The organism is Pectobacterium sp. HCp5_1 (assembly GCF_032905925.1).
GTDB classification, from domain to species: Bacteria; Pseudomonadota; Gammaproteobacteria; order Enterobacterales; family Enterobacteriaceae; genus Pectobacterium; species Pectobacterium brasiliense_A.
Genome location: NZ_JAUMIO010000010.1, coordinates 1 through 57,671, shown reverse-complemented (window position 1 = coordinate 57,671; position 57,671 = coordinate 1). Strand labels below are relative to the sequence as shown.

The 57,671-nt window shown below is 52.0% G+C and carries 50 protein-coding genes and 1 riboswitch (1 of these 51 running past the window's edge); of the genes, 19 read left to right on the top strand and 31 right to left on the bottom strand.

Features of this window, described 5'->3' with window-relative positions; all coding sequences use genetic code 11:
* Positions 1–42 carry the 5' end (the start) of a cysteine synthase A gene (gene cysK / locus Q3A88_RS09570; RefSeq protein ID WP_010284383.1) on the bottom strand. The gene continues 927 nt to the left of window position 1, outside the view, so the window shows 42 of its 969 coding nt (coding positions 1–42); its start codon is at positions 40–42; its stop codon lies off the left edge, out of view.
* 162 nt (positions 43–204) lie between these two features.
* The gene (cysZ, locus tag Q3A88_RS09565; protein ID WP_205592334.1) at positions 205–1,035 is read right to left on the bottom strand and encodes a sulfate transporter CysZ; all 831 of its coding nucleotides are present in this window, start codon (positions 1,033–1,035) and stop codon (positions 205–207) included.
* A gap of 203 nt (positions 1,036–1,238) precedes the next feature.
* Between cysZ and zipA the strand changes: the two genes are divergently transcribed.
* Positions 1,239–2,297, top strand: a complete 1,059-nt coding sequence (gene zipA / locus Q3A88_RS09560; protein ID WP_187290685.1) for a cell division protein ZipA — start codon at positions 1,239–1,241, stop codon at positions 2,295–2,297.
* A 155-nt stretch (positions 2,298–2,452) separates the two neighbouring features.
* Entirely contained in the window at positions 2,453–3,706 is a 1,254-nt protein-coding gene (gene yjeH / locus Q3A88_RS09555; protein WP_110163713.1) for an L-methionine/branched-chain amino acid transporter, read from the top strand.
* A gap of 87 nt (positions 3,707–3,793) precedes the next feature.
* On the opposite strand, the gene ubiK is transcribed toward yjeH, so the two are convergent.
* The gene (gene ubiK / locus Q3A88_RS09550; RefSeq protein WP_039497086.1) at positions 3,794–4,075 is read right to left on the bottom strand and encodes a ubiquinone biosynthesis accessory factor UbiK; all 282 of its coding nucleotides are present in this window, start codon (positions 4,073–4,075) and stop codon (positions 3,794–3,796) included.
* Positions 4,076–4,276: 201 nt separating this feature from the next.
* Positions 4,277–4,453: riboswitch (FMN riboswitch) on the top strand.
* A 127-nt stretch (positions 4,454–4,580) separates the two neighbouring features.
* Here ubiK and ribB point away from each other — a divergent pair.
* On the top strand, positions 4,581–5,234 hold the full coding sequence (ribB, locus tag Q3A88_RS09545; RefSeq protein ID WP_102118232.1) for a 3,4-dihydroxy-2-butanone-4-phosphate synthase: 654 nt from the start codon (positions 4,581–4,583) through the stop codon (positions 5,232–5,234).
* A gap of 89 nt (positions 5,235–5,323) precedes the next feature.
* Here the strand turns inward: ribB and tehB are convergent, their stop codons facing one another.
* The 3 genes from tehB to norV form a co-directional block, all read right to left on the bottom strand.
* The gene (gene tehB / locus Q3A88_RS09540) at positions 5,324–6,184 is read right to left on the bottom strand and encodes an SAM-dependent methyltransferase TehB (RefSeq protein ID WP_014914289.1); all 861 of its coding nucleotides are present in this window, start codon (positions 6,182–6,184) and stop codon (positions 5,324–5,326) included.
* A gap of 118 nt (positions 6,185–6,302) precedes the next feature.
* Positions 6,303–7,439: an NADH:flavorubredoxin reductase NorW gene (norW, locus tag Q3A88_RS09535; RefSeq protein ID WP_317177824.1), complete on the bottom strand. Its 1,137-nt coding sequence runs from the start codon at positions 7,437–7,439 to the stop codon at positions 6,303–6,305.
* A gap of 10 nt (positions 7,440–7,449) precedes the next feature.
* Complete coding sequence (gene norV, locus Q3A88_RS09530) at positions 7,450–8,979, bottom strand: anaerobic nitric oxide reductase flavorubredoxin (protein ID WP_110163711.1); 1,530 nt, start codon at positions 8,977–8,979, stop codon at positions 7,450–7,452.
* Positions 8,980–9,144: 165 nt separating this feature from the next.
* Between norV and norR the strand changes: the two genes are divergently transcribed.
* A complete protein-coding gene (gene norR / locus Q3A88_RS09525) occupies positions 9,145–10,695 on the top strand; it encodes a nitric oxide reductase transcriptional regulator NorR (protein WP_317177801.1) in 1,551 nt (516 codons plus the stop codon).
* A 394-nt stretch (positions 10,696–11,089) separates the two neighbouring features.
* Here norR and fumA read toward each other — a convergent pair whose 3' ends face one another.
* Positions 11,090–12,733 carry a class I fumarate hydratase FumA gene (gene fumA, locus Q3A88_RS09520; RefSeq protein WP_317177800.1) on the bottom strand — a complete coding sequence of 548 codons (1,644 nt, stop codon included), beginning with the start codon at positions 12,731–12,733 and terminating at the stop codon, positions 11,090–11,092.
* 616 nt (positions 12,734–13,349) lie between these two features.
* Complete coding sequence (locus tag Q3A88_RS09515) at positions 13,350–14,228, bottom strand: LysR family transcriptional regulator (RefSeq protein ID WP_110163709.1); 879 nt, start codon at positions 14,226–14,228, stop codon at positions 13,350–13,352.
* Positions 14,229–14,368: 140 nt separating this feature from the next.
* Between Q3A88_RS09515 and Q3A88_RS09510 the strand changes: the two genes are divergently transcribed.
* Entirely contained in the window at positions 14,369–14,839 is a 471-nt protein-coding gene (locus tag Q3A88_RS09510) for a multidrug/biocide efflux PACE transporter (RefSeq protein WP_039313974.1), read from the top strand.
* 23 nt (positions 14,840–14,862) lie between these two features.
* Here the strand turns inward: Q3A88_RS09510 and Q3A88_RS09505 are convergent, their stop codons facing one another.
* Together Q3A88_RS09505 and Q3A88_RS09500 are read right to left on the bottom strand one after the other, a co-directional pair.
* Positions 14,863–15,525 carry a DNA-3-methyladenine glycosylase gene (locus tag Q3A88_RS09505; protein ID WP_317177799.1) on the bottom strand — a complete coding sequence of 221 codons (663 nt, stop codon included), beginning with the start codon at positions 15,523–15,525 and terminating at the stop codon, positions 14,863–14,865.
* A gap of 180 nt (positions 15,526–15,705) precedes the next feature.
* Positions 15,706–16,485 carry an L-threonylcarbamoyladenylate synthase gene (locus Q3A88_RS09500; protein ID WP_317177798.1) on the bottom strand — a complete coding sequence of 260 codons (780 nt, stop codon included), beginning with the start codon at positions 16,483–16,485 and terminating at the stop codon, positions 15,706–15,708.
* Between the two features lie 240 nt (positions 16,486–16,725).
* Between Q3A88_RS09500 and ada the strand changes: the two genes are divergently transcribed.
* Together ada and alkB are read left to right on the top strand one after the other, a co-directional pair.
* Positions 16,726–17,841, top strand: a complete 1,116-nt coding sequence (gene ada, locus Q3A88_RS09495) for a bifunctional DNA-binding transcriptional regulator/O6-methylguanine-DNA methyltransferase Ada (RefSeq protein WP_317177797.1) — start codon at positions 16,726–16,728, stop codon at positions 17,839–17,841.
* Complete coding sequence (alkB, locus tag Q3A88_RS09490) at positions 17,838–18,494, top strand: DNA oxidative demethylase AlkB (protein WP_317177796.1); 657 nt, start codon at positions 17,838–17,840, stop codon at positions 18,492–18,494. Before ada ends, alkB begins: the two co-directional genes overlap by 4 nt.
* A gap of 83 nt (positions 18,495–18,577) precedes the next feature.
* On the opposite strand, the gene Q3A88_RS09485 is transcribed toward alkB, so the two are convergent.
* The 6 genes from Q3A88_RS09485 to Q3A88_RS09460 form a co-directional block, all read right to left on the bottom strand.
* On the bottom strand, positions 18,578–20,107 hold the full coding sequence (locus Q3A88_RS09485; RefSeq protein WP_039283770.1) for an FAD-dependent oxidoreductase: 1,530 nt from the start codon (positions 20,105–20,107) through the stop codon (positions 18,578–18,580).
* A gap of 67 nt (positions 20,108–20,174) precedes the next feature.
* Positions 20,175–20,522, bottom strand: a complete 348-nt coding sequence (locus Q3A88_RS09480; protein WP_039516646.1) for an FMN-binding protein — start codon at positions 20,520–20,522, stop codon at positions 20,175–20,177.
* Between the two features lie 65 nt (positions 20,523–20,587).
* A complete protein-coding gene (locus Q3A88_RS09475) occupies positions 20,588–21,964 on the bottom strand; it encodes an MFS transporter (RefSeq protein ID WP_233991093.1) in 1,377 nt (458 codons plus the stop codon).
* Positions 21,965–22,927, bottom strand: coding sequence for a cytochrome c nitrite reductase subunit NrfD (nrfD, locus tag Q3A88_RS09470; RefSeq protein ID WP_317177795.1), 963 nt, complete (start codon positions 22,925–22,927; stop codon positions 21,965–21,967).
* A complete protein-coding gene (locus tag Q3A88_RS09465; RefSeq protein WP_010285933.1) occupies positions 22,920–23,618 on the bottom strand; it encodes a 4Fe-4S dicluster domain-containing protein in 699 nt (232 codons plus the stop codon). Before Q3A88_RS09465 ends, nrfD begins: the two co-directional genes overlap by 8 nt.
* 498 nt (positions 23,619–24,116) lie before the next feature.
* On the bottom strand, positions 24,117–25,082 hold the full coding sequence (locus Q3A88_RS09460; RefSeq protein WP_317177794.1) for an alpha/beta hydrolase: 966 nt from the start codon (positions 25,080–25,082) through the stop codon (positions 24,117–24,119).
* Between the two features lie 277 nt (positions 25,083–25,359).
* Here Q3A88_RS09460 and Q3A88_RS09455 point away from each other — a divergent pair, with 277 nt between their 5' ends.
* Positions 25,360–26,262 carry a LysR family transcriptional regulator gene (locus Q3A88_RS09455; protein WP_075277882.1) on the top strand — a complete coding sequence of 301 codons (903 nt, stop codon included), beginning with the start codon at positions 25,360–25,362 and terminating at the stop codon, positions 26,260–26,262.
* A 156-nt stretch (positions 26,263–26,418) separates the two neighbouring features.
* On the opposite strand, the gene Q3A88_RS09450 is transcribed toward Q3A88_RS09455, so the two are convergent.
* Together Q3A88_RS09450 and Q3A88_RS09445 are read right to left on the bottom strand one after the other, a co-directional pair.
* The gene (locus Q3A88_RS09450; protein ID WP_110163700.1) at positions 26,419–26,697 is read right to left on the bottom strand and encodes a bacteriocin immunity protein; all 279 of its coding nucleotides are present in this window, start codon (positions 26,695–26,697) and stop codon (positions 26,419–26,421) included.
* A 16-nt stretch (positions 26,698–26,713) separates the two neighbouring features.
* The gene (locus Q3A88_RS09445) at positions 26,714–28,510 is read right to left on the bottom strand and encodes a type VI secretion system PAAR protein (protein WP_317177793.1); all 1,797 of its coding nucleotides are present in this window, start codon (positions 28,508–28,510) and stop codon (positions 26,714–26,716) included.
* A gap of 317 nt (positions 28,511–28,827) precedes the next feature.
* Between Q3A88_RS09445 and manD the strand changes: the two genes are divergently transcribed.
* The 5 genes from manD (at position 28,828) to Q3A88_RS09420 (ending at position 35,120) form a co-directional block, all read left to right on the top strand.
* Entirely contained in the window at positions 28,828–30,042 is a 1,215-nt protein-coding gene (gene manD / locus Q3A88_RS09440) for a D-mannonate dehydratase ManD (protein WP_039283781.1), read from the top strand.
* A gap of 29 nt (positions 30,043–30,071) precedes the next feature.
* Complete coding sequence (locus Q3A88_RS09435) at positions 30,072–31,094, top strand: Zn-dependent oxidoreductase (protein WP_205530318.1); 1,023 nt, start codon at positions 30,072–30,074, stop codon at positions 31,092–31,094.
* Positions 31,095–31,295: 201 nt separating this feature from the next.
* Complete coding sequence (locus Q3A88_RS09430; protein ID WP_110163697.1) at positions 31,296–32,666, top strand: MFS transporter; 1,371 nt, start codon at positions 31,296–31,298, stop codon at positions 32,664–32,666.
* Positions 32,667–32,769: 103 nt separating this feature from the next.
* Positions 32,770–34,236 carry a mannitol dehydrogenase family protein gene (locus Q3A88_RS09425; protein ID WP_317177792.1) on the top strand — a complete coding sequence of 489 codons (1,467 nt, stop codon included), beginning with the start codon at positions 32,770–32,772 and terminating at the stop codon, positions 34,234–34,236.
* A gap of 197 nt (positions 34,237–34,433) precedes the next feature.
* Positions 34,434–35,120 (top strand): GntR family transcriptional regulator, encoded by a 687-nt coding sequence (locus Q3A88_RS09420; RefSeq protein WP_014914316.1) that lies wholly within the window; start codon positions 34,434–34,436, stop codon positions 35,118–35,120.
* 66 nt (positions 35,121–35,186) lie between these two features.
* Here the strand turns inward: Q3A88_RS09420 and Q3A88_RS09415 are convergent, their stop codons facing one another.
* On the bottom strand, positions 35,187–36,548 hold the full coding sequence (locus tag Q3A88_RS09415) for an esterase-like activity of phytase family protein (RefSeq protein ID WP_317177791.1): 1,362 nt from the start codon (positions 36,546–36,548) through the stop codon (positions 35,187–35,189).
* A 141-nt stretch (positions 36,549–36,689) separates the two neighbouring features.
* Positions 36,690–37,883, bottom strand: coding sequence for a multidrug efflux MFS transporter (locus Q3A88_RS09410; RefSeq protein WP_039312555.1), 1,194 nt, complete (start codon positions 37,881–37,883; stop codon positions 36,690–36,692).
* Between the two features lie 392 nt (positions 37,884–38,275).
* Between Q3A88_RS09410 and azuC the strand changes: the two genes are divergently transcribed.
* Positions 38,276–38,362 carry a stress response protein AzuC gene (gene azuC / locus Q3A88_RS21900; RefSeq protein WP_085996941.1) on the top strand — a complete coding sequence of 29 codons (87 nt, stop codon included), beginning with the start codon at positions 38,276–38,278 and terminating at the stop codon, positions 38,360–38,362.
* Positions 38,363–38,466: 104 nt separating this feature from the next.
* On the opposite strand, the gene Q3A88_RS09405 is transcribed toward azuC, so the two are convergent.
* From Q3A88_RS09405 to Q3A88_RS09390, 4 genes are all read right to left on the bottom strand, one after another.
* Positions 38,467–40,332, bottom strand: coding sequence for an Svx/AvrXca family virulence/avirulence protein (locus Q3A88_RS09405; RefSeq protein WP_317177790.1), 1,866 nt, complete (start codon positions 40,330–40,332; stop codon positions 38,467–38,469).
* Between the two features lie 307 nt (positions 40,333–40,639).
* Positions 40,640–41,956 carry a cytosine permease gene (locus Q3A88_RS09400; RefSeq protein ID WP_317177789.1) on the bottom strand — a complete coding sequence of 439 codons (1,317 nt, stop codon included), beginning with the start codon at positions 41,954–41,956 and terminating at the stop codon, positions 40,640–40,642.
* A 14-nt stretch (positions 41,957–41,970) separates the two neighbouring features.
* A complete protein-coding gene (locus Q3A88_RS09395; RefSeq protein WP_317177788.1) occupies positions 41,971–42,660 on the bottom strand; it encodes a helix-turn-helix transcriptional regulator in 690 nt (229 codons plus the stop codon).
* Between the two features lie 29 nt (positions 42,661–42,689).
* The gene (locus tag Q3A88_RS09390) at positions 42,690–43,103 is read right to left on the bottom strand and encodes a GNAT family N-acetyltransferase (RefSeq protein WP_039272788.1); all 414 of its coding nucleotides are present in this window, start codon (positions 43,101–43,103) and stop codon (positions 42,690–42,692) included.
* 548 nt (positions 43,104–43,651) lie between these two features.
* Here Q3A88_RS09390 and yafN point away from each other — a divergent pair.
* The 3 genes from yafN (at position 43,652) to fhuE (ending at position 46,889) form a co-directional block, all read left to right on the top strand.
* On the top strand, positions 43,652–43,945 hold the full coding sequence (gene yafN, locus Q3A88_RS09385; RefSeq protein ID WP_040033545.1) for a type I toxin-antitoxin system antitoxin YafN: 294 nt from the start codon (positions 43,652–43,654) through the stop codon (positions 43,943–43,945).
* A complete protein-coding gene (locus tag Q3A88_RS09380) occupies positions 43,942–44,346 on the top strand; it encodes a type II toxin-antitoxin system YafO family toxin (RefSeq protein ID WP_317177787.1) in 405 nt (134 codons plus the stop codon). Before yafN ends, Q3A88_RS09380 begins: the two co-directional genes overlap by 4 nt.
* A gap of 329 nt (positions 44,347–44,675) precedes the next feature.
* Positions 44,676–46,889, top strand: coding sequence for a ferric-rhodotorulic acid/ferric-coprogen receptor FhuE (gene fhuE, locus Q3A88_RS09375; protein WP_317177786.1), 2,214 nt, complete (start codon positions 44,676–44,678; stop codon positions 46,887–46,889).
* Between the two features lie 87 nt (positions 46,890–46,976).
* On the opposite strand, the gene Q3A88_RS09370 is transcribed toward fhuE, so the two are convergent.
* Together Q3A88_RS09370 and Q3A88_RS09365 are read right to left on the bottom strand one after the other, a co-directional pair.
* Positions 46,977–48,326 carry an enolase C-terminal domain-like protein gene (locus tag Q3A88_RS09370; protein ID WP_039283813.1) on the bottom strand — a complete coding sequence of 450 codons (1,350 nt, stop codon included), beginning with the start codon at positions 48,324–48,326 and terminating at the stop codon, positions 46,977–46,979.
* Positions 48,319–49,665, bottom strand: a complete 1,347-nt coding sequence (locus Q3A88_RS09365; protein ID WP_110163690.1) for an MFS transporter — start codon at positions 49,663–49,665, stop codon at positions 48,319–48,321. Before Q3A88_RS09365 ends, Q3A88_RS09370 begins: the two co-directional genes overlap by 8 nt.
* Positions 49,666–50,080: 415 nt before the next feature.
* On the opposite strand from Q3A88_RS09365, the gene yjjJ reads away from it, so the two are divergent.
* Positions 50,081–51,385: a type II toxin-antitoxin system HipA family toxin YjjJ gene (gene yjjJ / locus Q3A88_RS09360; protein WP_110163763.1), complete on the top strand. Its 1,305-nt coding sequence runs from the start codon at positions 50,081–50,083 to the stop codon at positions 51,383–51,385.
* A 101-nt stretch (positions 51,386–51,486) separates the two neighbouring features.
* On the opposite strand, the gene Q3A88_RS09355 is transcribed toward yjjJ, so the two are convergent.
* The 5 genes from Q3A88_RS09355 to Q3A88_RS09335 form a co-directional block, all read right to left on the bottom strand.
* The gene (locus tag Q3A88_RS09355) at positions 51,487–52,056 is read right to left on the bottom strand and encodes a fimbrial protein (protein ID WP_110163689.1); all 570 of its coding nucleotides are present in this window, start codon (positions 52,054–52,056) and stop codon (positions 51,487–51,489) included.
* A 27-nt stretch (positions 52,057–52,083) separates the two neighbouring features.
* On the bottom strand, positions 52,084–53,118 hold the full coding sequence (locus tag Q3A88_RS09350) for a hypothetical protein (protein WP_233991316.1): 1,035 nt from the start codon (positions 53,116–53,118) through the stop codon (positions 52,084–52,086).
* 16 nt (positions 53,119–53,134) lie between these two features.
* Positions 53,135–53,884: a molecular chaperone gene (locus Q3A88_RS09345; RefSeq protein ID WP_014914337.1), complete on the bottom strand. Its 750-nt coding sequence runs from the start codon at positions 53,882–53,884 to the stop codon at positions 53,135–53,137.
* Positions 53,885–53,921: 37 nt separating this feature from the next.
* A complete protein-coding gene (locus tag Q3A88_RS09340) occupies positions 53,922–56,420 on the bottom strand; it encodes a fimbria/pilus outer membrane usher protein (protein WP_317177785.1) in 2,499 nt (832 codons plus the stop codon).
* A 148-nt stretch (positions 56,421–56,568) separates the two neighbouring features.
* A complete protein-coding gene (locus Q3A88_RS09335) occupies positions 56,569–57,117 on the bottom strand; it encodes a fimbrial protein (RefSeq protein WP_317177784.1) in 549 nt (182 codons plus the stop codon).
* 487 nt (positions 57,118–57,604) lie between these two features.
* On the opposite strand from Q3A88_RS09335, the gene Q3A88_RS21895 reads away from it, so the two are divergent.
* Positions 57,605–57,671 (top strand): IS1 family transposase (locus Q3A88_RS21895; protein ID WP_410522757.1); only part of this gene is annotated, 67 nt, incomplete at its 3' end.

Below are 57,671 nucleotides of genomic sequence, written 5' to 3'. Positions count from 1 at the left end.
ATGGCCGATTGTGAAAGAATTGTCTTCGTAGATCTTGCTCATAGCCTGTCCTTATAACTGTATGAAATTTTTGCGAACGTAGAGAGAATACTCGCTCACACTTTTCAGTGAAGTAAAGAATTGCTATATCGTTATGTTCTTAAGAAATATCTTTTCATTACAATAGAAAGCACTGGCCGTTATCAGCCAGTGCTTGCTGTCTTTTTATGGCGCTTTTTTCGGCAGGGTTGCTGATAGGGAGCGATAGCGATCCACCCACAGCTGCGTTGCGCCGCATACCGCAACGGGCATGATGACCAGATTCAAAAAAGGCACCAGCGTAAACAGGCTGACCAGGGCGCCAAACTGCATATTGGCGACTTTATGGCGACGTAATGCCTGACGCATCGTGGCAAAGCCCACTTTGTGGTTATCAAAAGGATAATCGCAGTATTGAATCGCCAGCATCCACGCACTGAACAGGAACCACAGTACCGGCGCGACAGTTTGTCCAATGCCGGGGATGAAATAGAGCAGCAGTAGCACAATCGCGCGTGGCAGGTAATACGCCAGTTTTTGGACTTCACGCTTCATGATGCGTGGGACGTCTTTGGCGATGCCGAGTATGCCGCTGTCCGGCAGCGTCTGGCCGGTGAGTTTTGCTTCCAACTGTTCCGCTAACAAGCCGTTAAACGGTGCGGCGATAAAATTGGCGATCGTGCTAAATAGGTAGCTGAATACCAGCAAAATGGAGAGCACGGCAAGTGGCCAAATGAGGTAGCTGAGCCATTGCAGCCAGCTCGGAATATGGCTCATGATCTGCGGAATCCAGTCGTTCAACTGGGTGAAAAGCCACCAGAAAGCCCCGCCCATCAGTACGATGTTCATCAGTAAGGGCAGAATAACGAAACGCCGGATGCCCGGCAGTGAGATCAGGCGCCATCCGGCAAGAAAATAGTGTATGCCGCTACGAATCTGGCCGGTGGTATTGCCGTAAGGCGATTTTTCGGAGGATGATGATTTTTCTGGAAACATGGTGCCGATAGACTCAGTCATTTGTTTGTTGAGGCATCATATCGGGATGATCTTATGCTGACTAGCCCGCATTTGGATGAAAAAACAGCAAAAAAGTGCGTTGTATCTATCTTTATTGTCATAAAGTACCGTGCAGGCTTGCACTTGTGTACTCAGGCAAATAGAGTTAGTAGTATAGGTATTTGCCGTGGTGGCAATGTTTTGTTGGAACAATTGGGATAGCAATGATGCAGGACTTGCGTCTGATATTAATCGTTGTTGGCGCGATCGCTATAATAGCGCTTTTACTGCACGGCTTGTGGACTAGCCGTAAAGAACGCTCGTCCCTTTTTCGTGACCGCCCAGCTAAACGTGTAAAGAAAGCGCGTGATGAAACGCCGCTTGACGATCTGGATGAAGGCGTTGGCGAAGTTCGCGTGAAGGGTGCCCGCCCGCAGCAGAGCGAGCCTTCATTTGGCAGCGCTTCACTTGATAACTCATCATTTGATAACGCGTCATTTGATAATCCTCCATTTAATAATCCTTCACTTAATAACAACAGTGCACGTGAAGACGTTCGTTCAGAGGCGAAATCGCCGTTCGAGCATTTGTCTCCTGTGTCCTCTTACGATCCTCTGCTGGATGAAGCTACGCCGGTAGATTCTCCGCGTGCGCAGGTACGTGGCGATACTCACCCGCAGGTTGTCGCCCCTAGAGAAACCCCGATTTCTGAACCGAGCGGTAACGCTCCGCGTGAGTCGTTTGCGTATGATGCACCAGCATCGGCTCCACAGCAGCCTGTTGCACATTCGCTGCATGAAAAAGTTCAGCCCGCGCCTGCACAGCCTCAGCAACCTGTTGAGCCAGTTGAACCCGCAGCGGCAAAAGAAGCGGTTCTGGTGTTGCACGTTGTGGCGCATCAGGGCGGTGTCATTGGCGGCGAACTGCTGCTGCAAAGCCTGCTTCAGGCCGGTTTCCAGTTTGGTGAAATGAACATTTTCCATCGCCATGTGAATCCTGCTGGCGCAGGGCCGGTGTTGTTCAGTCTGGCCAATATGGTTAAGCCAGGTTCGTTTAATGTCGATGCCATGTCCGAGTTCTCGACGCCCGGCGTGTCCATTTTCATGATGGTGCCGTCTTATGGCGATGCCAGCCAAAACTTTAAACTGATGTTACAGTCTGCACAGCGCATTGCTGACGATGTTGGCGGTGTGGTGCAGGATGATGAACGTCGTATGATGACGCCGCAGAAGGTTGAGTCCTACAAAGCCCGCATTCGCGATGTGCTGAAAGCCAACGCCTGATAGCACTATTTATCTATGCGAAAGCATAAAAAACGTGTGTGAAAGCATAAGTTTATGAATGCAGTGGGTGAGAGAAGCCTCCGTTAGTGGAGGCTTTTTTTATGCATCGATCCGGCAATGGTGTGGTGCAAAAAAGCAAGAAAAGGTGAAACGTAGTGAGTGAAGCAAAAGGATTAAAACAAGAGCTTGGGCTGATTCAGGGCGTGGGGTTGCTGTCTACTTCTCTGCTGGGGACTGGGGTGTTTGCGGTTCCCGCGCTGGTCGCACAGTTGGCACAGCAAGACAGCCTATGGGCGTGGCCGATCTTGATCCTGCTTGTTTTTCCTATCGCCATTGGCTTTGCCGCGCTGGGGCAACATTTTCCTAATGCGGGCGGAGCTGCGCACTTTGTTAACCTCGCTTTTGGACCGCGTATGGCACGGGTGACCGGCTGGCTATTCCTGTCCGTTATTCCGCTGGGGTTGCCTGCTGCCTTGCAGATTGCCGCTGGATTCTGGCAGGCGGCATTTGGCTGGAGCGATCTGGGGCTGCTCTGCGTACAGCTGCTGACGCTGGGTGGCATCTGGCTGCTTGGCTTGCGCAGTGCAGGATCCAGCGCCAACATTCAGATCGTCATTGCAACGCTGGTGGTGGGTTTGGTTGCCGCAATCTGGTGGCAGGGCGATATCACGCCTGCGCATATTCCCTGGCCGTCAGTGAGTGAGCTGTCATGGTCTAACACTTTCGGTGCACTGGCTGTGATGTTCTGGTGCTTCGTTGGCCTTGAGGCTTTTGCCCATATGGCGACGGAGTTTCGGGCACCGGAGCGGGATTTCCCACGGGCTTTACTGATCGGCATGCTGGTCGCGGGTGCGGTTTATTGGGGATGCACGGTGGCCGTGCTGCATTTTAAGGCTTACGGTGAAGGGATTGCCGCAACCGCCTCACTGCCGGGTATTGTCGTGCAGCTGTTTGGCGAACACGCGCTGTGGATTGCCTGCTTTGTTGGGTATCTGGCCTGCTTTGCCAGTGTGAATATCTACACTCAGGGCTTCGCCCGTTTAGTCTGGTCGCAGGCATCGAAAGGCAGTGCATTAGCGAAGCTGTCTGCAGGGCAGGCTCCGGTGAATGCCCTGTCGGTTGTGGTAGCCTGCTGCCTGGTGTGTTGCCTGTTGATTTACTGGCTCAGGCTGCCGCTGGATATGCTGATTGTGTACGCGAACGGCATCTTTGTGCTGATTTATCTGCTGTGTATGCTAGCCGGATGGCGTTTGCTGAAAGGACGCGCCAAAGTGATGGCGGCAATCGGGGGCCTGCTCTGCTGTGCGCTGTTGCTGATGATCGGCTGGAAATCGCTGTATGCGTTAATCATGCTGGCCGTACTGTGGCTGTTCCTGCCGCGTAAGCAGGTCGAACTGATTTCCCACTGAGTCGTTTATTCTGAATGAAATCTGGGGCGGGATAGGGAATTGAGCAACGCCCTGATGAGGGCGCTGCATCGCGATGATGACGGGGGATTAATCGTTGTCCGGCGCTGCGGCAGGCTTTTCTTCCGCAGACAGTTTCGCTTCCAGCTCGGTCATACGCTGTTCCAGACGGGCAATCTTCTCGCGCGTGCGGAGCAGAACCTGCGTCTGAATATCGAACTCTTCACGGTTCACCAAATCCAATCGGGTCAGCTGTGCCTGCAAAACCTGACGAATCTTTTTCTCCACATCATCACCCAATTCCCGGATACCTTTTGGCATAGATTCATGCACTTGACGGGCGATTTGCTCAATCTTCTTTGGGTCAATCATGTCGCTTTCCTGATTAGGTTATGTAAGTTATTACTATAGCAAGTGTAATGGGTATAAATGAAATCTGACATCTGCTTTGCACATATTCAGCATGGTTTTACTGTAATTCAGAATAGTTTTACTGTAATCCAGCATACGTTTTGCCCTATTTCCTGTGGTGGATCAATTGCCCTATCGAGGTATTAGCGTTATAGTAAACCCGCTTATTCTCAGGGCGGGGTGTAATTCCCCACCGGCGGTAAACCAGTACACATACTGGAAGCCCGCGAGCGCTCTCGCTGCTTTCTCCGATTTAATTATCGATTTTGCAGCGTGGGGTCAGCAGATCCGGTGTAATTCCGGGGCCGACGGTTAAAGTCCGGATGGGAGAGAGTAACGGTATCTGTCGGGCTATATGCCCGCTCGCGTTATTTTTGTTAACTATTACTATGCAACCAGTAGTAGTGGTTACTCCTCAAGCTCGCCCTGATTCTGGTAATCCATAATAACATTGAGGTTTTTTACCATGAATCAGACATTACTTTCTGAATTTGGCAATCCTACCGAACGCGTAGAACGCGCACTTGATGCATTGCGTCATGGCCGCGGCGTGCTGGTGTTGGATGATGAAGATCGTGAAAACGAAGGTGACATGATCTTTTCCGCTGAAAATATGACCGTTGAACAAATGGCGCTGACGATTCGTCACGGCAGTGGCATTGTGTGCCTGTGCCTGACGGAAGAGCGTCGCCAGCAGTTGGAATTGCCGATGATGGTGGAGAAGAACTCCAGCCATTACCAAACGGCATTCACCGTGACGATCGAAGCCGCCGAAGGCGTGACGACGGGCGTTTCTGCTGCCGACCGCCTGACCACCATTCGTGCCGCGATTGCGGATAACGCCAAGCCGAGCGATCTGAATCGCCCTGGTCACGTATTCCCGCTGCGCGCCCAACCGGGTGGCGTGTTAACGCGCGGTGGTCACACTGAAGCGACGGTTGACCTGATGACGCTGGCGGGCCTGAAGCCGTCTGGTGTTCTGTGTGAACTGACGAACGATGATGGTTCAATGGCGCACGCGCCGGAAGTGATCACGTTTGCCAAACAGCACGATATGCCGGTACTGACGATTGAAGATCTGGTGGCTTATCGTATTGCGGCAGCGCGCAAAGCCAGCTGATTCACGCAGCGTATAGATAAATAAGAAGGGCCGAGTAATCGGCCCTTTTGTATTTTATGGCGTTAGGTTTTTTAACGGCTAACCGGTGCTTACGGCTTTCTTGCCAGCAGCGTGGCGAAGCGCAGCTTGATGCGGTTACCCTGCGCATCGGTCTTGTGTAGCTCACCCATATCCTCGTTGTATTTGAGGATCTCCCAATCGGCGTAATAGTTCTTCAGCTCGTTTTCTTTAAAGGTGAACGAGAAAGGCATCGGGCACGGACAATCTTCCGTCGACATCGCGGCGATAATCAGGTTATAGCCGCCGTTAACGGTGCTGTCCTGCATATTGCTGATGATGTGCGGAATGCGATCGCGTTCCAGGAACATCAGCACGACGGTCGACAGGATAAAGTCGTACTGCTCTTTGATTTCCGCCAGATTGATGTTGTAAACGCCCGCCCGGATGTTTTCCAGCGCTTCGCTCTTGATGATGTTATTCAGCGAATCAATGCTTTGCTCATGCTTATCGCAGGCCGTGACGTCAAACCCGCGCAGGTTCAGGTACAGCGAGTTACGCCCGCCGCCGCAGCCTAAATCCAGCGTTTTGCCCGGTTTGATGTGCTGCACGGCGTTGATCACTTCGGAATGGGTACGCGTCAGACCGTATTTCTTATGATAAAAATCTTCCGCCGAGCAGAAAAAGCTGAGCTGACATTCGAGATCGTCAGAGAACGAGACGATGCGGTGCCACGCCTGTGGCTCAACAAACGGCGGCTGGTTCTGCTCGGAGAAGTGGAACGTCTCCAGCGTCTCGCCGTCTTCGGTCAGCATGGAGAAGGTCATTTCCCCTTTCAACACGGTCAGTTTTGCCCAGGTGCCTTCCTGCGTGTTGTGCTTTTCCTGAAACGCGGCAGGCAGCGTCTGGCTGTTCCACTGCGGCATCTTCTTATAACAAATGAGATCTTGCATCGTTACCTCGGTCTGTAAATTCTAAAAGCGATAGCCGTATTCTATTAATCCGCACGCAGGCTGACCAGAAAATATGTATTTTAAATGCATTATTTATTTTGCTGTCTCAGGCCGTAGTTTAACTCACCGTGGAAAGCTGTCGCAGCAGTGGAAATGCTTCTTTCATCCGCTCACCACCGACCACAAAGGCGCGTAGCACCTGCTGACTATCCAGCGCTTTCGCCACCATCCCTTCTTCGTTCCATTCCTGCTGCCAGTGCAAATCACCGCTGGTGGTATCGCCTGCCATCTGTAAGGGAAATAGTGGCGTCTTGATTTTAACCAGCATCGGCGGCAGCGTTAGCATCTCGCTGGCCCCGAGCAGGTTTTTCGCCAGCGTAATCGCGCTGAGCTGAATCGGCTGTAGGAAGGGCAGGAGTTTACCGCCAATCTCCGCGCAGTCGCCCAGTGCATAAATTTGCGGATCGGTGGTTTGTAACTGCGCATTGGTCTGGATACCTTTCTGCACCGTTAACCCCGCCGCTTTCGCCAACAGTGTGTTGGCCTGCAAGCCGATAGCGGAAAGAACCTCATCTACTTCGACAGCCCGGCCATCGGTAAATGTGGCCTGTACGCCGGTTTCGGTTTTCTCCAACTGTTGCAGGGTCGTGTTCAGCAACAGCGAAACGCTCTGCTGCGTTAGCGTGAACTGTAGGCGCGCGCTGACTTCAGGCGGCATCAACGCGGGTAGAATGCTACTGGCGCAGTCAACCAGCGTGACTTGTTTCCCGGCGCGACCCAAATCCATCGCCAGCTCAGTACCGATGAGTCCGGCACCGAGCACCAGTACGCGTTCAGCCTGCCAGAGCCGACTTTCGTGGGTGCGATATTCCTGCTGACTATTGAGCGTCAGCATATGTTCGCGTCCCGGAATCGGCGGCACCATCGCGCTGGCACCGGTTGCGAACACCAGCTTGTGGTAATCGTAACGATCCGTGCCGCAGATGACCTGTTGCGCATGGCGATCAATGGCGGTGACGCGCGTATTGGCCAGCAGCGCAATGCGGTTTTCTTCAGCAAACGCGGTTGCCGACATCTTGGTTAGATCGTCGGCGCGCTGTTGCAGGCTCATCACATGGCTTAGATCCGGCTTGTTGTACTCATCGCCGCTGTCGGCAGTAATCAGGCGGATAGGGCAGTGCGCATCCAGCTTGCGTAGCTGCCGGATGAGCTGGCGGGCGGCAAAGCCCGCGCCAATTATCACGATATCTTTCATCATCCTCTCCTTAGCGAATCGGATTGAAAACGTCTTTGCCCAGCCCACATTCCGGGCAGAGGAAGCTGTCTGGTACGTCCGACCACATGGTGCCCGGTGTGACATCCTGCATCGGCTCACCGAGTGCCGGATCGTAGATCCACTGGCAGACGCTGCACTGCATACAGCCGTTTTCTGACTGTGCCGCTGGCTGTGCGGTTGACTGTGGCGCGGCGACTTCATTGCATCCGCAGGCGCTCTCGGTTGGGGCGTCCACATTCTGCGGCGCGGTGGTGGTTTGCGGTGCCGCAGCGGTCTGTTTTACGGGCGAGATGACGCGACGGGCAGGCGTGTCATCCAGCGGATGCAGTGCCCACTGACGCGCGATTTCACGGCCGTGTTCGCGACAAATTTCCAGCGCGGAACCGTCAGGACGCCATTTGGTTTTCAGCGCCAGCGTGGTTTCGAAACCAGCGTCCATCAGACGGGTTTGAACGCGGTCTACCGCGCCGCCGTTCCAGCCGTAGCTGCCGAACGCCGAGGCTTTCTTGTTTTGGAAACGCAGACCGGTGATCTCTTCCAGCATGGCGGCGACCTTCGGCATCATCACGTTATTCATGGTGGATGAGCCGACTAACACGCCTTTCGAGCGGAAGACCTGTGTCAGGATCTCGTTCTTGTCGTGACGGGCGACGTTATAAATTTTTACCGCTACGCCGGGATCGACATCGTTGATACCTTGCGCAATGGCGTCGGCCATCATGCGGGTGTTATTGGACATGGTGTCGTAAAACAGCGTGATGCGATCCTCCTGATAGCTGTCTGCCCATTTCAGATACAGGTGAATGATCTGGGCAGGATCGTCGCGCCATACCACGCCGTGCGAGGTTGCAACCATCGACAGCGGCAGGTTGAAGCCCAGTACTTCGTGGATCTTGGCGGTCACCAGGCGGCTGAACGGCGTCAGAATATTGGCGAAATAGCGTTGGCACTGCTCGAACAGTTCAGTCTGATCCACTTCATCATTGAACAGGTGCTCATCGCAGTAGTGCTGGCCGAACGCATCGTTACTAAACAGCACGGCGTCCTCGGTCATATAGGTCATCATACTGTCCGGCCAGTGCAGCATCGGCGTTTCGATAAAGATCAACTGCTTGCCGTTGCCGATATCCAGTGTGTCGCCGGTTTTGACCGTGTGGAAATTCCACTCAGGATGGTGATGGTGACCGGTAATGGAATCGATCGCATTGTGGGTGCAGTAAATTGGCGTGTTGGGAATACGGGCCATCAGCTCGCTCAGCGCCCCGGCGTGATCCTCCTCGGCGTGGTTGATCACGATGTAGTCAATCGTGTTCAGATCCACTTCCGCCATCAGGTTTTGCACAAACTCACGGCTGAATTTGTGATCGACGGTATCGATCAGCACGGTTTTTTCTTCGCGGATCAGGTAGCTGTTGTAGCTGCTGCCTTGCAGCGTCTTGTATTCGGTGCCGTGAAAATCACGGACTTCCCAGTCGCGTTGTCCAACCCAGTGGATATTATTCTTTACGTGAATCGTCATGTTCTGAAACCTCAATAGTCATATACGGGAATATGCTGTAGAGATTGCAGGAAGTGTGCCATTTTTTAATTTATTGATTTACAACGTTTTAATAAATAGTGATTGTCAAAATGACATACTTTATCTATTGTCTTTATGACACAGGTTCTGTCATTAGGACACACCATGACGCTCTCTATTAACGCCCTTGCCCGTATCGCTATCGAACTGCAAATGGGGCTATCGAATCAGGATCGTTTCCAGCGCTTAATCAACAGCCTGCGCCAGCTGCTGCGCTGTGATGCCTCGGCGCTGTTGCGTTACGAGAATCAGCTGTTCCGCCCGCTGGCGATCGACGGTCTGGCGCCGGACGTATTGGGGCGACGCTTTCGCCTGTCTGATCATCCCCGTCTGGAGGCGATTGCCCGCGCGGGCGACGTGGTGCGCTTTCCGGCGGACAGCCAGCTTCCTGATCCCTATGACGGCCTTATCCCCAGTCAGGAAGATCTTAAGGTGCACGCCTGCGTCGGCCTGCCGCTGTTTGCCAATCAGAACCTGATCGGGGCGCTGACCGTGGACGGCATGGACCCTTGCCAGTTCGACCATTTTAGCGATGAAGAACTGCGGCTGGTGGGGGCGATGGCGGCGGCGGCACTGAGTAACGCGTTGCTGATGGAGCGTCTTGAGCGGCAGTTGCCCGCGCCGGTCCGTGCTGAAAGTCCGGCGGCGGAAAGCGTCGAAGAAATGGTCGGGCTGTCGGAACCGATGCAGCGCTTGAAGAAAGAGGTCGATATCGTCGCGGGCTCCGATCTGAACGTGCTGATCATGGGGGAAACCGGCGTCGGCAAAGAGCTGGTGGCGCGAGCGATTCATCGTGGTTCTAGCCGGGCAAGTCATCCTCTGGTGTACCTGAACTGTGCCGCGCTGCCGGAATCAGTTGCGGAGAGCGAGCTGTTTGGTCATGTGAAGGGCGCGTTTACCGGTGCGATCCACCATCGCACCGGCAAGTTTGAGATGGCGGATAACGGCACGCTGTTTCTGGATGAGATTGGCGAACTGTCGCTGACGCTACAGGCGAAGCTCCTGCGCGTATTGCAGTATGGCGATCTCCAGCGCGTGGGTGATGACAGCAGCCTGAAAGTGAATGTACGCGTGCTGGCGGCGACTAACCGCGATCTGCGGCAGGCGGTGCTGGATGGCGCTTTCCGTGCCGATTTGTTCCACCGTCTGAGCGTGTTCCCGCTGTCTGTACCCCCGCTGCGTGAGCGCAGTCAGGATGTGGCACTGCTGGCGGGATTCTTCTGCGAGCGCAGCCGCGTGCAACTGGGGCTGGCACGGCTGGCGCTGACGGCAGACGCGGGTGCGCTACTGGAACAATACGACTGGCCGGGGAATGTGCGCGAGCTGGAACACGCTATTTATCGTGCCACTGTGCTGGCAAGAGCAGGGCAGGAATCGGGCGAGGTGCTGTTAGGCCCTGAACATTTCAATCTTGAACTTCCCTCCCAGCCTGTTCATGCCGCCGCAGGGGCGTCGAGCGCTATCGACACCGCACCCGCGTATTTCATCAGCGGTGGCCTGCGGGAGGCAACGGATGACTATCAGCGTCGGATCATCCAACAAACGCTGGCACGCCATGAGGGCAACTGGTCATCCTGCGCCAGAGAACTGGAAATGGACAGCGGCAACCTGCACCGCCTAGCGAAGCGGCTAAAAATTAAAAAAGATGTTTTTTAATTCGACTGCTATCACTTTTAGATAAAAAAGATCGCTGATTTTTAGCGGCGTAAAAGGGGCTGAACCGAAAGAGGCTTTCCGGATGAGCCGCATGGAGGCGGCGAAAACCAGTGCCGCGTCGGACAAAAACGTCAGAGACGTTTTTGAACAGCACATGTGCTTGCCCGAAGGGCGAGTCTCATTCATGAGACGAGTCATCGCGTCACTGGTGGTCCGGTAAGAAGCCTCTGGCGGTGAAGGCATCGCGTAGCGACCCCGTTCCGCCAAAAAGCCTGAGGTCAAGGAGCAGCGGCGATTGGCTGCTCCTTGTCGGGTGCGTGCAGAGAATCCGCATGAAAATACCGATTGTTATCGCACACGAAATATCCCCTAACTTCTATATCGCGTATTTAACTTAACCGCATTTCACGCACTTGGCGCTCTGAATCACCTGGAAGAAATCATTGCCTTTATCATCGACCAGAATAAAGGCCGGGAAATCTTCGACTTCGATTTTCCAGATGGCTTCCATTCCCAGCTCTGGGTATTCCACGCAGGTCAGGCTCTTGATGCTGTTCTGCGCCAGAATCGCTGCCGGGCCGCCGATGCTACCGAGGTAGAAGCCGCCGTGTTTATGGCACGCGTCGGTCACCTGCTGGCTGCGGTTGCCTTTTGCCAGCATGATCATGCTGCCGCCGTTGGCCTGCAATAAATCGACGTAGGAATCCATACGGCCAGCGGTGGTTGGGCCTAACGAGCCGGACGGGTAGCCTTCTGGCGTTTTTGCCGGGCCCGCGTAGTAGATCGGGTGATCTTTGATGTACTGCGGCAGGCCTTCGCCGTTATCCAGACGCTCTTTCAGCTTGGCGTGAGCAATGTCACGACCCACGATGATGGTACCGGTCAGGGAAAGACGGGTGGATACCGGATACTGCGACAGCGTTTTCAGGATCTCGGTCATCGGACGGTTCAGGTCGATTTTAACCGCATCGCCTTCGCCCGTTTCACGCAGATGTTCAGGAATGTATTTGCCCGGATTCTGCTCTAACTGCTCCAGCCAGATGCCCTTGCGGTTGATCTTGCCTTTGATGTTACGGTCAGCGGAACAGGATACGCCCATACCGACTGGGCAAGATGCGCCGTGGCGCGGCAGGCGGATAATCCGCACGTCGTGTGCAAAATATTTCCCGCCGAACTGTGCGCCCAGACCCAGATCGCGTGCGGCTTCCAGAATTTCCTGTTCCAGCGCAACATCGCGGAATGCCTGACCGTGCTCGTTGCCTTCGGTCGGCAGTTCGTCGTAGTACTTGGTCGACGCCAGCTTAACGGTTTTCAGCGTAGTTTCTGCCGAGGTACCGCCAATCACAAACGCGATATGGTACGGCGGACAGGCCGCGGTGCCCAGCGAGCGCATTTTCTCGATCAAGAAGCTTTTCAGTTTACCCGGCGTCAGCAGCGCTTTGGTTTCCTGATACAGATAAGTCTTGTTGGCAGAACCGCCGCCTTTGGTGACGAACAGGAATTTATAGTCTTCGCCTTCGGTACTGTAGAGGTCAATCTGCGCGGGCAGGTTAGTGCCGGTATTAACCTCTTTGTACATATCCAGCGCGGCGTTCTGCGAGTAGCGCAGGTTGTCTTCAACGAACGTGTTGTACACGCCCTGAGACAGCGCTTCGGCATCATTACCGCCAGTCCAGACATTCTGGCCTTTTTTACCGACGATGATCGCCGTACCGGTATCCTGACAGGTCGGCAGAATGCCCTTGGCGGAAATCTCTGAGTTGCGCAGGAATTGCAGGGCAACGTATTTATCGTTTTCGCTGGCTTCCGGATCGCTAAGAATATCGGCAACTTGCTGCTGGTGAGCGGGGCGGAGCATGAAAGAGGCATCGTGGAAGGCTTGCTGGGCCAGAAGGGTCAACGCGGCTGGCTCGATCTTCAGGATGTCCTGACCTTCAAACTGTGCGACAGAGACAAAGTCGCTGCTCAGCAGGCGATATTCGGTGTCATCTTTACTGAGTGGAAACGGATCTTGGTAATAGAAGGGTTTATTCGACATTTTTTTCTCACTTGCAATTGCATCAATTAGTAAATTTTCACCTTATAGGATTCAGCATCTTATTATTAAGGCGTATTACCGCAGCACTACAGGGATGTCTCGAATACAAAAGTAGTAATCACCATAATAGTATGGTTTTTTGTCGGGAAGTACTACTTTGGTACATCACAATAATAATGATGTGCGTGTTATTTTTTCCCTGTAGCAAACGCATGGAACGGTTGCACGGCATAGGTTTCCTGTGTGCGGACGCCATGGGAAACGGCACGCGGTTTAACGTGAAGATATTCCTCTTTTATACCCGTTATACTTCAAATTGCATGTGCGTTGGCTACGTTCAGTCACCCGAATCACTTACCTGAGTAAGCTCATCGGGATTCCTTCTCTTGCCGCCTTCCTGAAATTCGAATTATTTAGGGTATAATTGGCTTAATTAAGTAAAGTAAACGGTGAGATTAAAAATAATAACCACTTAATCTTTAATGTTATTCGTTGGCGATATAAAGAAACCGTTATTGGCTTTTTATCGCGTCATGAAAAAACAGACCGATCACAAAAGCCACGGTGCGGTGGCCGATGTGATGACAGATGTGATTTTGCCAATGCAGTGACGGAGTTATGTCGGCGCACTCTCTTGTTGGGCAAGGAGATTGTCGATCATCCACAGTCCTGCCGGGCCAGGTGGATGGGGTTTGGACCAGACAACGTCCACGTCGATCCACTGCGGCCAGCCCGCAACAGGCAGCTCCACCAGTTTCTGCTGGTCGTATTGCGCCACCAGCCAGCGTGGCAGAATGCTCCAGCCGTGCCCCTGCTGTGCCATTTCCAGTAGCATCAGGTAGGACGGCGCAGACCAGACGATCCCTTCCGGTTGCAGCCGGTCGCTGCGTTTATAGGTATTGAGATAGAGCTGGCGGACTGTCGCCAGCTGGCTGCGCGTCACGGTTTTTTCCGTTGTCAGCGGATGCGCTGCCGACACGAAGATGGCCATGTCGGTCTTAATCTGCAAACGTGCGGCGGCAATATCGGGCGGGTAATCTGTCTGGGCGCGCACTAGCCCGACATGCGCACGGTTCATTTGCAGCAGATCGATCACGTCATCACCTTCCGCAATCAGGCATTCAAACTCAATATCAGGAAAATGCTGGGCGAAACGTTGAAGCACGAGTTCGTAGTGAGGCGCTTGCCAGATATCCGACAGCACAAACGTCAGACGGGGTTCAATATGGTTGGCCAGACGGATCGCCAGCCCATCCAGCTCTTCGCTGGCGGATAAGATCGCCTGTACGTGGGAAAGCACTTTTCTGCCTGCCAGCGTGAGCACCGGCTGGTGACCGGAGCGATCAAATAACGTCAGCCCCAGATCGGCTTCCAGATTGGCGATGGCCGCGCTGATGGTGGACTGGCTTTTATGCAAGCGCCGTGCGGCGGCGGAAAACGAGCCCGCATCAACGGTAGTAACAAAAGCCAGCAGGGATTCCGGTGAATATCGCATTGTGCCTCTATCGTTTTTATCGATGGAATCTAACTGTACTCTACCACCTTATACGATGAAAATAAGGCCGTAATATGATGCCATCCATGGTCATGGCGAAAATTGACCAGCAACGTGCAATAAATAAAAGTGAATGTGTTATGCAGAACAAAACCAGCAAAACCTTACGTGAACGTGTATACCATGCGGTGGGCTTTGAACTGATCGCGTTGACGATCTGTGCGCCAGCGGGCGCCTGGCTGCTGAATAAGCCGCTCTTCGATATGGGGGCATTGGCCATCATGCTGTCCAGCGTCGCGATGATCTGGAACATGATCTACAACTCGATATTCGATCGCCTGTGGCCTGCGGACCGTGTTAAGCGTCGGCTGCCGATTCGTATCGCTCACGCGCTGGGGTTTGAAGGCGGCTTTATCCTGATTGGTTTGCCGCTGGCGGCATGGATGCTGAACGTCACGCTGTGGCAGGCGCTGATGGTGGAGATCGGCTTCTTCCTGTTCTTCCTGCCGTACACCGTGGTGTATAACTGGGCCTACGATACGCTGCGGGAGCGCATTATGAATCGCCGTCGTCATGTTCAGCAGGTATCGACCAGTTCTCGTCTGCGCTAATTCGCCTGCGGTAATGCTGCGCGTTACCGGTGTGTCAGCTTAAAGCTCTGATACGCCGGTAGCTCAAGCGCTCGCCATAAATACCAGGATGCCACTGTGCGATAAGGCTGACAGTGCAGGCTCAGTGCCTGCAAATCGCGCGGTTTCGGCATGTCCTGCAAATCATAAACGTAGCGTAACCCCTGCCGAATACCGAGATCGTCGAGCGGCATGATGTCGGTGCGTTCCAGCGAATAAATCAAAAACATTTCGACCGTCCAGCGTCCGATCCCCTTGAGCGACGTCAACTGCTGAATGAGCGTGTCGTCATCCCTCTCTGCGGCCTGTTCGAGGCTGGGCACCAGTCCGCTCAGCGCACCCTGTGCGATGCTGTGCAGCGTATCCGCTTTACGCGCGGAAAAACCGCACTGCCGTAGCGTGTCGGTGGAGCAGGCCAGTATCTGTTCCGGGGTGGGAAAGACATCGCCATGTACCCGCAGGAGTTTCGCGACCATCGCATCTCCGGCACGCGTTGTTAGCTGCTGATAGGCAACCGCACGCATCAGTGCCTCATAAGGTTCCCGATGTGGCGCGGTCTGATGGCGACAGTCGCCAATCTGTTCGATCAGGCTGGCCCAGCGCGCATTGATGGCGCTGAGATGGGTTTTGGCCTGCTGTGTGAAATCCAACGGCGGATGGGATGGCATAAACGGCTTCCGTGATGAGAATGCAAAGGGCAGAAAACGAGCATAGGAGATTGCCGCATGGCGCGCCATGTGGAAAGGGCTATTCGGATGAAAAAGCAAGAAGTGGAGAGGGGGATTACACACTGTCGTGGGATCTGTCAGGACGGATATTTCAGCGGCAGGTTATGCCGCTGTTACGCGTTAATAATACTCGCCGTGGCGATAGTCCCAGGTGGTGAAGGTATCAGACAGTAGCGACATCACCTTGTCCACATCCAGCCCCTTGCGTATCAGCGCTGGGCACGGATATACGCTCCGTCTCCCTTTCTGTTCCGGTATTAGCTGACCTTCTGTATCCACCATCGACACCATCACGCCTTGCTCATAGCGTGTGTCATGGGACTTATTCGGCTGGATAGATTTCACGTAATCGTCGGCTTCGATAATCAGATCGGCAAAGGTACTGATCCGTTCGCCGATACCTTCTACCTCGCCCCGGTTTCCCTTGCCTGACGGGTTAGCTGAACTGGCAAAGGTTAATTTACCGTACTTTTCCCACAGCTCCTGCGTGAGGATTTCGCTCGGTGTACCGAACTTAATCACGAAACAGCTGGTTTTGCGATCGTCCATCATCAGCGCTTTCGAGCCGTCTTTGGGGATGCGCACTAATGCGCTGTCGTGCCAGGGAAGGATGCAGCCCAGCAGTACGTCGGCATCCCAATGGCGTTGATATAACTGCTCGATTTCTGGGTTTAGCTGCGCCAGCGCTTTTAACTGCGCGATGGATCCGCACAGTACGACGCCCGGCTTGCTTCGGTTGCGCTGTTTGGCATCAAATTTTCGTTCCAGCCCGGCCTTATCTGAAGCCATGATGATGTAACCCACTTTGGTGGGCGAAACGATGATTCCCCCGCCGCGTGACATAATCTGCACCGCATCGTCATGCAAACCGCCATTCCAGTGAACTTTACTGCCGCTCATATCGCCCCCTGATTGCAGAGAAAAAAACTGAGTCTCACCGTGTACCATTTATTCGCATCACAGGTTTGTTTAAAAAGTAACCGGCGGTGTCGGCAGAAATATCACCATCGGGGCGATCCGAATGAAAAAGCAAGAGTGGGACGTGTGCACAAGGTCGCTTCGGTTTAGCGTTAGCGCATGGCATGACTTTCAGTAATAGTAAGATTGGCAGTAATGCCGAGATTGGAATGAGGTGTACAAATGCGTAACGATACGATGCTGAGTGATACGCCGTTTCAGGATGCCGATTCGCGCTGGCAGGCGGTAGTAGCGCGCAATCAAGCGGCTGATGGCTGCTTTATCTATGCGGTGAAAACCACGGGGATTTACTGTGTACCCTCCTGTGCATCACGCCAGCCCCGGCGTGAAAATGTGGTGTTCTTCGCGACGGCCGACGAGGCGCAGGCAGCGGGTTTCCGCCCGTGTAAACGCTGTCGTCAGGGAACACTTTCGCGGCAGGAACAGCAGGCGCAGCAGATTGCCCGCGCGTGCCGGATGATTGAGCAGTCGGAGCATCAGCCGACGCTGGCGGTGCTGGCTCAGGCCGTGGGGATAAGCGCATTCCATTTTCATCGCGTGTTCAAAGCCATAACCGGTCTGACGCCAAAACAGTATGCCAGCGCCCATCGTCATCGGCAGCTGCGTGAACAGTTGGCGGATAGCGGCACGGTGACCGCAGCGATTACGGCGGCGGGCTATGACGCCAGCGGGCGCTTTTATGCCGAAGCGGGCGCACATTTAGGGATGACGCCGACGGCGTTTCAGAATCGGGGAAAAGGGATGACGATCCGCTTTGCCGTTGGCCGCTGTTCACTCGGCGAGGTGCTGGTGGCGGAAAGCGAGAAAGGGATCTGCGCGATCCTGCTGGGGGACGATCCTGACGCTCTGCTCAACTCGCTTCAGGAGATGTTTGCTAACGCACAGCTGATCGGCGGCGATGCGGCATTTGAACAACGCATGGCGCAGGTTGTTGGGTTTGTTGACGATCCTGCAATTGGGCTGACGCTGCCGCTGGATATTCGCGGCACGGTATTCCAGCAGCGAGTCTGGCAGGCGCTACGGGCGATTCCGGCTGGAGAAACGCTGAGCTACCGTGACGTCGCTGAGCGCATTGGCACGCCGGCTGCCGTGCGTGCTGTCGCGGGGGCTTGTGCGGCGAACCGACTGGCGGTCGCGATTCCCTGTCATCGCGTGGTTCGGCATGACGGCGCACTATCTGGCTATCGCTGGGGCGTCGTGCGTAAACGCGCTCTGTTGGAGAAAGAATTGTTGGAGAAAGAATTAGCTACGGATCCACAAGGGGAATCGCCATCGTGAATTTTGATTTATTTGCTGATGAAGCGCCGCGTCGCTGGACGGAAACGCTGGCTCCAGGCGCGCTCGTCTTGCGTGGTCGCGCCTATGACGAGGCTCCGGCGTTGCTTGCGGCACTGAAAGCTGTCACCGCGCGTGCGCTGCTGCGGAATATGGTGACGCCGGGCGGCTTTGTGATGTCGGTGGCGATGAGCAACTGCGGGAAACTCGGTTGGGTGACGGATGAACGTGGCTATCGCTATACCGCACAGGATCCGCTGAGCGGAGAAGCGTGGCCCGCCATGCCAGAAGTTTTTTCCCAGTTGGCGAAGCAGGCGGCGAGCGAAGCGGGTTTTGCTGATTTTGAACCGGATGCCTGCCTTATCAACCGCTATGACGTCGGCACGCGCATGTCTCTGCATCAGGATAAAAATGAACGGGATTTTCACCAGCCAATCGTGTCCGTCTCGCTGGGGCTCAGCGCGGCATTCCTGTTTGGCGGCATGGCTCGCAGTGATAAAGCGCAGCGTGTTCCGCTGACGCATGGCGATGTGGTGGTCTGGGGCGGTGAATCGCGGCTCTATTTTCACGGCATTCTGCCGTTGAAAAGCGGCAGAATGCCGGAAGGGATGCCCGACGAATGCCGTTTTAACCTGACGTTTCGTAAAGCTGGATAGGGGAACCACAGGGATGATTCCCCGGTGGTTGCCCCGTATCTCTCAATGCTCAAACGATCGGCATCAGGCTTAAGCGCTGGCGCTTATTTCTTGCTGAACTTCATATAATCGAGGGCGCTTTCTGCCGCGATACGACCGGAGTTAAGCGCAAAGCCAAACGTGCCGCCGCCTAACAGCAAGTCATAGGTGTCACCATACATGCCGGCAGCATCATTACCCGTGACGTACAGGCCCGGAATGACCTCACCGGATTTATCGATTGCCTGCATTTTTTCGTCAATCTTCACGCCGCCCAGTGTGCCCAGCGCGGCAGGCTGCATTCTCACCGCATAGAATGGGCCGGTTTTGACCGGACGCAGGTAATCCATGTTTTTGTTAAACACGTCGTCCCGCTTTTGCGTCGCAAACTTGTTGTTTTCTTCCAGCGTATGCTTCAGCACGCTCGCATCAACGCCCATCTCTTTCGCCAGCCCGTCGATGGTGGCGGATTTGAAGACGAAGCCGCGATTTTTCTGACTTTCCTTCGTAAATTCGCTATCAAATTTCGTCAGCTTGGTATTGGCGATCACCCATTCGCCAATCGGCACGTCAATGCCGTCTTCGACGTAATGCTTACGCGAGGTTTCATCGAAAATGGAGTACATGATGCCGCCTGCTTTTGACAGCGCGTTGCCGGAGTGTGGCCAGATGATGACGTTGGATTCATCGGTAAAGCGGCGGCCGTGTTGGTCAACCCACAGGTAGGGCTGACGTGCGGCGGCCAGCAGGTGAGAATTCGGGGCATAGTCTGGCAGGCCGGGGCGATAGGCTTGCAGCAGGCCTAGCCCGTCCGGTTTGGCTCCGGCTTTCCAGGCCATATTAATTCCGTCGCCGTCTTTACCGACGTTGCCGACCATGATGGTGTCAGGGAAGGCGGCGTATTTTTGCAGCATCTCTTTATTGTTGGCATAGCCGCCGGTCGCGATGATGACGGCCTTGGCGTCTATCTGAACGGTGTTGCCGTCGCTATCCTGTGCGATAACGCCCGTGACTTTACCGTCTTTCACGACCAGATCTTTGCCCGCCGTTTTCACCAGCGTGGTGACATCCATGCTTTTAAACTGCTCGTGGAATGTCTTGATCAGGTGGCGTCCGTGGCCGGGGCCGTCGATCACATGCCAGGTCAGCATACCGCCAGGGCCGCCGGGGCCGATGTATTCAAACTTGATGCCTTTCGATTTCACCCATTCAATCGTGTCCGCCGAGCGGTTGACGAAAGCGCGCACCACGAAGGGGTTAGCCATCCAGTGGCTGTAATCCATGATGGTCTTAAAGGCCATATCGGGCGTGACGACGATTCCCTGACGTTTCTGCAGGCTGCTGTTGGCGGCGAAGATGCCTTCGGCAAAGTTACCTGTGCCGCCAACGATGGGTTGTTTTTCCAGTAAGACGATTTTAGCCCCTTTCTCTGCGGCGGCCATCGTTGCCGACGTGCCCGCCGCACCCGCGCCGATAATAACGATATCCGCGCTTTTTGGGATTTCCGGTTTCGCCGCGTCTGCCGCCTGCGCGGTAGACCAGCTCATCATCGAGAGACAGAGCGTCGCGAGTACACTTTTTCTGAAGCGTTTCATGATGTTTTCCTTAATGTCATTCGTATTCTTACAATGCAGTCGTGCTGCGTGTGGAGAACCAACGGGATTAATTCGCTTTAGCCTGTGAGTACGCATCTTCCGCCGCTTCTTTCACTGCACCGCTGGTCATCGTGGCGCCGGACACGCCATCAACCTGAATGCTCTGCTTTTCGGTCATGGTTTTGGCGAGTTCGATGGCGGCTTCCCCGCCGACTTCCGGCGTTTCTTCCGGGGCATCAATCGTCGATTTAAGGACTTTCCCCTGCGCATCGATATCGAGCGTAACGGTGACGTCCCCGCCGATACCCTGTCTCGCGGCGGAATAGGTGCCAGCTTTAAAATTCCCCTCTTGCGCAACTGCGGTTCCGATTGCGAATAACAGGCAGAGTGGAAGGATTCCTGAGCAGATTTTCATATCAATAGTTCCAGTAGTTTTTGAATGAATACGGTGAGTAACCAATTTATCTCCCATAAATAACGCTATCTCCCATGAATAAAGTGATAACCGTCGTCGTTATTGAGGGGCTTGAATATCAGGCAGCAAAGGGGTAAGCCAATGCCGAGTAATAAAAACAACAGGCTGAAATGATTAAGATTGAAGAGGATTTCAAACTGAGAAAGAAAACGTAATACCGGAAACGTCAGCGTCATACTGAGCATGACGGAAAGTAATTGGCTAATGGTCAGCAGATTATTACCGCTGTGGTACGTACTGTTATTCAGATTGCTAAAGGCCAGCGTACTTTCTGCTGAATATAAGGTTGAAATCAGCACGCCTAACAGCATGGCGATGATGCCGATAAGCAGCATCGATTTCTCTTGCACGGCGACGCTCAGCGCGAGGATACACAGCGAGGTTACGCTGGTTGTCAGCATCAACAGCCGACGGTAGCCAATGCGCCTTACCAGCGGTTCGAAAAGCAGTTTTGACAGCAGTGCACCGCTGGAAAAGAGCAGCAGAATCAGGCTGGTTTCCACGGGTTTACAGGCCAGCGTCGTTTGCAGCATTAACGACAATACGACAGGAATTGATGCCAGTAATGTGCGTGTTGCGACGCCGCCAATAACGCCGACAGAAAAGGTTCTGATGCCAAACAGGGCGCGAGGGAATAATGCCGTCTCTGCGATGAGATGTTGCCGATAGTAAATAAATACCAAGCCCAGCGTGCTGCAAGACAGGAATAGCATGACGAACGTTGGCAATATATTTTTTGTGGCGGTGGTTAACATGAAGGCCACGAGAAATAACATCAAAATGGGAAAGGCGACTTCATAGGCACCCGTGCGAGCTGTCTCTTTTATGGTAGCAACAGGAATATATCGGGTTGCCAGAAAAAAGCAGAGTAAAGCCAGCGGGATATTAACGAGGAAAATAGCCTGCCACGAGAGAAAACTAACTAGAATATTGCCGAAAACGGGGCCGATCAGGGTGCCGAGTAATCCCAATAAGGTCACCCGATTCAGGAAGCGTAATTTCAGCTTCTGCGGCGTGGTGCGCAATATCACGGTTCTGATGATGGGCAGCATGAGCGCACCGCCGATGCCCTGAATAAAGCGGAAAACGCTTAAGCTGCCGAGTGTGGTTGCCGTCATGCACAGCAGCGAACCGAGCGTGAAAATGGCAATCGCGATCTGGTAGGTTTTCCGTTCCCCTAGCCGTTCCGCCAGCCAGCTATTGGCCGGCGTAAACGCGACGACCGTGACAATGTAGGCGATCACAATCGCTTCCATATGCAACACCGGCTGGTGTAGCGACTGCGCAATGGCGGGGATGGCGACATACACCATGGTGGTATCCAGGGATTGCATAAAAAAAGTGGCCGAGGCAATCCAGAATAAGACCCATGACGTGTTCATTCAGGCCACCGTCATTTGTCCGGCATAAAGCACGAACAGTCGTAGCAGGAACACACCGAACAGGCTCATGGCGGCTAACGTAATCAGCTGGCCTTTGCCGGAATGGGCGGAAGGCTTGCGTACCTGATTGGCAATGAATGGGATCACAATGCCGATGCCGATAATGCCAATCCAGAATACGCCGCCCCAGAAGCCCGACAGCGCGGTCTGCGCAGCGACAACCTTTTGCCCGCCACCAAGCAGCAGCCCGATAAAGAACGCGAACAGCAGGAACAGTTCGGCATACACCACAGGTGTTTCTACGCGGTGGATGAAGTGCAGGGAGCGTGAATGCCCCGGCGCATTGCGACCCCATGCACTGGCTAGCAGCATGACAGCAATGCCGGAGGTGGTGCCAGATACCAGAAACAGGACGGGCAGAACGGGGTTATTCAAGAGCGGGAACGATTTCAGCGCGGACAGCAGAAAGCCGGTATAGCAGCCGAGCAGGATGGCCAGTACCAGCAGCAGGTTTTCAATCACCGCAGCCCTTTTGACGATCGTCATCGTTAACTTACGCGCTTGCGCAGCCAGTGCGGGCCGGTGCCAGACGGTCTCAAGCTGCGTCAGCCATCCGTCATGATAAAGCGTGATGATCCATAACAGCATCACGACGAAATACACCTGAAACAGCATCACACCCAGCGACATGATGGAGGTCGGGTTGTAAAAGACCATCAAATACCAAAAGGTCAGTGGGCGAGTCAGGTGAAAAATCAGAATCACTAGCCCGAGGATCACTGCGAGCGGTGCCACGATGGCCGTGGCTTTGATGATGCGATTGCTGCCGCGATATTCGCTGGGAACGTAGTGCCTGAGGAGCATTGAGAGCGACACCATTCCCGCTGAAATGCCGACCAGAAGAAGATAAACGGCGATGGGCCAATTCCATACCAGCGTGTCGAACGTGAAGGCATTATGCATTGTCGATTGCTCCTCGTTTCCCCGGCATACGGTAGAGCTGGGGTTCTGTGCCCAAATAGACCTTGGAGCGATAGGTCGCGTTGCTCGCGATCATCTTGGCAATGTTGCTTTCAGGATCGTTAAGATCGCCAAATACCAGGGCTTTGGTGGGGCAGATTTCGACGCAGGCGGGCTGCTTTCCGGCGGCCAGATTGGTTTCCCGACAAAAGTTACATTTGTCTGCCGTCTTCGTAACCGGGTTGATGAAACGCACATGGTAAGGACACGCGGCAATGCAGTAGCGGCAGCCCACGCAGCGTTTATCGTTGACGTCGACGATACCAGTGAGCGCGTCTTTGAAGGAGGCTCCCGTTGGGCAGACCGCAACGCAGGGCGGGTTTTCACAATGCTGACAGGATTTACGGAAAAATTGCTTAATGGCACGCGTCTTCTCGACGGCAGGAATATCGACGGTTTGCAGTATATCCAGCCGAGTTACGCCATCGGGCACGTTATTGGTCTCTTTACAGGCCTTAATACAGGCTTTGCAGCCGATACAGCGCATTTCGTTATGCAATAAACCATATTTAACCGCTAATTTACCCTGCGTTTTTTCAGGTTCATTTTGCGCTTGTGCGAGACCGATATGCCCACTAATGGCAATCGTTCCCCCCATATAAGCAATAAAACGACGGCGAGATAATTCTTCCATATTATAAATCTTCACATTGGGGTGATAGCCGCGCGAACGCCAGATATGATTAATCCAGCAATAGCGTTAATATTTCGCAGTGTGGCGCTAATAGGGAATAATGCTCCGTTATTACGATGAAAATAATCAGTAGGCCACGTTGTTATTGTGGTTTTATTGGAGCATGGGGATTAACGGTTAAGTGTGCGGTTGGTCACGTTTATTTTTTTGTAGATCCGTATATAACAAATGTCGATTTGTTATAAATGCATTGTTATTTTTCTCGTTCGTTTAAGAAATTGTGTTTCTATTATAGGGATGCAAATTTCTGTTTTTATTTTTGTGATAAAAACGAATAATTGATGTGTGTCAGATTATCGATTTTTTATGTGAGTAATAATTGGGGGTAAAATGGATAATGGCTTTTTTCATAACAAATAAAAAACGTTAGTGCGTATTTAGCACTAACGTTTGTTTAACAAAATAATAAAGGGATATACTAAAAACCGTAAACGGGTATTAAGGTTTTAGGTGTTTATCAAGAAAGCCAACGGTAATTTTCATGATTTCAGGCTGTAGCCAATGTGGCCCGCCGTGCTCGGCACCTTTAACGCTGTAGTAGGTGGATTCGATATTTTTCGCCGTCAGAGCCTGGTGCAGCCTTTCAGTCTGGCGTGGAGAAACCACCGTATCGTTCGTGCCGTGCATGATTAGAAATGGAGGTGTGGCATTGCTGATAAAGTTAATCGGGTTAGCCGCTGCTGCTTTATCGGGATAGCGGGTAATCGCGCCCCCTTCATTAAATACGGCGGTGCCGTTGACCCAGATAGCTTCTGTCGCGGAAGGTGATGCGTGTTTCTGAACGACATCGTCAGGGAAACCTTCACCGACAAGCGTCAGGTCGGATAAGCCATAGAAATCAATGACGGCCTGGACATCACTGCTTTGGTCGAGGTTATCGCCTTTATCGTAGGCTTTTGAGCCATTTGTCGTCCCAGCAAAGGCGGCCAGATAGCCCCCAGCAGAGGCACCGAAAACCGCAGCATGCTGGCCGTCGATACCAAATTTTTTCGCATTAGCGCGCAGATAACGAATAGCAGATTTTACATCTTCCAGCGGCGCGGGGAAAAGCACGGTAGGGGCGACACGGTATTCCATGCTAGCAACCACATAACCGGCTTCGGCAATGTTGAGGCGTTGTTGCAGATAATTATCTTTATTGGCGTTAACGAATCCGCCGCCAGTAATGAATAATACAACCGGAAGCGCGGTTTTCGCTTCAGGCTGAAGAATATCCATTTTTAATGCAACATTCGGATAGCCCCGTATCGACACCTGAGAATAAACGACGTCAGAGATTAACTTCACCGGGGTGGTTTCCTGCTTTACGGTGATTTCATGTTGATTCTGTGCCGCATGGATTGCGGTAGTACTCATCATTACCAAGGTTGCTAATCCTATTTTTGCTATTTTCGAATAATCCATATCTTAAGTCCTTTTGTTAGAGAGATGTAAATTATTTGTCTTGTGATGAACGATATCTTGTTTGTAAAAATAATATTAAATAATCTTTATTAAAATGAGTTTGTCATGCTTGGTGGGATTAATTATTTCCTCCTTGATAATAAGTTGACTATATCTGCTATTAACGCTATTTCTCATGAATTAAATGTGCATCTAATCACATTTGATTATTTACAAATCCCTATAATTGTCATTATGGGTGGTTATAAACGAGACAGTTGATGCGTAATATAAAACAATGTTCAGCATAAAGCGTGTGATTTATTATCAGGAACTCATCCGGGTCGGGAGTTTCACTAAAGCGGCGAAGGCGCTGAATATCTCTCAGGCGTTCTTGTCGCAGGAGATCGCGCGGCTGGAACTTGAAACGGAAAGAAAACTGATTAACCGAACCACCCGGCAGTTTTCTCTGACGCCATTCGGGAAGATCTTTGCTGACAAAATTCAGGGGATGATTAAGGAACATTATGAGCTGGAACAGTTCGTCAGCAGCTATGAGGAAAGCACGGATGGTGCGCTGCTGGTTGGCGTGATTCCGATTTTTAACCGTCTGGATCACTACAATATGTTTAACCTGTTTCAGAAAGCCTATCCCAATATCGATATCTCTTTCATTGATGGCGTCAGCACTGATTTACTGGAAAGGGTGCGCAATGGTGAGATCCACCTGTCTTTCTCTACACCTTTTGATGAATACCTGAACGATCCGTTGTTTCATCACACTATTTGTCAGATCGATGACATTGTTGCGGTAATGGCAAGGTCGCACCCGCTTGCCGACAGTAAGACGCTCAGCTTGCCGCAGATGGTAAAAGAAAAGCTGATCGTGCCGCAGAAAGGGACGGGGGAGCATGCCGCTGTTTCTGACTCTTTCACTCGGCAGGGCATCAACCCCAGCTACTTCCGCGAATGCAGCAACATGGACATCATTATGGATCTGGTGATTAACCTGTCCGGCGTGGTCTTCCTCTGTTCGTCTGTCGCGAAAAGCCTGACCGCTTACGACGTCGCGGTTATTCCGCTGGAAGAGCAACTGAAAAGGACTTTCGCCATTAGCTATCTAAAGCGCAGCACGAACATTCCCATGGTGCGGTTGTTTCTGGATTTCCTGCAAGACTACAACAGCGAGTCCGTCCGGTAGGGCATTTTCCTTGTTCAAAAGGCGCGGATGTCCAGATAGTTCGCCCCCTCGGTTGGTCTGGGTTGCTCGTTTTGTAATCATGAAAAAGAGGCTTGTAGTATTTTTTATCTATAAAAATCAGTTATATATGTAATCCATGTGTAGTGCCAAGCTACGCTACTTTGAATCTTTAAATAGCGGAAGCCCTTGGGATTTTCTCCAACGCTTTATTTCATTAATAACACCTTCAGGTGAGTCATCTCTTTCATCTGGCGGGTAAAAAATCAAACCATTCCCTTCAGGATGAAACACAATTTTATCAAAATGCTCAACCAAACTATCTATGTGTGTTTCTAATTCTTTTCCTCTAAGCCCCAGAGGGTTATCAAAAAATTCCTTTAGGTAAGAAATAAACTCCGCCTCAGTATAGTCCTCAAGCTTTTCTTTTAAATTCATATATTCACCATTATTTTTAATGCAAGCCAATATGATTTTTGGGGGTATTCACTCTCAAATTATCAATATTATATACTTCTCCACTGTGCTGTATATTTTTAACATGATGAATTTCAAACCGTTTTCTTTTTCCTACCTGCTCTTCAGGTATAGCAAAAGGGGAATTGCCTGCCCTAATCATGGTCTGATTGGATCGATTAAACTGAACCATTAATTCAGGACACTCTGCCACGGCTAACCAAAATGCTTCCCTAAAGTCATCAAAGCGTTCAAATTTTTTCCCTATCAGCTTATCTGCGACTTGAGCAGGCACTGGTGCACCTAATCCTGAACTGGCGGATTCCAGCCATTTACCTTCATCACTCAATACCTCACCTTTTCCTGTTACGGTGCCGGGTTTATCCCGCGCTGATTGCAGATAAACATAGAGTGGTTTTATCTCTGATCCATCAGGGAAGACTAAGATCCAGTCATTAAAATCATGCTCATCTATTGCAGGAAACGGTAACGTGGTAGTTTCTATTTCATTCTCGGGGATAGGGTAGATCAGGATGGTTGGTTGACTGATGGGGTTTACCGGGCTTCCGGTATCCGTTACAGGCTCTGATCCATCAGGCTTTTCTGGAGTCCATGTGATGGTTGGGCCATCTAAGCCGGGCGCAGGTGTGAAGGTGTAGCCCTGCATCTTCGCATCCCACACCATATTGGCAACGCGAACGCCTTCATAGCGTGTTCCTTCCCCCGTGTGCACGCCATATACCTGCATCTTGCCATGAATATCAGGACGCCAGAAAAACCGGACGCGTGTTGTTGCCGTTTCGCCCGCCCAGCCTTTACGCCGTAGCTCATCTTCCAGCCAGTATTCGTCTCGTCCTGGAACCTTATCACTGCCTTCCCCCGCGGACGGAATATAGAGCGCGGAGGCTAATGCGCCAATATACGGTACACTTCTTGCCGCGCTCAGCACGCCACCAAGAGACCATTCTCCCCAGACTTGTGTCATGACTCCCGTCGCGGCCAGTAAGCCGATATCAGCACTGGCGACGGGCTCTTTCTGTTTCTCTGTGACTACCGGGTCGATAAGCGGTTTGGCAATGGGGGCTGGGGAAAGCGTTTTGTCATCAGCAGCGACCAACAAATCAAACAGGGTCTTATACCAGGGTTCTTGTGGGAGATGTTTGGGAGGAGATGGCTTGGGTGAAGAGGTTGCGGTTTCTGATTCTGTTGTTTTCTTCTTCGTAGCCTGTGCATGTTGCACGATTTCATGCGTATTACTTGCAGCATGATAATCATAGCCACAGCAATCGTCTTGTTCGGGCTGGGCAAACAGCACCATGTCCCCGAAATTTTTGACTGGCTCTTTTTCCGTCCTTGTACGAATACAACTTTTATCCTGTAAACAAGATTTGGCGTACACAGGAGGAACGGTCAGCATGGGGGTTAATGCCAACAACGGCGCACGATTTAGTACTGCCTGCCTGGCGCAGTCCTGAACCGGAGATTGATAAGGTGTATCACCAATAATAACGTTGCCACTACCGGAAATAATCACACCACCACAATTGATGCTGTCTCCAATACGCGCAGCAGGCTTGCCGTTAATAATGACGGTGGATGAACCTTCGGCTATTTTTCGGGAATGGAAACCATGTGGTGTATTGGGGCAGGGGCAATCGTGAAGCAGAACTGCATCGCCTTTACGGGCAGCAGGTTGACCATTAATGATCACGTTAGGACTGCCTTCGGTTATCGGTGTTTCAGGGAAGCAATCGTGACCACTTCCGATGTCGTAAAGACGGGCAGCACCCGGCATCGTCATTTTCCTTTGACAGTAAAACAAGCCTTTTGATGGCTGAATGGTGGGCGTTTTTTATTGGGGATTCAATACCGGAACCGCTACCAGCCTCGCATATAGTGGCCCGAACATTGACCGCCTGAGCCTCCGCCTACCCTTTATCTCCCTACGTTTTCCTCCCTCGGCGCACCTCGGTTTTTCTTCCCGACCTTCATGGGTTTTAGATAAATGTTGCAAATGTGAATAAATGTGAGGTGATTCAAATTATCTCGATTAATATACTTGTATGGTAGTCAGCATAAACGAATGGCTACATGCACAGAAGGATAAGTAACGTGAAGATTGTCAGCGCTGAAGTGTTTGTCACCTGCCCGGGACGGAACTTTGTCACCCTGAAAATTACGACAGATAGCGGATTAACCGGCCTCGGCGATGCGACGCTCAACGGGCGTGAGCTGCCGGTCGCCTCTTACCTCAAAGATCATGTGTGTCCGCAGCTGATTGGCCGCGATGCGCACCAGATCGAAGATATTTGGCAGTATTTCTACAAAGGCGCGTACTGGCGTCGTGGCCCGGTGACGATGTCTGCCATTTCGGCAGTCGATACCGCACTGTGGGACATCAAGGCCAAAGCCGCCAACATGCCGCTCTACCAATTGCTGGGCGGTGCATCGCGCACGGGCGTCATGGTGTATTGCCACACCACGGGCCACTCGATTGATGAAGTGCTGGACGATTACGCCAAGCATCGCGATGAGGGCTTCAAGGCGATTCGCGTGCAGTGCGGCGTGCCGGGTATGAAAACCACCTACGGCATGGCGAAAGGCAAAGGGCTGGCGTATGAGCCAGCGACGAAAGGCAATTTGCCGGAAGAGCAACTGTGGTCGACGGAAAAATACCTCGATTTCACGCCTAAGCTGTTTGAAGCGGTGCGTGACAAGTTTGGCTTCAACGAGCACATGCTGCACGACATGCACCATCGCCTGACGCCGATTGAAGCGGCGCGCTTTGGTAAAAGTATTGAAGACTACCGTCTGTTCTGGATGGAAGATCCAACGCCTGCGGAAAATCAGGAGTGCTTCCGCTTAATCCGTCAGCACACGGTTACGCCGATTGCGGTGGGTGAAGTCTTTAACAGTATCTGGGATTGTAAACAGCTGATCGAAGAACAGCTGATCGACTACATCCGCACCACGATTACCCACGCGGGTGGGATTACCGGCATGCGTCGCATCGCCGACTTTGCCTCGCTCTATCAGGTGCGCACCGGTTCACACGGGCCGTCGGATCTGTCGCCTATTTGCATGGCGGCGGCGCTGCATTTTGACCTCTGGGTGCCGAACTTTGGCGTACAGGAATACATGGGTTATTCGGAGCAAATGCTGGAAGTGTTCCCGCATAACTGGACATTCGATAACGGCTACATGCACCCAGGCGAAAAACCGGGGTTAGGCATTGAGTTTGATGAAAAGCTGGCGGCCAAATACCCCTATGACCCCGCTTATCTGCCGGTTGCCCGTCTGGAAGACGGCACGTTGTGGAACTGGTAAGAGTGGAATAGGTAATCAGAGGCCAAAATATGAAAAGCATTGTGATACAGCAGCCGAATTCGCTGGTGATTGAAGAACGTCCTATTCCACAGCCAGCGGCAGGTGAAGTTCGGGTAAAGGTAAAGCTGGCCGGTATCTGTGGCTCGGACAGCCACATCTATCGCGGGCATAACCCTTTTGCCAAATATCCGCGCGTGATCGGGCATGAATTTTTCGGCGTGATTGAGGCGGTGGGTGAGGGCGTGGAGGCATCCCGTCTGGGCGAGCGCGTCTCGGTCGACCCGGTAGTGAGCTGCGGCCACTGCTACCCTTGCTCAATTGGCAAGCCGAACGTCTGTACTTCGCTGGTGGTGTTGGGTGTGCATCGTGACGGCGGGTTCAGCGAGTACGCTGCCGTACCGGCGAAGAACGCGCACATCATCCCGGATGAGATTCCTGATGAGTTTGCCGTGATGGTCGAGCCCTTCACGATTTCCGCCAACGTGACCGCACAGGTGAAGCCGACGGAGCAGGATGTCGCCCTGATTTATGGTGCGGGACCGATGGGGTTGACCTCGGTTCAGGTGCTCAAAGGTGTGTTCAACGTGAAGGAAGTCATCGTCGTCGATCGCATTTCTGAACGTCTGGATATGGCATTACGCAGCGGCGCGGACAGAGTCATTAACAACGCATCGCTGTCATTAAAAGACGAGCTTGAAGCGCTGAATATCAAGCCTACGCTGATTGTTGATGCTGCCTGCCATCCGTCTATTTTGCAGGAAGCGATTACGATTGCTTCTCCTGCGGCACGTATCGCCATCATGGGCTTTTCCAGCGAGCCTTGTCAGGTCAGTCAGCAGGGAATAACCAGCAAAGAGATTTCCATTTTCTCATCGCGCTTGAATGCTAACAAATTCCCAATCGTGATTGAGTGGCTGAAAGCGAAACGTATCGATCCGGCAAAACTGATTACCCACCGGTTTGATTATCAGGAGGTTGTACAGGCAATTGAAGTTTTTGAAAAAGATCAAAAACGCTGCTGCAAAGTCCTGCTGACATTTAATGATGCATGACACGTTATTGGCAACAGGGGATGTATAAAAGGAAAAACTATATCGGCTACATAATAATATAATGATTCCTTTGAAGTAATTATTTCTCTCTTAATCACTCCAGACCATTAATAACGGGCTGGAGTGGATTGCGACACCATGATGAACGGTAATTTTACTTACTGTGCTCTACCATAATTACAAATCGTCGAGAGTATATATATGAATACGCAAATCGCATCTGGACAAGATAAGCCTGTAAGAAGTACCTCGGATTTAGTCAAGGCGGCGGTGTCCGGCTGGCTGGGCACCGCATTAGAATTCATGGATTTCCAACTGTATTCGCTCGGTGCGGCATTGGTCTTCCATGAAATATTCTTCCCTGAACAATCGGCTGCAATGGCGCTGATTCTGGCAATGGGAACCTACGGCGCAGGCTATGTCGCACGTATCGTCGGTGCCTTTATTTTCGGCCGTATGGGGGACTCCATCGGCAGAAAGCGCGTGCTCTTTATTACCATTACCATGATGGGGATCTGTACCACGTTAATTGGCGTGCTACCGACCTACGCACAGATTGGTATTTTCGCGCCCATCCTGCTGGTGACCTTGCGTATCGTGCAGGGATTAGGGGCGGGTGCCGAGATTTCCGGTGCCGGGACTATGCTGGCTGAATACGCGCCGAAAGGGAAACGCGGGATTATTTCCTCACTGGTTGCAATGGGTACCAACTGTGGCACGCTCAGTGCTACGGCTATCTGGGCCGTCATGTTTTTTGCCCTCTCAAGAGAAGAGTTACTGGCGTGGGGCTGGCGTGTACCGTTCCTGGCTAGCGTAGTCGTGATGATCTTCGCGATCTGGCTGCGTATGAACCTGAAAGAAAGCCCGGTTTTCGAAAAAGTGAGTAATGATGTCTCGGGTACTGAAGAGCCGTCTCCTGCTCTGGTGGTTGAGCAAAGCGAACAAAAATCAGTACTGTCTATGTTCAAAAGCAAGGCATTTTGGCTGGCAACAGGATTACGCTTCGGGCAGGCGGGAAATTCAGGATTAATTCAGACCTTCCTCGCGGGATATTTAGTCCAAACGCTCTTATTCAATAAATCTATTCCGACCGATGCATTGATGATCAGCTCCATTATTGGTTTTATCACCATTCCATTATTAGGATGGCTCTCGGATAAAATTGGTCGCCGCGTACCGTATATTATTCTGAATATCTCGGCGATATTGTTAGCCTACCCAATGCTGTCTCTTATCGTTGATAAAGAGAATAGCGTTAACGTGATTGTCGTCAGCATTATCATTATTCATAACTTCGCGGTACTGGGATTATTTGCGCTGGAAAATATCACCATGGCGGAAATATTCGGTGGACGCAGTCGCTTTACGCAAATGGCGATTGCCAAAGAAACCGGTGGTCTGGTTGCTGTTGGTTTTGGGCCGGTGTTAGCGGGTATTTTCTGCAACATGACCGGTTCCTGGTGGCCGATTGTCGCGATGATGATTGTTTATTCTGTGATCGGTTTATTTGCGGCTATCTGTATGCCGGAAGTGAAAGACCGTGACTTGGATGCATTAGAAGACGCGGCGTAACGTTCAGATTGTCATTGTTCGAGTTGCAGATGAGTTGACCTGTCTGCAACTCGAATTATTTAGGACACAGACGTATTTTTTGAATCACCTATCAGGGATAACGATGAGTATCAGTGAATTTTCTACGCTTAAACCGCAGGTTGTGGTGCCGCGTTACAACCGTAGCCAGCTAAAAACACGTATTGCGCATATTGGCTTTGGCGCATTCCACCGGGCGCATCAGGCGGTCTGTGCCGATAAGCTGGCGGCGGAGCACGGTAGCGACTGGGGCTATTGCGAAATTAACCTGATTGGCGGCGAGCAGCAGATTGAAGCCATTCGCCAGCAGGATTTGCTGTGGTCGGTTTCCGAAATGGCGGACAGCGGCTGGAATAGCTGGGTCATCGGCGTGGCAACCCGCGCGCTGCACGCGGAAGTCGAAGGCATCGAGGCGGTGCTGGAAGCGCTGAGCGCGCCGGATATCGCCATTGTGTCGATTACCGTCACGGAGAAAGGCTATTGCCACCATCCGGCGACGGGGCAGTTAAATAGTGAACATCCGCTGATTTGCCACGATCTGGGGTTACCCGCAGAACCGCGCTCCCTGCCCGGTGTGATTCTGGCTGCGATCAAACGCAGACGGGAACGCCAGCTACCGGCATTCAGCGTGATGTCCTGCGACAATATGCCGGAAAACGGGCACGTCACGCGCAACGTGATCGTGCAACTGGCTGAGTTGCAGGATATCGAACTGGCGCGTTGGATTGAACAGCACGTCACCTTTCCGTCCACGATGGTGGACAGAATTGTTCCGGCTATCACCGAGGAAACGCTGGAGACAATTCAGGGACAGCTGGGCGTAGTCGATCCCGCGGGCATTGCCTGTGAACCGTTCTTCCAGTGGGTGGTTGAAGATAACTTCGTCAATGGCCGTCCCGCATGGGAAAAAGCCGGTGCGGAGCTAGTACAGGATGTGCTGCCGTTTGAGGAAATGAAGCTGCGTATGCTGAACGGCAGCCACTCGTTTCTGGCGTATCTGGGCTACCTTGCTGGCTATCAGCATATCAGCGAGTGCATGCAGGACAGCGACCTGGTCGCGGCGGCGCATCATCTGATGCTGCGTGAACAGGCGCCGACGCTGCGTACACAGGGTGTCGATCTCGCCGCCTATGCGGATGCGCTGCTGGATCGCTATCGTAACCGTGCGTTAAAACACCGCACCTGGCAAATTGCGATGGACGGCTCGCAAAAACTGCCGCAGCGGATGCTGGATTCGATCCGCTGGCATCTGGCACGCGGCAGTCGTTTTGATGCGCTGGCGCTCGGTGTGGCGGGATGGATGCGCTATGTGGGCGGCGTGGATGAGCAAGGAAAACCGATTGAAATTAGCGATCCACTGAAAGATTTGATCGCTGAAACGGTGCAACGCAGCCCGGAAGGCGAAAGCCGAGTTGCGGCACTGCTGACGCTGACGGCGATTTTTGGTGAAGACTTACCGAAGAACCCTGTCTTTGTCGATGCGGTGACGCAGCATTACCTGTCGCTATTAGCGAAGGGCGTGAAGGAAACATTGCAGGATACCAACTGGTAATATGAAAGCGCGACGGCGGTAGCCGTCGCGTAACTGCATAAGATAGCTGTGAATCATAAAACAACACAGGATGAGGCGAGTGCCGACGATGCCTTGCCCTGTGTCCCCGATCTCACCACGACAGGCGTTGTAACACTGACACTCACCGCGCTAAGCGTGTATCATAAGCGGTAAATTTCTCGGGCAAGCACAGCGGCATGGACACCTCTTTTCAGATCAACAACAACGAACCAGTCAACCAGCAAATTTATCGCGTACTGCGCAAAGACATTGTGGAATGCAATATTCCGCCGGGTAAACTGCTGTCTGAAAAAGAAATTTCTGTTCGTTTTGACGTTTCCCGCCAGCCGGTCAGAGAGGCTTTTATCAAGCTGGCAGAGGCCGGGCTGGTGCAGATCATGCCGCAGCGCGGCACGTTTGTGATGAAGATCTCCGAACAGCGCGTGGCGGATGCCCGCTTTATCCGTCAGGCTCTGGAGTGTGCGATTGCGCGTCGGGCGGCAGAAATGGTGACGGAAGAACAGCTGCTGACGCTGGAGCACAACTTACGCCGTCAGGAACTGGCCGCGCAGAATGATCAGGTGCGCGAGTTTCTCAGCCTTGACGACAGCTTCCATCAGCTTCTGACGCAAATTGCCAACTGTCCGCTGGCGTGGGAAACCATCGAATCGATTAAAGCGACGATGGACCGCGTACGTTTTCTCAGCCTGAGCCAGGTTTCACCACCGCCCAGCCTGATCCAACAGCACTACCTGATTTTTAGCGCCCTGAAAGCGCGCGATCCTGATGCTGCCGAAAAAGCGATTCGTGAACATTTGCAGGAAATGATCTATTCGATCACGCCGATTGCGCAACAGAATAGCGACTGGTTCGAGCACGCCTGAACGCGTTGACCTGAGTGTGTTGAATAGTGGCTTCCCCGTCTCCGGTGGAAGCCATTTCACAGAAGACTACCTGATCGGCTGTGGCAGGGTGATCACCCACAGTTCGTTATCGGCTTCTGGCTTCTCCAACGGTTTGATGGCTAACGTCGTCTCGACCGCCTTGCCATCTCGCGTCAGTTTTCCATCGGCAATAACCTGATAGTCGTCCGCCTTATCTTTCGCTTTCACCGGGGATTGCAGCACGGATTGCAGGCCAAAATCGTTGTCGTTAATGACGGTCAGCGTTTGCTTATCGACCAGCGCCAGACCTTCCACTTTCTCCTGCTGCCAGCCAAGCTTACGCAGATCCACCAGCTCCTGCTTGCTCGCCAGCGTAATGTCACGTTTTTCCAACTGGGCGAGATCGTCAAACTCCGGCGATTTACCGTCAGCATCGAACGGTGTCAGGTCGCTCGCCTTGCTGAGATCGACCAGATAGATGCGGTTCTGCATTTGCTTGTCTTTATCCGCACCTTGCTCGACCAGCAGAATACGCTGATTATCCAGCGCGACGATATCGCCGATCTTGGCATCCTTCGCTTTCTTATAGCTATCGATGTTGATGGGGTAACCCACCATGCGGCTGGTTTTGGTTTCCGGGTTAAACATCACCAGACGCGTAAACTGCGCTTTGTTTTTGCTTTTGCCGTCGATATCCAGCGTGCTTTGCACGGCCATGACGATCGTGCCGTCCGGCAGGCGGGTCAGCCCTTCAAAACCCCGATTCGGCTGACGCCACTTGATGATATTCGGTAAACCGCTGGCGACTGAATGCTCGCTGCCCGCAGGCGTCGGCCCGAATTTTTGCAGGATCTTCCCGCTGGCATCAACGTGAATCAGGAACGGACCGTATTCGTCACACAGCCAGAAGCCGCCTTTGCCGTCCGGCGTAATCCCTTCGGTGTCCAGACCGCGCTGGCTGGTGCTGAGCGGTTGCAGTGCATCGTTCAGCGCCACTTCGTTGGTGGTGCCGATAACGTCCGCGGGCAGCGGCAGGCCGGTGATATTGCCCTCGGCATCGTGCAGCGGGCGCGGATTTATTGCCTCGGCGGCTTTCGCGCTGACCCGAATATCCATCATCAGCGGTGCGTAGTCAGGGCTGGCGAAGATCTTGGCTTCTTTCTCACAGACCAGCGGTGCATCGGCATTCGGGCCGCGATCGGTGACGGTGGTGAACATCAGATCGTCGCCCTGTTTGCCGGTGAAATAGAGGCCGGAGCCAATACCGACAGGCAGACCGTTGGGGAAGTTATGGGCGAATTTGCCCTGATAGGCAACGCGTTCGCTGGCTGGGAAGGTGACGACATAGCGCGTCACTTTCTCACCTTCGGCCTGAACGCTGAATGGCAAAAATCCGGCAACCAGCAGTGCTAACAACGTGTGTTTCATGGGATTAGCTCTTTGATATGGGGCGATTTGACAGAAGTATTGTCGGAGCATAGGGAATCGTCATGTCAGTTTTGTGACCGCATGCTTCATTTTGCAATGAAGCATGCAGTTTTCACGGAATATCCGTCGCTGGCCGGTTCGTTATCCCTTTCCGCGCGGTTTCCTGAAAGCGAAAAAGAGTTGTAGCGTATTGCACAGCACCAGAACGGCGGTGATGACGAAAACCCAGCGGAAGCCCATCAGGGCGGACACGCCGGAACCTACCAGCGGCCCCAGTACGTTGCCCAGATACATGAATGACTGGTTATAGCCGAAGATGCGCCCTGTCACCTGCTGGCTGCTGTATTTGACCAACAGCGCCTGCACGGTTGGCATCAGTGCGCCGTCGGCAAAGCCCAGTAGAAAGCGCAGGATGCCGAGCTGTGTAGGGCTTTGTACCATCGCCATGACCAGGAACAGCAGTACGCTGATCGCCAGTGCGGCTATCAGGACACGATGTGCGCCGATCCGGTCGCCTAAACGGCCAAGTCGCGGGGCGGATAGCAGGGCGGACACGCCGGGAATCGCGGCAATCACGCCGCTGATAAAGGCAATATTGTCGGTGCCGGGGGCCAGATCGCGGATGAACAGAGTCAGGATGGGGCTGATGGAACCGTTCGCCATCTGGATCATCATTGTCGTAATGAACAGGCAGATGATGAGCGCCGGATACGGCAGCGACGCGAAGACGGCTTTTCCGCTGAGCCGATTCTCTTTGGTGACCTTAACCACGCTCTCTTTAATCGCGAAAAGCGTGATCAGGAAGCTGGTAAACAGCATGCCACCAGTGATGAAAAAGACGATGCGCAGCCCGATGTAGTCGGCCATAAAGCCGCCGAATAGGGGGCCGAGAATGACGCCAGCGATCTGTCCGGTCGATAACATGCCCAGCGCCCAACCGCTTTTTTCACGTGGAACCTGTGAGGCGATCAGCGCCATCGCGTTGGGAATGTACCCAGAGGTCAGCCCCATGAGCGTGCGCAGGATGAACAGGTGCCATACGTTGGTTGCCAACCCTTGTAACGACATCACGATCGCCATGCCGAGCGCGGCGCGCAGCAGCATGAGCTTTCGCCCTTTACGGTCGGCGAGGCTTCCCCACAGTGGCGCAACGGCGGCTGAGACGAGGAAAGACGAACTGAAGATCAAACCGGACCACAGGCTTAGCGACTCGTGCGAGTGAACGCCAAGCTGCTCAATGTACAGCGGCAAGAAGGGTAATATCTGGCTCATGGCCAGCCCGGTGAAAAAACATCCCAGCCAGGCAGAGAAGAGGTTAAGTTTCCAGGTTTCCATGGGGGTCGGAACGGGCCTTCATCAGGGAATAACCAATGGCGAAACCGTGGTGACTGTGCGCGAAAAAGTGTGCTAACCGACAGTGAATGGCGCTCAATTGATAACGGACAGTGACTAAAATTTCGTCTTTCATCATGAGCATAGCATAGCCAGCGGCGTATTGGTCACTGATGGTAATGATTCGCAACAAAAGAAAATCAGCGTGGGTATAGGGTGGATTGGGGGAGAGGGCAGGTGAATTTTATTGTGTGACTTACGTCACAAAAAATGTGCTTTTGCTCAACAAGGGTGTACAATTCATCACCATAAAGCGGGGCACTGCCATTAAGACAAGTCATCGCTAAAAAGTCATTCCATCGCGTCATTAAAATAACGAATTAAGTCAAACCAAGGTGAAAAAAGTGCGTAACTTCTTTAAAAAAATGCTGGCGGCTTACCTGAATACTTATAAAGATGTGCCGCCCGGCGCACTGTTCTAAGAGTCTGTGCTATGCAAACAGGCCGCCATCATGGCGGCCTGTGTATTTATGGGGATCCGAGAATCAACGTAACGTGGTTCTCGGATCCCTTTTTTGTGGTGATATTACTTCGTGCTGTAGACCGGAACGGCCGTTACTTCTGGCACGGCTTCGGTCAGGTAAGCACCCGCTGCGCTGCTTCTGGCTTCATTTTCATCAATAAAGCCATAGAACACGCCCTGCGACGCGGAAGTGCCGCGAATTTCCGCATCTCCACGCATCTGCGCATTGCCTGACAGCACAATGCCGCGCTCGAACGCACCTGGCCCCATGAAGACCGTATGCAGCCGCGCGTTATCGCGTACCACGGTATTGCCCTGTAGCACCGTCAGGCCGCCGACAACGGCACGTCCTTCTACCGTTCCGCTCAGAATCGTCGCACGATCTTCAATTCTGGCGTTATCCCTCACCGTCCCGCCGATGACGCGAGCATAAGGCCCGACGTACGCAGTAGGGGCAACATTGGCTGCGTTGGATACCCAGCCGCCGCCGTTGGCGTGACGAGAACCGTTAGCGGTTGGGTTCGGTGCGCCAGGCTGGCTGCCTTCCGGCCAGACGCCGGTGAAATCAGCCATCCACGGATAGCGGTACAGGGAATAATAAGCCTGATCCCACTTGATCTTCTGCATTTGCGACGGCGTGCCCATGACTACCATGTAAATGCCGCGATCGTCCTGACGAATCGTGAAGTTTTTCACCGTGGCAGACGCGCCGCGCTGCAATTCACTGTAGCGAGAAATGCCATCCGAACCGACAGCGACAATCCCCCAACGCCAGTCGGAATTAGGCTGCGGCATGGTTGCCGGATCGTTTTTCAGCCCAGGGAAGCGGGTAATGGCCGATTTACTCTGCACCATGCCACGGAATTTGACGGTGATTTTTGTCGCGCCACTTTCCGGGATCAGCCGGACGATGTTGTAGCCCAACTGCTGCGGAGCCTGATCGAATGGTACGGAGAAGCGACGGAGGCTGGCGCTGGCACCAACAACTGGCTCAAGTGTCGTGGTTCTCAGCAAACGGTCGGCGTTATTCTGGTTGGGCTGTACCGCACCATAGCCGCCGTAGGTTGAACGATAGAAACGGCCACGATCGAAACCGTCTGGATCGACGTAATCCCAGTTGACGTTGTGCATCGCCCAGTCGCCGAAGACATCGTTGAATTCAGACTGGCTCCAGCCCATGTTGGTACGCAAAACGGACAGCGGATCGGCGGTAGACTGACCGCTTTCGCCCCATTTCGGCGCTTTTGCCCACATATCGTTGATGGCGCCATAGCCAAAGCGATTCTTCAGGTATTCCATAAACTGCCAGTTGCAGTAACGGTTACGCGTTGAACCCAGATAAATATGCGAGTAGTTGACCTGCATTTCCGAACAGTGTGCCGACGTACCGCGGAATTCATCCATCTGGTGCGTCATCCAGTTTGCGTGGGATTCCCAAATCCAGCCAACGTAGTTATCGCCTGAACTCTGGAAGCCGCCGGTTTGCCCTTGCAGCGCATGGGTAAATTCGTGCGCCAGCCCCCAGTTATCCTTGAGTGACGCTGGGCCGATCCACATCCCCATGCTGCCACCGCCCGCAATACCTCCGCTGAGCCCAAAGGTCGGGTCGATGTGAATATTGGCTTTATATTTCACGGTCTGTTTGCAATAAGGTTCGGGGAACTCAATTTGTTTAATAAACTTATCCCAAATTTGTTCCAGCTTCTGCCCTGCGGCAACCGCATCGTTGCGGTTAACGTCGTTATTATTCCAGCGGAAGGCAAAGTGCTCAGTCTGGTATTTCACGGAAGGCATATCGGTGATGGAATTATCCACCTGCCAGTTGCCCGCGACACAAGCCTCAGCGGCGTTTGCCGTATTGACCATCAATGCGCCACTTAAAACGAGTAGACAGTTTAGCGGCGTGAGAAGTGTTTTTATTTTTGGCATAAATCCTTTTCCTAGCATGACTATTGCTAATCAGCCTTATTATTTCACGAGAGAGAATTCCTCGGTGATATATAAGACCCCATCCCAAGGCCATCATGGCCTATATCCGTTATACTTCAAGTTACCTGTACGTTGGCTCCTCGTTCACCCCAGTCACTTACTGAGGTAAGCTCCTGGGGATTTACTGCGTCGCCGCCTGCATGTAACTCGAATTATTTAGGATCTATTTTGCTTAAGTAAAAAACATATCGGCCTCTGTAAGAAGAGGCCGACTGGATTATAGATTAATTTTATCTTGTTACCTATTTCATTTTAAATTTTGGTTATGTCCGAGTTTCCTAAAATAAACATGGTTGTTGGTGTAATACTTTATTAACCAATAAAGCAGGCTGGCGGCCAGTAGTGAATTAAATGCCGGTACGCCCCACTCAAAGGCTAATCCGACGATAGCACCGGCAATGCTGGCAATAATAGCGGGCAAGCCAATCAGCGGCGTTTGCGCACTGTCGGGTAATTGGCCTTCGGCACGACTGGTTTCGAGCAATACTTTGTGGGTGCGCAAAATATAATAATCAACCAGCATCACCCCGATAATCGGTGGGAACAGTACGCCTAATAGCGTCAGGAAATCGATAAAGCGGTCAAGAATACCGGCAACGGAAAGCAGTGTGCCGATGAGTCCAATTACCAGCGTGATCGAGACATAGCGTAGTTTCTTCCCCGTGACGCCCTCTATCGCATTGGCGATTCCCAAAGAGGAGGAATAAAGGTTGATATCATTCACACGCAGTGTCGAAAATATCACGGCAATCAGCCCGATGCCGCCAGCGGCCTGAGACATAATCGTCACAACGTCTGCGGTATTGAGCGCGCGAGCAATAATGATGGCGAGGCCATTCACGATAAATTCCCCGACGATAATCGACAGCATCGTCATCCAGAAAACGTGTTTCCCTTTTTGGGAATAGCGCGTCATATCGGGAGTAATCAAACTCGCGACGATACAGCCGCCCACAACCATTGTTGCGCCAGCGCTAATAGAAATGGCTTCACCATTAGGTGCAGAAGCGATCAGTTCAGCAATATTGTGGCCGGAGAGCGTCATGATCGAAATATAACCGACGACGATAACAAACATCGGCACAGCAATTTTGGCCGTGAAGCGTAACGCCCTGAAACCAAAGGCAACCAGCAGCGTCAGCGCCATGCCGGACAACGCAGCAGACCAGCCAAAGCCGAGCTTATCCGCCATCGCAAAGTTAAGCGCTTTGGCGAATACGGCATTCTGGACGCCGAACCAGCCGATGAGGCTAATGGCGATCACTAACCCAATCAGGACGGAGCCAATACGACCAAAGCCGCACCAGCGTGCGAGCAGGCTGCCCGACATCCCTTCTTTCATCCCTGCGTAACCCAGCCCTACGGTCACTACGCCAAAAATGGCGCTGCCAATAAAGATGGCGAGAAATGCCTGGCCTAACGTCATGGAATGGCCGAGTACCGCGCCTAACATAAACTGGTCTAGCGCGGTTAACATGCCGATGTGCACTAATGCCACATTGAAAAAAGGCAGCCGGACACTAAGCGGAACGCGACTGACTGGGTAGTCATCTATTTTTTCCATGTAGATAGGTTCTCTTATATAAATTGAATGCCTTTCTCGATGAGAGAGTTAGGAATATAACCATCGATCCCAAGATGGCGACAAAATTCCTCAAACTGAGGTAATGAATGCGCCTCTGCCTTTTGATACATATTATATATTCTGTTTTCTATTGTTTTTGGTGATATATTCATTTTCCTTGCTATTTCTTTATTTGATAAGCGTTGCAATATCAGAAAAATAATATCCAGTTCTGACTTGGTAAAAATATTTGTCGTTAATTCAGTTTGTAACGTGGTCGGTTTTTTTTGATCTATATATATGAGCGGAGACCTTGTATCCAGAGGCCTGGCGTTCCACATTGTACCGATGCAAAGCTTATTTTCATCAAAGATGGGGATCTTTTCGCTGACGAAGGGGGTCAGCGTTTTCTTTCCATACCAATAGTGTGTTTCGATAACAGTGACTCTTTTTTCACTATTTTCAGTCAGCCTGTCGTGTTCTTTTAAATCGTCAGAAAGTTCCGTCCAACTGGCAGGAAATTCATCATCTAGTCGTCCTTCAATATCAAAACGCATTGGCGTATTGGTATAAAGGTAAGCCGCCTTATTCATGTAAATATGGCGCGATGATAAATCTTTAATACCCCATGGCTCATTTAAACATTCCATCATAATAATCAGATTGCGAATATAATCAGTCATGTTTGCTTGTGATGATGGCATCCTGCCCTCCTTAATAGGTCGGGATTAATTCAGCGGATCAATTTAGCTAAATAATGTCGAGTATGCTTGTGTGCATATCCCGGTAGGTTTCCATATTCTTTGTATCCCAATTTTTCGTAGAACCCCTTGGCCTGGAATTCGAACGTATCTACGTAAGCTAGATGACAACCACGCTTTAATGCTTCTTTTTCAGCAGCTTGCATGAGTTGACGGCCAAGCCCACTTTTACGATGTTTCTCACTAACCCAAAGATATTGAACTTCTAATGCACCCCACCAAGTTCTGGAGATTAACCCTGCGATAATATTATTTTCATCGTCTTTGAAGTTTAAGAATAGAGGGGAGATATCAACCGTGTCGTACTGTTCATTGTGTTTCCAAAGGCTTGCTATTACAAATTCTTCTTCATCTGAATCTGGTGTGTTAGTAATATTTAGATTCATTACAATAAAACCTCATTATTAGCACGCTAAATTATACTTCCAATATGAATCTTTCTTTATCATATCAAACATATTTAGGCAAGAGTGTATTTCACTCGTTCTTAGGTTGCTATAGTGTTCTATGATAAGAAACATAATCTGATAGACATTGATTGTATTTTGATGAAAATCAGAAAATAAGCACGTATTTGCCTCACCAGGGAAAATACCAGATTTTTTATAATAAAAAAGTATGTTTTGTCGGAAAATGTGTTTTTTATGAGGAGGTTACTCCTCTGTTTTTCTCTTTGACTAATTTATCACCCAGCCCGGCTAACACCAGCGAAATGCGCCACGGTTTCGCTGGCATTCCTCTCCTGCCGACCTCCTCTACCTACTGTCTGTTGCAAAAGTCCCTCTTGCTGGCCTGTCGTCATGCAGAATGGATCACTCGCCTGATATTTACTCTTCATAGCATGGAGTCAACACTGTTTGTTTCCTGAATACATTAAATGATGTATATTTTGGTGTATATAATCATGGTGGTTAGAACATGTGAAAGGTGGCTTATGGAGCGCATTCTTGCTGAGAAATCTATTAACATCACTGAGTTAAGAAAAAACCCAGCCAAGTATTTTATTGATGAACCCGTTGCCGTGCTTTCTAACAATCGGCCTGCCGGTTACATGGTCAGTGCCAAGGTCTTTGAAGCTCTGATTGACCTATTGGAAGATAAGCAGGGTAGCGTTCATACCGCAGCGCGTTTCAGGCCAACCGCTGAACGTTTAAGTAATATTGCGGATAATGGGGTGACGCTGCTGAAAAATGCTTCTGATAAGGATCTGAACGAGTTCACGGAATGAGCATCAGGATTTTCAAGTCCACGTTGCTTTGTCAACAATTGAGCCAGCAAGAGCTGGACGATTTAGTTGCGGACTTCCTGTCTTATAAACAGGATGGCGTGTTACCAGATACTTTTGGCTGTGATGCGCTCTATGATGATGATCGCACCTACCCATTGGTAAGAGAAGAACAAGTAGCCCACATCCATCTTGCTGATGCGAATGCTCCTTTCCCCAAGTTCTTACGCCAGTTCAAAAGAACCAGCGATAAAGCCCATTTGGTTTACTGCCAAAGTGCGATGGATCCTGATATCTATCTGCTGATAATCATTTTAAAGCCTGAAGCGCACAAGATGGCACGAGACAATAACAATATGCACAAGGTTGGGATGATGGCAGAAGCGTTCAGAATGAAATATTGAATGGCATCCCAAAATACGTAGGTGCTTCAATATGTCGATTGTTCCATAAGTCTTCCTTTATCACTTTCCACAAATAGTCGCGCTGCCGCTGGCCGTCCTTGGGCTGAGCGGACTGTTATAAATTCCTCGTATGTTCTTTTTGTAACAATGCTTTGTTAACGGTATGGTGATTTGTTCTTTTCTATCTATTTGTATTTTAATTAAATTAATCCTTGCGTTGAAATGACAATAATAATGCGTATAGTTATCATTTGCTTTTCTGTGCAAATGTTGACAAGAAACGCCTCAGCATCTCGCCAAAATCACCATCAGTTAACCGAGGATATACCATGTCTTTTAGAGTTACTCGCGCCGGAAAAACGCGCGTTTGTGATTCTTCGCTGGCCGGAGTAAAACCATTCGGAGTCTCTCTTCTTGCCCTGTTGATTTCAGCCTCTTTCCTGCCTGCTCAGGCTGTTGCCGAAGAAAACCCTGCTTCAGGCGATACGCTCGTTGTCAGCGCGAACGCCAATGCTAACGCCGAGGCTAGCGACCCGCAGGATTACAGTGTGAAAGTCACTAACGCCGGAACGAAGATGACGCTGACGCCGCGTGATATCCCGCAGTCGGTGAGCGTCATCAGCCAGCAGCGTATCGAAGATCAGGGCCTGCAAACGATTGGCGAGGTCATGGCGAACACGACCGGTGTGTCCTCCAAAATTATCGATTCCGAACGTGTGACGTATTTCGCTCGTGGTTTCCGTATCACTAACTACCTGTTCGACGGTATTCCGACGGTCGTTAACGAAATCTGGGATTTTGGTGATTCAGGTTCAGACACGGCGATCTACGATCGTATCGAAGTAGTGCGCGGGGCGACGGGGCTAATGACCGGAACGGGCAACCCTTCTGCCGCCGTAAACATGGTGCGCAAACATGCGGACAGCCGCGAGTTCAAAGGCTCGGTATCCGGCAGCTACGGCTCGTGGGATAAACAACGGATGGTGGCCGATCTGTCTGCGCCGCTGACGGAGTCCGGTAATGTGCGTGGACGCGTCATTGCGGGCTATCAGGATAACGACACCTGGCTCGATCGTTACCACAACCGCAAAAAATTCCTCTACGGCGTGATTGATGCTGATGTCACAGATTCCACCACGTTGTCGCTTGGTTATGATTATCAGGAAGCCAATACCGATAGCCCAACGTGGGGCGGATTGCCGACGTGGTTCACTGACGGTAGCCGTACACATTTCAGTCGTAGTTTTAACTCCGCACCGAACTGGAGCTACTCCGATAAAACATCGCGAAAAGTCTTTGCCGATCTGACCCAACGTTTTGATAACGGCTGGCAGGTGCGGATGAACGGAACGCATGGCGAAACCAACTTCGATTCCAAGCTGATGTATGCCAATGGTTTCCCGGATAAAGATACCGGGCTGCTTGTTGATCCGTATGGTAATAATGTCGGTGCTTACGGTGGCTGGAATAAAGGAACCCGTAAGGTTGATGCGATTGACACTTACGCCTCTGGTCCGTTCGAGCTACTGGGACGCCAGCATGAGCTGGTGTTAGGCGGCAGCTACAATCGACAACGCAGTCAGTTCTATAACACGCAATCCACGATCAGCTCGGCAGACATGGGTAATTACTATAACTGGAATGGCAATATTGCCGATCCAGCCTGGGGCCCTTGGGCGGACTATGAGCACTCAACTACGCGTCAAAAATCGCTCTATGCCTCGGCGCGTTTCTCTCTGGCCGATCCGCTACACCTGATCGCGGGCGCGCGGTATACCGACTGGAGCATCATTGGTTCGACGGGGGATACCAGCAATAATCGCGTCACGCCTTATGTTGGCTTGGTGTATGACATCGACGATACCTGGTCGGCGTATGCCAGCTATACCGATATCTTCCAGCCGCAAACGCAGAAAGATATTAATAAAAAATATCTGTCTCCGACGACGGGTAAAAACTACGAAACGGGCGTTAAAGGGGACTGGTATAACAGCCGCCTGACGGCATCGGTATCCGTTTTCCGCATTGAACAGGACAACGTGGGGCAATCAACGGGAATCGCGATTCCTGGCGGTGGCGGAGAATTTGCCTATCGTTCAGTTGATGGTGTCGTTAGCAAAGGGATCGAATTTGAAGTGAACGGCGCGGTGACGGATAACCTGCAAATGACGTTTGGCGGTTCGCGCTATGTTGTTGACGATCGGGACGGTCAGTCGGTTAACCCAGAGCAGCCGCGCACGTCGTTCAAGTTGTTTACCCGCTACCAGTTGCCAACGCTGCCGGATTTGACCGTTGGCGGCGGCGTGAACTGGCAAAATGGTATCTGGCAGGAAGGCTCTGACCCGCAAAACACCACGCTGCGCGCCGAGCAGGGCAGCTACGCGCTGGTTAATCTGTTTGGCCGCTATCAGGTGACCAAGCAGTTGGCGGTACAGGCGAATGTTAACAACCTGTTTGATAAAGAGTATAGCGACTACCTTGCACCTTATGCCGTGTATGGCACGCCGCGTAGCGTCTCGATGACCGTCAACTATGCATTTTGACGATCAACGCTTTCTGATGATCGATAATGCTGTCTAAATCTTAAGTAAATGATCATCCCCCGCCGACAACATCGGCGGGGGATGTTATCAACGAACCAGCGATGGCCGTTTGGCGTTAAACGACCAGTTGGGGATTAAAAACTGCATACCGAGCGCGTCGTTACGGTTTTTATCCGGTAGTGACTGATAAAGCCGATGCGCCTCCTCTACCCGTTTCCTGTTCAGCGTAATCCCTAATCCCGGCCCTTCCGGCAAGTGCAAATGGCCTTTTTCAATTCGCGGGGCTTCATGCGTGAGCTGCTGTCCATCCTGCCATATCCAGTGGGTATCAAACGGCGTGATGCGTTCGCCCGGCGCGGCTGCCCCCAGATGCGCGACCATGGCGAGCGAGATATCGAAATGGTTGTTGGAATGGCAGCCTGTAATCAATCCCCATTCCTGGCACAGCTGCGCCACGGTGTTGGCATGGCGCATGGTCCAGAAATGCGGGTCGGCCAGTGGAATATCGATAGCGTTTAGTTGGAGCGCGTGGTTAAGCTGACGCCAGTCGTTAGCAATCATATTGGTTGCCACGGGAATGTTAGTGGCGCGCCGGAATTCGGCGAGGGTTTCCCGGCCGGAATAGCCGTTCTCTGCGCCGCACGGGTCTTCCAGATACGGTATTTGCCCCTGTAGCTCCCGCCCCAAACGTATCGATTCATCCAGAGACCAACTGGCGTTGGGATCCACGGTAACCCGCGAGCCGGGGAAGTGACGCAGCAGCGCTTTTACCGTCTCAACCTCTTTTTCGCCGTGATGCACGCCGCCCTTGAGTTTGAAATCGTTAAAGCCGTAGAGATCGCTGGCGGCTTCCGCCAGACGGATCACGCCGTCGCTGTCCATGGCTGCCTGATGGCGCAGATAAAACCAGTCATGTTTTCCGGTTTCGCCGGGCAGGTAATTCATGTCGGTTTTCGTGCGGTCGGCGATGTAAAAAAGGTATCCGAGAATCGGAATCGACTCGCGCTGCTTACCGCTGGCCAACAATTCTGCGACCTGAAGGTTTAAGAACTGCCCGGTCAGATCCAGTAGGGCGGCTTCCGTCGCGGCTACCGCGTTATAAAATTTCTCCGGGTTCATCTGTGGAATGTGAATGGCGGTGTTATCGCTCTGCCCGCTACTCAGGTTGCGCTTATCGCTTTTAAACAGCGTGCTCAACGTCGTGTTCAACTTGAGTAATGAGGTTCCCTCCACCTGCGGAATAAAATCGTTGAGCACCGCGAGTGTACTGGAATGGCAGGGGCATTCTCCTACGCCGGTATGGCCCGCGCTGTCTGTCAGCGTCACCAGAATGCGGGTGAAGTAGCAGTTGTGCGCACCGCCAATATTCAAAAGCATGCTGTCATATCCGGCGACCGGAATGACCTCCATTTTTTTAATGATAGGGCTGTCAGACATTTCGATGCTCCATAGGTTTGAATGAACTGGGCGGCGTGGTATGTGTATTACGCAGCAATAAGAACAGACCGGTCACGACGGAAACCGCAGTCAGGGAATAGAGCCCGCCCGTTGTGCTGCCGGTTTTTAATTCCAGATAGCCAAAGACGGTAGGCGCGACGAAGCCCCCGAGGTTGCCGATGGAGTTGATCAGGGCGATCCCCGGTGCGACGATGGAGGCAGGCAGGTTGCCCTGCGGCATCGGCCAGAAGAAGGTGGCGCTGACCTTTGATCCAATGCAGGCAACGATCATGGCGAAGAAGCCGAACCACGGCGATCCGATCGTCGCCATGAAAGTACCGCAGGCGGCAATCAGCATGGCGACGCCTAGTGCTTTAGGTAAGTGCTGGCGATGTTTGTCGCTGAATTTACCAACCAGGTTGATGGCGATGATGGCGCACAGCCAGGGGATGGCGGTAAGCAGCCCTATACCGAAACTGCTGAATCCCTGAATGCGTTGGATAATCTGCGGGAGCCAGAACACCAATGTGTAACCCGTCATGGTCATGGTAAAGAAGATGGCACAGTAGAACAGCGTTCTGCGGTCCGTCAGTAAGCGCAGTTTTCCGGTGTTTTCCTGCTGTGCATCGCGCTCTATTTCTTCCTGCTGTAGCTGTTGCCCGAGCGCCTGCTTCTCTTCTGCGCTGAGCCAGCGGGCTTTATCAGGGCTGGATACCAGCACAAAGGCTGCCAGAATCCCGACCAGAATCGATCCCGCGCCTTCTAAAAACATCACCCATTTCCAGCCTGCGATGCCGAGGAAATCATGCATCATCAGGATGGCTCCCGTAATCGGGCCGGAGAAGAGAAACGCCCCCGCGCTGGCACTGAGGATCAGCGCCGTTGCCCGGCCACGCCAGGCGTTAGGCACCCAGAGCCGGAAGTAATACAGCACGCCAGGGAAGAAACCCGCTTCGGCTACGCCGAGCAAAAAGCGCAGGACATAAAACTGCATCGGGCTGGTGACAAAGCCTGTCGCGACCACGACGGCTCCCCAGGTAATCATGATGCGTGTCAGCCACACCCGCGCCCCGAATTTCTTCATCATCAGGTTACTGGGGACTTCAAACAGCGCATAGCCGATAAAGAAAAGCCCTGCGCCAAGGCCAAATGCCGCCGCGCTGATACCGGCATCGGTCTGGAGTTCTGCTTTTATAAATCCGATATTTGACCTATCTATCTGATTAATAATCAACATAATGGCCAGCATCGGGATAATGCGCTTGAAGAATTTGGCAATGGCTGAGGCGAGATACGCCTCTCTGGTGCGGTTAGATGATTCGGTTATTGTCGTTGTCATTTTTACACCTCGCGTAAGTAGGTTACGAAAGTGTTATAGAAAATGAGTGAAAGGAATAACCATGTGCAGATGCCCAGCATGCGTTGGGCTACTCCACAGTGGCGGCGAAAATGAAGGCGGCCAGCGCGATTAGGAAAAAGTGAGGAAATATCACGTCTGCGACGGCGGTCACAGCCTGACGGGGGAGGCAATTAACTGCGTCACTCGCATGCATGACCTCATTCGTGAAGGATCGCAGTTTGTTATCGTGATGCACTCTCCGATCCTGATGGCGTATCCCGATGCCACTATCTTTCAGTTCGTATAGAAAGGCATCCTACGAAGATGACACGCGACAAAATAATTGATAAATTACCTATTCATTTTCTTATTCATTTGCTTATTCATTTATCTATTCATTGAGTGGTTTTTCATTATGACAAATCGATCTGACATGATACGCCAAATGCTACGTTCAGGGCCAATGACTGTAAGGCAACTAACTGATATTTTTGGTGTTAGTCAGCCAACTATTTCCCGGGATTTAAATTTACTTGGTGATGATGTTGTTCGAATTGGAGCGGGTTCATCTATTCAATATGCTTTGCGTGACGCTTTTCGTGGGTTTAGTTCTGCCCCTATTTACCGTATAACCGAGATGGGGCAAGTAACATCACTTGGCAAACTCATTCCGGTTCATCCAGACGGATTTGTCATGGAACAGACTGACAAAGTGAGTCTCCACAGTGACGGGCTGCCGTGGTGGTTATTTGACATGCGACCGCAGGGCTATCTTGGACGAGCGTATGCATTAACATATTCAGCCGAGCTTGGTTTACCTCCTAACCCTGAAGACTGGACAGACTCTGATGTTATTAGAGCCTTGCTAGCGCATGGGCACGATGCTGTAGGGAATCTATTGATAGGGGAGCAGGCAAGAAACCAATTTGTGGAGATGCCGTTACCTACTCCCGTTGATCGAGCCACAGCCTATCCCACGCTGGCATTGGCTGTTAGCTCCGGCGAGGTACCGGGTTCATCTGCTGGAGGTGAGCAACCAAAATTTTGTACCTATACAGAACGCGGCCATGTTCTAGTGAAATTCACGGCTCTGGACAATAACCCTATAAGCGAACGCTGGCGCGACCTGTTACAGGCCGAACATCTTGCGTTGAAAGTGCTGGGAGTAGACACAGAGGTGTTTGATTTTGGAGGGCGACGCTTCCTTGAGATCCCGCGGTTCGACCGTGCAGGCCTGCTAGGACGTATTGGTCTCTTTTCTTTACGAGCGCTGGAGGCGGAGTTTGTCGGCCGAGCGAGGGAATCTTGGCCCGTTCTGATTAATGAGCTGGTTAAGCTGAAGCATGTTCATCCTGATGCTGCCATTGGCACGGCACGGCTTTGGGCGTTTGGGACGCTGATCGGCAATACCGACATGCACCACGGTAACCTGTCTTTCATTAGTAGCCATGGCCGCCCATATCACCTTGCGCCAGCCTACGACATGCTGCCAATGGGTTTTGCCCCTCGATCCGGTGGTGATATAGTGGATACACTTAGATCGGCGACACTACTTGACGTGATCAGCGGGGAAATCTGGCAGGAAGCATTGGAGTTGGCAGAGAACTTCTTAGCGTTAGCCCGTGATTGCAGCCGCTTCTCCGTCAATTTTGATCCATGTCTTGCAGCGTTGCGTAGCCACCTTGATGAGGCGAGTGCGCGTATATCGCGCTTGGGATAATGACCCTGAATCGCTACTGATTCTAGACCACTGCGAATGAATGGCTGAACCGCCAGTGTTTGGTAAAAAACAGGGGCGGCCTCGACTTTTCCCTCAACCCGCTATAAATAGCTCAAGGTAAAATTCGCCGTTGCCATGAAATCGCCGGACTGAATCAGATCGTCGCGTATCTTTTCGATGCGAGCGGAAAAGGGAATGGCGTTGTCCCCGCTTCGCAGCACAATACTGTCCGTGCTGTTATTGATGCCGACCAGTTTGTTCGCATGATAAATGCCAACCGCGATGCCTTTGGCACCGGAAGGCGTATCCAGCGCCAGCCGCTTGGGCAAGAGCGGTTCTTCTGTGCCTGAAAAACGGATAGTGACGTTTTGGTAGGTATCCAGATTACAGTCCGTGAGGTTGATCGTGAAGTCATGCCAGTCGCCGTAGCGATTGGCTTTTAACGTGCGCTCAGAGACTTCACTCATGTCCACCACAATCGCCTTGCTCTCCGTACTCACATTACAGGCGGCGTTGACGACTAAAACGTGGAAGGTCACTTCGTGATCGTCCAGCATGGTCCTCTGCTGCGCGAAGGATGTACCTGAAGACAGCGCGATGATGCCAAGTGTAAAGGCGAGTAGAGGGCCGCGCGACGTGGCTTTCGCTACCGTATTGTTGTTCTTTATCATCGTTACGATCTCGCGTAGGAAGACGGATTAATGATAATTAAACCGTAGGATAATATTTTTCTCGGCATCGCCTATTACGGCGGGGCCAGCCGCATAGAGCCGAGCCGTATAACGCCGTTCAACCTGGCCGCTCGATGCCGTCAAGCCGTCAACCAGACCGATGAACTGGTTAAACACCACGTTATTGCCGCTGCGTGTATCTTCGATCTTCAGCGTAGCGCCATTTCCCATGTTTATACCGTCTATCCCGACGAGTGAATTTCCCCGCGACGAGGCATCAAAGTTGATGTCCAGATCGAAACCCTTGCCGCAGTCTTCTCCGCCGTCGGTCGATACGTTGATGTAGAATTCCTTTTGTGCCAGTTCGTTAGCCTCCGTACCTGACCACGCTCGGACCGTATCAAAATCGACATAGCTGTCGGGCGAGACGTTGATTTTCGCGGCGCACTGCATAATGTCGATGCCGTGTAGCCCTGACAGGCTGAGACCATAGTTGCTGTTGGGTTTGTTGTTGATGCCTCCTTCACCGTCGATCTGGAAGACGCGTAGCGAATCGACGCCCGCCGTGGTATCGGTAATATTTCCCGTTTTTTCGAGGTAGAGCTGCACCGTGACATTCAGCATGGTCGGGTTGGACGGCGGTGACGAGCCGCTTGGACCGGGTAAGATCCATTGCCCCGTGGATACGCGGGATGCGGTGGTGCCGCCGTTGGTAATCACCCCGAGATCTTGTCCGTTATAGATGATGCCAATCCCGACCCCTTGGCTGATGACTTTGCCTTCAGGGTTGGGATAGAAGTAGGACATTTCGCCCTGCGGGCGCACGGATTTATACGCCCAGCAGGCCAGGCTGCGGGTATAGGGTTTTGATGTCCACAGACGGCTGCCAATCGGCAAGGTCGCAGGGATCTTTAGCGTACCAATATCCTCATAATCGTTTACCGGGCCGGTCACGGTGCCCAGCCGGCATTCCAGCGCGCTGGCGTTAAACGCCGTTAAGCCGAAAAAGAGCGACGCGCAGAGGGCGACATGGCGATGTTGACGAGCAGCTAACCAAGACATAGCGGTTCCCCGTGGCTTATTTACGGATGGCGGGCTGGCACTGGTTTTGTGCGCAGGTAAAAGGCAACTCCAGATGGCCGCCGTAGTCATTGACGTAGTACAGATAGAAGCGATCGACCGCGCCGTCATTCACCTCAACCGACAACGTTGAGCGTGGCGCGACCATAAAGGCGTTTCCCTTCAGTAGGCTGGTGGGGTTGGCGCGCGTCGCTTTAGGCTGTTTCAGGATGCCGCTGACCGTGATGTAGTACGGCGTGGGGTTTTCTACCTGAAAGGTGTTTCCCGTTTTGCGGACGATCAGTTTTTCCTGCCATATTTCGTCTTTGGCTGGCTTTACGCCACGGGGGCGGAAGAACACCTTAATTTCAGACTGAATGGCTATCTGTAATACGTTGGGCTTGTCCGTCTTGGGCGGAATTTCCCGGACGTTAAGGTAAAACAGCGATTCGCGGTCGGTTGGCAATTGGCTGATTTGTTCTGTTTTGACCAGACGGATCAGGCTATATCCTTTCGCTTCTATGCGCTGTAGCGGCGGCAATACCATCAGCGGCGTTGTCACTTTATTGTGCCGATCGTCCGTCAGCCAGGACTGCGCCAGAAACGGGTTCTCCACGTTTTGGTTCATCAACATGACCGTCGCCGATTGCTCCTCATCGTTAAAAATAACGCGGGTGCGATCGAGGCTCAGGGCGCTATAGGCTGTGGGCATCAAAAACAGGCAGCCGATGAGGAATCCTGCTGCTCGCTGATAAAATGTGTGTTTCATAACGTACTCTCCAGATTTTTCTCTTTCTTCGCGCCGCTTATTTACAGGGAAGCAGCAGGGCATCAAGGTGATTTAAGGTGGCGGGCAGGGTGATGGCGCACTGTGTTCTGCCCTCCCAGATGACGGACAGCGTTTCGTCAGGCGATACGCCCGTGATATAGGCCTGCCCGCCGTTGGCGATCATGGCGATATCGCGGCCTTTCTTGTTTTTGATCTGGGCGGCGAACGGGGGATTTTTGCCATCGGGCAGCGCCACGTGCGCCATGATTTTTGCCCCGCTCACCACGTCGAATTTACGGTAGCCAATGGCACCTTCGGTCAGCGTGCCCTGAACGACCGTCGTCACCGCTTCAATGTGTTGCGGTAATTTTTGAAGATCAATGCGGGTCGAGACGTCGTAGTAGCTGCTGGTGCCAGCAATCACGGCCAGCCCATAGCGGTTGGTCTCGACCTGACTACCGGTGAACGGTACGCCCGCCTGTTCGGTATCGACCATGATGCGGGTGCCGCCCTGATTGCCTTTCGGGTGTGCTGCGACGCCGTGGCGGGTAGCGGTAATCCCGCCGCGCAGTGAACCATTCAGGTAGGTGTAGCGATCCTGCTGCCAGGCGACGCCCACGGTGGCATCCGTCATCGGTGCCAGATGGGTATAGTTGCCGCTCAGATAAGTATTCTCTTTACTGTCATGTCGGGTGCTCAGATTCCAGGTGCGGCGCGGATCGGCGTTATTGGAATAGGTCAGCGCCTGATTGCTGCCGTCGTTATAGCGCCCCATGCTGTAGCTCAGACGATCCTTCTCGCCGAGCGGGATAGAAAAGCTCAGATACAGGCTGTCATCGGTACGGCGGTTGAATTCGGTGCGATAGACCGAGATATTTGCGGCAATGCCTTTAACTGCGCCGATATCGAAATATTTGTTCAGCGAAACCCCATAGCGATCCTGCTCGGCTTCATTCCAATAGGTTTGGCGCGTATAGGTCACGTAGGTCGACAGCCCGCTCAGCAGGGGAGATGATTCCCGCGTCGCGAAGTTTTTGGAGAGCGTAATGGTGTAGCGCTCTTTTTCATTGCGATAGCGGCTATCGAGATTCAGCGCATAGAGATACTGCGCCATGCTCATGTAGGTCTTTTCTGAAAAGCGGTAGCCCGCAAAACTGATCTGGCTATCGATCGAGTTGAAGTATTTAGACCAGTTAAGTGAGAAAGCATGCCCCATTTGTGACGAGGACGTTGCTGGCAGCGTCGCGCGTGACTGTGTGATATCCGCCGACAGCGCACCCAGCAGGTAAAGGTTTTTCCCGATGCCTGCCGACCAGGACTGGTAGCCATCGGATAATATGCTGCCGCCGTACACCGACCACGCGTTAGATAATCCCCATGAGGCTTCAGCAGCAGAAAAGGCCGGGCCTTGCAGACGATGGTTGGTATTCGAGGGTTTACCCGCGGCGAGTTTATACTGCACGTGTCCCGGCCGCGTCAGGTAAGGCAGGTTGGCTGATTCGGTCTGGAACGTTGTCACCGTGCCGTCTTCTTCCGTCACGCGCACATCCAGCGTACCGCTGACGCCGTTCTTCATATCCTGAATGGCAAAGGGGCCGGCAGGCACGGTGGTTTCATAGATCAGCCTGCCATTTTGCGTCACGGTTACCGTCGCGTTGGACTTGGCGACGCCGCGAATTTCGGGCGCGTAGCCGCGCAGCGAAGGGGGAAGCATGTTCTCGTTATTGGCTAATGACACGCCGGTAAAGCGATAGCTATCGAACAGGTTGCTGCTGAAATACATTTCCCCCAGCTTGAGATCGGCTGAAAGCGTTGGCAGCGGACGATAGGCGTAAAACTGATCCCACGAGAAACTATCGCGATTCGCGTTGCGCGATTTTTGCAGAAAATAGCGGTAATCGGCACGATAGCGCCAGGCTCCCTGATTAAATCCGGTGGTGCCGTAGCTGCTGAGGTAGTGTGATGTGCCTCTGCCATTGGTCTCACGGCGTACGTTCCCAACGAGGTTATAGTCCAGCAACGCACCGCCGATGCCGTGGTCCCACTGTTCGGGTGGAATCCAGTTGCGATCGCTGTACGCTAGCCAGGCCTGCGGGATCGTAATATTTAGCGTTCCCATGCCTATCTGGTTAGAGACGGTGACGCCAGCAATAGGCGTCAGATCGACACATGCGCCGTTATTCCATAATTCGGCTTTGTCACGCGCCTCTTTTTTCAGCGCCAGTTTATCGACGAGTTCGGGTGAGAGACAGGCTGTTGGCCGAGCGCGATGATTGCCTTCCGGCAGGTAGTTAATCATCTGCTGCTGTATTTCACGCGCGTTGACTTTTATTGATAAAAGATAGGTGCCGGGCGTGACATATTCGGGATCGGAAAAATGGCTAAGATCAATGTCATTACGATCGTCGACATCCAGTACGTTAACGTTAAATTCCGTTGCACTGAGCGATGCTGTATTCAAAGAAAAAATAAAAAAACCGTAACGAAATAGCGCGGGTTTTATTTTTTCTTTGAACGTAATATTTTTCATTGCCATAGGAATAGGTGCTTGAAAAGATGTCGCGTTGTGGTTATCCATTCATGTATTTCGACATGTGGAATGAATAGGATAATAGGGGAGGAAGCCTCCCCGTTTTTACGGATACCCTGTTGTTAGCGCAATAGATTGTTAGCGCAATAGAATTTTATTGATAGGACACAACAAAATTAGCCGTGCTGGCGAAGGAACCTGTCGTGATGACTGGCGATTCCCCTTCCTGTGGCGTTGGCAGTTTGGCAACATAAGACGTGAAGGAGAAAATATTATCTCCATTTGCCAGCGGCGTAGCAGGAACGGCTGGTGTGGTTCCGTCGAATTTAATTTTTTCGCCGATGCGTTCTACGGCAATACCTGCACCGGTTGCACTGCCGTTTAATGCCAGCAGTTCATTATTGGTGCCAGATGCTACGCCGCCGGAGAAAACAATTTTGGCACTGGTTGCGGTATCCAGGCTGCAATCTTTTAATGTGATATCAAACGGTTTGATTTCTGACGTGCCGCCGTTTTCCAACACCGTTTTGCTGATTTCGCCAAACTCGATCGTTTGGTGCAAATCTTCCTGAGATACTGAGCAGGGCGTATCAATAATTTTTCCTTTAAACGTCACCGATCCATTATGTGAATCTGCGGCATGTGCGCCGACAGAAAATATCACGGAGATGAGGGATGCCAGGGTGATCTTTGATAATTTCATATTATGCTCTCTCGGTTGGTTACTTTATTTAAAAAATGGGCACGACTCGCATGAATGTTCACGCATTCATGCATAACGAGTAATGCCTTCTCTTTTGTAATGTCTTTTCTGACGGATTGGTGGTTCGTCGTGTTTCATGCGGTGAATATATTTCCGCTTGCCTAACCAACGACGCTGAAACTGGGGGTATCGTAGTGTTGAATGATTTTGTGGTCAAATATATTGAATTAATTATATTTATTTAGATTAAATGTTTTAAATTTACATTTATTTAGTTTTTTATTCTGTTTTGTTGTTTTCATGTTCCAGAGTGAAATTATAAGCTATAAATATAATTATCAAGATAATTTATTTAATTCAATATGTTACTTGTTATTCAGCGTCTTTGTAATGTGTTAGTGCAGAATATCTATTGGTTGGTAAAAATAATGGGTAATGACTCTAATTGGTTGAATTGACTTATATTGCTCGCTTTTGAGGTTTTCTTATGGCCAGCGTTACTGTTCATTGTCCCCGTTGTCAGTCTGCTCTGGTTTACCGACATGGGCAGAACC

What these genes read in the sequence shown, in the direction of transcription:
- Q3A88_RS09480 (WP_039516646.1), bottom strand. Translation starts at nt 20,522, where the DNA reads ATGAAAATCTGCTCAGGAATCCTTCCACTCTGCCTGTTATTCGCAATC.
- Q3A88_RS09380 (WP_317177787.1), top strand. Translation starts at nt 43,942, where the DNA reads ATGAGCATCAGGATTTTCAAGTCCACGTTGCTTTGTCAACAATTGAGC.
- Q3A88_RS09510 (WP_039313974.1), top strand. Translation starts at nt 14,369, where the DNA reads ATGCAGAACAAAACCAGCAAAACCTTACGTGAACGTGTATACCATGCG.
- Q3A88_RS09465 (WP_010285933.1), bottom strand. Translation starts at nt 23,618, where the DNA reads ATGGAAGAATTATCTCGCCGTCGTTTTATTGCTTATATGGGGGGAACG.
- Q3A88_RS09420 (WP_014914316.1), top strand. Translation starts at nt 34,434, where the DNA reads ATGGACACCTCTTTTCAGATCAACAACAACGAACCAGTCAACCAGCAA.
- ubiK (WP_039497086.1), bottom strand. Translation starts at nt 4,075, where the DNA reads ATGATTGACCCAAAGAAGATTGAGCAAATCGCCCGTCAAGTGCATGAA.
- yafN (WP_040033545.1), top strand. Translation starts at nt 43,652, where the DNA reads ATGGAGCGCATTCTTGCTGAGAAATCTATTAACATCACTGAGTTAAGA.
- cysZ (WP_205592334.1), bottom strand. Translation starts at nt 1,035, where the DNA reads ATGACTGAGTCTATCGGCACCATGTTTCCAGAAAAATCATCATCCTCC.
- Q3A88_RS09365 (WP_110163690.1), bottom strand. Translation starts at nt 49,665, where the DNA reads ATGACAACGACAATAACCGAATCATCTAACCGCACCAGAGAGGCGTAT.
- fumA (WP_317177800.1), bottom strand. Translation starts at nt 12,733, where the DNA reads ATGTCGAATAAACCCTTCTATTACCAAGATCCGTTTCCACTCAGTAAA.
- Q3A88_RS09350 (WP_233991316.1), bottom strand. Translation starts at nt 53,118, where the DNA reads ATGTCTTGGTTAGCTGCTCGTCAACATCGCCATGTCGCCCTCTGCGCG.
- Q3A88_RS09475 (WP_233991093.1), bottom strand. Translation starts at nt 21,964, where the DNA reads ATGAACACGTCATGGGTCTTATTCTGGATTGCCTCGGCCACTTTTTTT.
- Q3A88_RS09390 (WP_039272788.1), bottom strand. Translation starts at nt 43,103, where the DNA reads ATGAATCTAAATATTACTAACACACCAGATTCAGATGAAGAAGAATTT.
- norW (WP_317177824.1), bottom strand. Translation starts at nt 7,439, where the DNA reads ATGAAAGATATCGTGATAATTGGCGCGGGCTTTGCCGCCCGCCAGCTC.
- ada (WP_317177797.1), top strand. Translation starts at nt 16,726, where the DNA reads ATGCGTAACGATACGATGCTGAGTGATACGCCGTTTCAGGATGCCGAT.
- Q3A88_RS09410 (WP_039312555.1), bottom strand. Translation starts at nt 37,883, where the DNA reads ATGGAAACCTGGAAACTTAACCTCTTCTCTGCCTGGCTGGGATGTTTT.
- Q3A88_RS09450 (WP_110163700.1), bottom strand. Translation starts at nt 26,697, where the DNA reads ATGAATTTAAAAGAAAAGCTTGAGGACTATACTGAGGCGGAGTTTATT.
- Q3A88_RS09455 (WP_075277882.1), top strand. Translation starts at nt 25,360, where the DNA reads ATGTTCAGCATAAAGCGTGTGATTTATTATCAGGAACTCATCCGGGTC.
- Q3A88_RS09370 (WP_039283813.1), bottom strand. Translation starts at nt 48,326, where the DNA reads ATGTCTGACAGCCCTATCATTAAAAAAATGGAGGTCATTCCGGTCGCC.
- Q3A88_RS09505 (WP_317177799.1), bottom strand. Translation starts at nt 15,525, where the DNA reads ATGCCATCCCATCCGCCGTTGGATTTCACACAGCAGGCCAAAACCCAT.
- Q3A88_RS09340 (WP_317177785.1), bottom strand. Translation starts at nt 56,420, where the DNA reads ATGGCAATGAAAAATATTACGTTCAAAGAAAAAATAAAACCCGCGCTA.
- Q3A88_RS09355 (WP_110163689.1), bottom strand. Translation starts at nt 52,056, where the DNA reads ATGATAAAGAACAACAATACGGTAGCGAAAGCCACGTCGCGCGGCCCT.
- Q3A88_RS09445 (WP_317177793.1), bottom strand. Translation starts at nt 28,510, where the DNA reads ATGCCGGGTGCTGCCCGTCTTTACGACATCGGAAGTGGTCACGATTGC.
- Q3A88_RS09345 (WP_014914337.1), bottom strand. Translation starts at nt 53,884, where the DNA reads ATGAAACACACATTTTATCAGCGAGCAGCAGGATTCCTCATCGGCTGC.
- Q3A88_RS09395 (WP_317177788.1), bottom strand. Translation starts at nt 42,660, where the DNA reads ATGCCATCATCACAAGCAAACATGACTGATTATATTCGCAATCTGATT.
- Q3A88_RS09500 (WP_317177798.1), bottom strand. Translation starts at nt 16,485, where the DNA reads ATGAGCGGCAGTAAAGTTCACTGGAATGGCGGTTTGCATGACGATGCG.
- Q3A88_RS09515 (WP_110163709.1), bottom strand. Translation starts at nt 14,228, where the DNA reads ATGCGATATTCACCGGAATCCCTGCTGGCTTTTGTTACTACCGTTGAT.
- Q3A88_RS09335 (WP_317177784.1), bottom strand. Translation starts at nt 57,117, where the DNA reads ATGAAATTATCAAAGATCACCCTGGCATCCCTCATCTCCGTGATATTT.
- Q3A88_RS09415 (WP_317177791.1), bottom strand. Translation starts at nt 36,548, where the DNA reads ATGAAACACACGTTGTTAGCACTGCTGGTTGCCGGATTTTTGCCATTC.
- Q3A88_RS09485 (WP_039283770.1), bottom strand. Translation starts at nt 20,107, where the DNA reads ATGAAACGCTTCAGAAAAAGTGTACTCGCGACGCTCTGTCTCTCGATG.
- Q3A88_RS09460 (WP_317177794.1), bottom strand. Translation starts at nt 25,082, where the DNA reads ATGGATTATTCGAAAATAGCAAAAATAGGATTAGCAACCTTGGTAATG.
- zipA (WP_187290685.1), top strand. Translation starts at nt 1,239, where the DNA reads ATGATGCAGGACTTGCGTCTGATATTAATCGTTGTTGGCGCGATCGCT.
- Q3A88_RS09430 (WP_110163697.1), top strand. Translation starts at nt 31,296, where the DNA reads ATGAATACGCAAATCGCATCTGGACAAGATAAGCCTGTAAGAAGTACC.
- Q3A88_RS09405 (WP_317177790.1), bottom strand. Translation starts at nt 40,332, where the DNA reads ATGCCAAAAATAAAAACACTTCTCACGCCGCTAAACTGTCTACTCGTT.
- yjjJ (WP_110163763.1), top strand. Translation starts at nt 50,081, where the DNA reads ATGACAAATCGATCTGACATGATACGCCAAATGCTACGTTCAGGGCCA.
- norV (WP_110163711.1), bottom strand. Translation starts at nt 8,979, where the DNA reads ATGACGATTCACGTAAAGAATAATATCCACTGGGTTGGACAACGCGAC.
- norR (WP_317177801.1), top strand. Translation starts at nt 9,145, where the DNA reads ATGACGCTCTCTATTAACGCCCTTGCCCGTATCGCTATCGAACTGCAA.
- Q3A88_RS09435 (WP_205530318.1), top strand. Translation starts at nt 30,072, where the DNA reads ATGAAAAGCATTGTGATACAGCAGCCGAATTCGCTGGTGATTGAAGAA.
- fhuE (WP_317177786.1), top strand. Translation starts at nt 44,676, where the DNA reads ATGTCTTTTAGAGTTACTCGCGCCGGAAAAACGCGCGTTTGTGATTCT.
- Q3A88_RS09425 (WP_317177792.1), top strand. Translation starts at nt 32,770, where the DNA reads ATGAGTATCAGTGAATTTTCTACGCTTAAACCGCAGGTTGTGGTGCCG.
- nrfD (WP_317177795.1), bottom strand. Translation starts at nt 22,927, where the DNA reads ATGCATAATGCCTTCACGTTCGACACGCTGGTATGGAATTGGCCCATC.
- tehB (WP_014914289.1), bottom strand. Translation starts at nt 6,184, where the DNA reads ATGCAAGATCTCATTTGTTATAAGAAGATGCCGCAGTGGAACAGCCAG.
- ribB (WP_102118232.1), top strand. Translation starts at nt 4,581, where the DNA reads ATGAATCAGACATTACTTTCTGAATTTGGCAATCCTACCGAACGCGTA.
- Q3A88_RS09400 (WP_317177789.1), bottom strand. Translation starts at nt 41,956, where the DNA reads ATGGAAAAAATAGATGACTACCCAGTCAGTCGCGTTCCGCTTAGTGTC.